The following is a 57,671-nucleotide window of genomic DNA, read 5'->3' on the forward strand; positions in this document are numbered from 1 at the left end:
CAGTTACGTAAACTGGTCGGCCATCTTCCCACAAGGGCAACAAGCACGTACATCCCTCGGCATCTATCGGCCGGATTGGGCTTACCGCAGTGCCACTTCTATGAGCCAGTTTTACACGAAATCTAGCCAGTTCTGGGTTGGGGCAAATGGAAACCCAAGTCAAACGAATGCTTCGGGCTGGCCAGGCATGGCCCATTACTTTGCTGATAAATCCTCTATAAGCACGTTACCGTTTACAACCAACTTTAACACAGGTCATGGCAAAATGTTTGCGATTAATGGCAACGTCATGCGGACGAAGGAATGGAACAATCGCAGCTTGCAAGATATACTGCCAACATGGCGCTGGATTACGCAGAGCGAAGGTGCAGCGTTAACGCCTAGCTTGGATTGGGAGCAAGCTTACTACGGCGGTAGTTCCCTCAAAGTAAGCGGTAATTTGACCGCACAAAACGCCACTCATGTACGATTGTATCGGACAGCGCTGCCAGTTGACGCCAATACGGTATTATCTGTAACCTATAAGACGCCAATCGCTGGAGCACAGATCAAGGCGGCACTTGTATTTGCAGATCAACCGTCTCAAACAGAATACGTGTCCTTACAAAGCACAAATGCGTCAAACTGGACAACCTCATCTTTGCCGCTATCTGCATACGCAGGTCGTACGATTACAGAAATCGGTCTGAAATTCGAAAGCAGCATAGCAATTCCTAACTTTACTGCATACATTGGGGAGTTGTCTGTACGTAACGGCAGTCCGCAGCCTCCATTGCCGGCGGTATCTAATCTGACGGTTACAGAGCTTGGTTTGAGCGGCGCGTCAACCGATGTTCGTTTGAAGTGGGACTCCCTTTCAGGGGGCGTTCAGGTGTATGAAATTTACCGTATAAAGCCTGACGGCTCAAAGGAGTTCGTAAATGCGACACCTAACCGTGTTTTCTACATTCCACCTATGTTCCGCATCGGCAATGAACAACAGACTACACTCGAAGTCATTGCGCTCGGCAAAGATGGGCAGCGCGGAGCGGCAGCGCAAGTTAGCTTCATATGGTCAAATGTGCAGCCAGGTATAACAAATGTGGCCTTAAATCGTACCGCAACCGCGGATACGTTTGTAAGCGGAGAAACTCCTGCCAAAGCAGTTGATGGCACGGTGGCAAACAATAGTAAATGGTGCGCCACTGGCAGCGGCAACCATTGGTTAAGTGTTGACTTGGGTTCTTCTTATGCCATCACGAAGTTTGTCGTTAAACATGCTGCGGCTGGCTTGGAGTCTGCAAGTTTTAATACTCGTGACTTTAAGCTTCAGTTAAGTGCAGACGGCGTTAATTGGACAGAAGTGGTGAGCGTAACGGGCAATACGCAAGGAGAAACAAGCCACACGATTAGTGCAACCAATGCCCGCTATGCGAAGTTGGTGGTCACTAAGGCAACACAGACGAGTGATACAGCTGCACGTATTTATGAGTTGGAAGTATACGGGCAATAATGCAGCGTAAATAACAGAAGATTAAAACGGTATCTTTATAGAGCAAGGGGCTGCTGCTTGAGTAGTCGTGTTGAAGTTTTCCTACTTGAGCGGCAGCTCCATTTGAGTACATAAGGGGTTAGGCGCGTAGCAATATTAGGGACAAGGTACCAGTTGGCAGGGCAAGACATACAGTAGTATGAAAAGTATCCCTATTATCATTACATTTACAAGGAGTCAACAACTTTTTTTTGCCGAAAAAGTTGCACTGGGTAAACATTATTGTGTATATTAAACAAAAGAAGTACCGGTAAAAAGTATTGCTCTTATATAAAATATATAACTGCATACAATTTATAAAAGGGAGAGTGTAATGAAAGTGAAAGCAAAGTCAACAAGATGGAATTCAGCGCTTAAGCGTTTGGTTATGACTGTACTGTTTTTAAGTTTGGCAATGGGCATTGCGGCTTGCAGCAGTGGAAATTCACAACAAACTTCAAGCGGCACGACTGCCAATGAAGGCAGCGGCAAGCTGACAATCACAACTACGATAGGTATGATCGCGGATGTTGTCGAGCAAATAGGCGGCGATCACGTCGCCGTCACCGGTTTGATGGGCTCTGGAGTTGATCCGCATTTGTATAAAGCATCGCAAGGGGATATTAAGAAGCTGGATGAAGCGGATATCGTGTTCTATAACGGATTGCATCTTGAAGGCAAGATGGTAGATATTTTAGAAAAGATGAGCAAAAACAAAAAAACAGTTGCAGTCTCACAAAAGCTGGACGAAGCGAAGCTGTTGGCTGATCCGGCCGCTCCGGAGGCACATGATCCGCATATCTGGTTTGATGTGAGCAACTGGATTAGTGCGGCGGAAGTTATCCGTGACACCTTAGTGGAAATGGATGCTGCAAACGCAGACGAGTACCGTCAAAATGCAAATACGTATCTCGCTAAATTAAGAGAAACGGACGCATATGTTAGGGAACAGATCAAGACGATACCAGAGGGCAGCCGCGTATTAGTTACAGCGCATGATGCATTCCATTATTTTGGCAAAGCGTATGGGATGAAGGTGATGGGGCTTCAAGGCATAAGCACAGCATCTGAATATGGCAGCAGGGATGTAAGTGAGCTGCGTGATTATTTGGTTGATCACCAGATCAAGGCTGTATTTGTAGAGTCAAGCGTGCCAAAGAAAGCTATTGAAGCTGTTATCGAAGGGGCAAAGAAGAAAGGTCATCACGTTGCCATAGGCGGCGAATTGTTTTCGGATGCAATGGGGACACCAGGCACGCCGGAAGGTACTTATATCGGAATGGTCAAACATAACGTTGATGTAATTGTTAACGCTTTACAATAATGATTGTCTGTCATGCTGCGGAAAAGAATAATCCCGTTTGACTGACCGATTTATAAATAGAAGCAAGCAGTAGAGAGGAGGAGCAACAATGAAACAAACTAGACATGCATCACCTTTGACCGTTACAGGATTAACTGTCGCTTATCAAAAAAAGCCAGTGCTTCGTAACTTAACTTTTGATGTGCCAGAAGGTAAACTGATCGGAATTATTGGACCGAACGGTGCAGGGAAGTCTACCATGATCAAAGCGATTTTAGGATTGCTCCCTAAGGTTAGCGGAGAGGTTCAAATTTATGGCAAGCCATATGCTGAAATGAGAAAGCTTATCGGTTATGTGCCGCAGCGTGAATCGGTCGACTGGGATTTTCCTACGAATGCGTTGGACGTAGTCATGATGGGGCGTTACGGGCATCTGGGTTGGTTTAAACGCCCAGGCGCTAACGAGCGGGAAATAGCGCTGGACTGCCTGAATAAAGTAGGTATGGCAGATTATGCGCATCGCCAAATTTCACAATTGTCAGGCGGTCAGCAGCAGCGGGTGTTTCTGGCCAGAGCGCTTGCACAAAATGCGGATTTATATTTTATGGATGAGCCATTTGTTGGTGTTGATGCGATGACGGAGAAAGCGATTATTAGCTTGTTAAATGAGCTAAAGGCGCAAGGCAAAACGGTTCTTGTCGTCCATCATGATTTAGCAACTGTGAAAGAGTACTTTGACTGGGTGATGCTGCTGAATGTGGAGCTGATAGCTAATGGGCCTACAGAGCTTGTATTTACGAAATCGCTGCTCCACGAGACGTACGGTGGCAAATTAGCCGTATTTGACCAAGAAGACGGGGCTACCCTCGTCGGAGCGAGGTGACGACGATGTTATTATGGTCTTGGTCTGTATTGGCAGACCCTAATACACAATGGATCTTAATCGGCTGTATGCTGCTTGGCTTAATGAGCGGCATCATCGGCAGCTTTGCTTATTTGCGCAAGCAAAGCTTGGTGGGGGACACGCTCGCCCATGCAGCGCTGCCAGGCATTTGTATCGCTTTTATGCTTACTGGTGTGAAATCGCTACCGTTATTTTTTTTAGGCGCCTTAGTCGCGGGACTCCTTGCAACGTTTTCAATATCTGTCATTACGCGGTATTCGCGCATTAAGGCTGATGCGGCGATGGGTATCGTGTTGTCCGTTTTTTTTGGAATTGGGATTGTATTATTAACACAAATTCAGCATTCGTCATATGGCAATCAGAGTGGGCTTGATAAATTTTTGTTTGGGCAAGCTGCTTCTATGATTCAGAGTGACGTATACACGATGATCGGGGTATCAGCTGTTATTATTTTGGCTTGCAGCTTCTTGTTTAAGGAGTTTAAGCTGTTAAGCTTTGACCCGGGCTTTGCCCGTGGGTTGGGCTTTCCGATCGGTTTGCTGGAACAAATGCTAATGTTCTTTACCGTTATCGCTGTAGTTGTCGGCATTCAAGCGGTTGGTGTCGTGTTAGTTGCAGCATTGCTGATTACACCAGCAGTGTCGGCGAGATACTGGACGGATCGACTTGGACTGATGGTGAGCTTAAGTGGTATATTTGGCGCCATCAGCGGGGTTATTGGGACATTGATCAGCACGACTACTAGCAACCTGCCTACAGGCCCATTAAGTGTGTTGGCCGCAACGACCGTGTTTGTGTTCTCGGTGCTGTTTGCGCCACGCCGAGGTGTGTGTGCTAAAGTGATTCGGCGAATACGTACTAACCGTACGATTCGAGAGGAAGAACGTTCTCGAATGAGCGAGCGTGGCACTCGTTTGCGGAAGGAGGCCTCGTTGTGACGGATTTTTGGATTATTGCGACAGGGGCGTTGGTCGCCATCTCATGCGGCATACTTGGCTGCTTCCTTGTACTTCGAAAAATGTCACTAATTGGTGACGCAATCAGCCACTCCGTTTTGCCTGGAATTGTGATCGCTTTTATGATCAGCGGTTCACGTGATTCGCTTGCGATGCTATTAGGTGCTTCGGTTGTGGGACTTATTACCGTTTTTCTCATACAAATATTTCAACAGAGCGGCGTTCAGGCTGATGCTTCAATAGGGGTTGTATTTACAGCGCTATTTGCAGTTGGTGTTGTGCTTGTCAGCTTAAATGCACGTCAAGTCGATCTTGACTTAGATTGCGTATTATTTGGTGAAATTGCTTATGTACATTGGAATACGATTGACGTCTTAGGCATTGACTACATACCGAAGGCCGTCTGGATACTTGGATTTACGGTAGCTGTTATTTTCGTAGTAATTGGACTCTTTTACAAACAATTTAAAATTTGCGCGTTTGATCCCGCTATGGCACTTGCATGCGGTATTCCAGTGGCGTTGTTCCACTATCTCTTGATGGGTCTTGTCTCGATGACAACAGTGGCGAGCTTTGAAAGTGTTGGCGCTATTTTAGTTGTAGGTATGCTGATCGTACCTGCTGCTACGGCTTACTTGCTGACAGAGCGGTTGTCAGTGATGATCGTATACAGTGTGCTGATTGGTATTACTTGCGCAGTGCTGGGTTATTATTCGGCTGCATGGCTTGATGCTTCTATTGCTGGAATGATGGTCACTGTAGCAGGTGCGTTGTTTGTATTGGCTTTTATTTTTTCTCCGAGCCACGGTATGTTGGCACGGTTAATTAAACAGCGTAAGCTCGCTGTTCTTCACAGCCAAGTAAGCTGACGTGTAGTGTGCAGGAGGTACGCAACAGAAGCTTAACAAGTATGGAAAATAGGAAGTAAAAGGCATGCAGCAAGTGCTTAACTAGCATATGACGTGCACGTAAGAAACGAATAGACCATAGACAAGCTGGATTCGGGCATCTTATGATGCATCGGATTCAGCTTTCTTACATATAGGCCTACATACTCAAGTTATTTACAGGAAGAGGTAGATATTTTTGTTGTGCCTGTGCCGTTTATGATACAATGTCGTTATGTAAAATGGCGTATGGTAGCCGTCTTGCGCGCATGGCCACGAATTATGCCGAATGTGCGGATGAGCAAGCCATAAACGCCGGACGGGAGTGTAGGCAACAATGAGTAAATATACACTGTTAGCTCTCGACATGGACGGGACGCTGTTAGACGAGGACCAGCGAGTGAGTGAGGATACCGCCCAAGCGATAGCGGAAGCGCAAGCTGCGGGTGTAACGGTCATATTATCGACGGGCAGAGCCATTCAAAACGCGGTGCCTTATGCGGATCAGCTTGGTTTAACAGGACCGATGGTAACGGTAAATGGTGGTGAGGTATGGAAAAACCCTCAAGAGCTGTACATTCGTCATCTGTTGCAGCGCAGTTCTGTCTCGAAGATGTTGGAGCTGTCTGAGAAGTATGACACTTGGTTCTGGGCTTATTCGACTGAACGATTGTATAACAGGGAGAACTGGAACGGAAATGTGGAGCAGGAGGATTGGCTGAAGTTCGGATATTTTAATGAAGATGATACCATCCGTGGTCAATTGCTTGACGAATTACGCACTTTAGGTGGGTTGGAGTTAACCAACTCTTCACCACACAATATTGAGATTAATCCACTCGGCATTAACAAAGCATCAGGCGTGCAGACTGTGTGTGATCTGCTCGGTCTGGACATTTCGCAGACGATAGCCGTCGGAGATAGCTTAAATGACATTGCCGTCATTCGCCATGCAGGACTTGGTGTGGCGATGGGGAATGCGCAAGAGGAAGTGAAGCAGGCGGCAGATGCCATCGTAGCTTCCAATATTGAAAGCGGCGTAGCGGAAGTAATCCGCCGATTTATATTAACTTAATTATACGCATGACGACATTAATTGGATAGCGGCAGCAGCTAAGGAGGAATTCATGATGGCCTTTTTGGGATGGATACTTGTTATTGCTTTGTTTGCGGTCGGGATGGCGGGTGCCATCTTCCCTATACTTCCAGGGGCACTCGCGATATATGCGGCGTTCTTTGTGTATGGCCTATTTTTTACATTTGAACCGTTCGGGTTCTGGTTTTGGTCCATCCAGACGTTGATTGTTGTCGTTATGTTTGTGGCGGATTACGCAGTCAGCGCCTGGGGGGTCAAACGGTACGGAGGCTCAAGGGCATCCGTTATCGGCAGTACTATTGGTGTTATAATTGGCCCGTTTGTGATTCCGGCATTTGGACTTCTATTAGGTCCGTTTCTTGGCGCTTTGATTGGGGAGCTGATTACTGGTGCTGATGTCGGACGTTCAACAAAGGCTGCGGTTGGAGCAATCGTAGGTTTATTTACGAGCATGGTGACAAAGTTCATTCTGCAAGTCGTTATGATTGTGTTATTTATAATTTGGATTATTTAATTTGTGGTTTGTGGTAGAAGAGGAAAGAAGGGAAGCTTTTGGCAAAGGAGTCTTTTATTAAAGGGACGCTTATCATTGCAGCTGCTACTTTAGTAGCGCGCGTGCTGGGCGTATTCCAGCGGGTACCGCTTGAGCATATGCTCGGTTCGGTAGGTAACGCGGCGTTTGCCACATCTCAGAACGTCTACTTGATGATCTTGGCAATTGCGACTGCGGGTATTCCGAGTACGCTCAGCAAAATGGTATCTGAACGTTACGCCCTTAATCAGGTGCGTGAGGCCGAGCGTGTTTACGCTGCGGCGTTGCTGTTTGGTCTTATATCCGGCGTCGTTGTGACGCTGCTGCTGTTCTTTCTGGCGCCTGTTTATGCGACAGCAATCAAGCAGCCGGAAGCGGCGCTTGCTATTCGTGCGTTAGCACCCGCGTTGTTGCTGTTCCCGATGCTGGCGATGATGCGTGGATACACGCAAGGGCGCAATATGATGCAAGCGAGCGGTGTTTCCCAAATTGTGGAACAAATTTTACGTGTTGCAACAGCAATTGCGCTTGCTTTAATTTTAGTGAACAACGGCGCATCTCAAGCTTGGGCAGCTGCTGGTGCTTCCTTCGGTGGTGTGCTTGGTAGCATCGGTGCTTTTGCCGTAATGATTTACTATTTACGTAAGCTGCGCCGTTTGGATCGTGAAGCAGGCGTGCGAGCTCGTAGATCTAATACGCCACCTGTCTCGTTGAAAGCGATCTTTGCATCGATCTTTGCGTTATCGATTCCTATTGTACTGGCTTCACTTGCGGTGCCATTGGTCAACTTTATTGATTCGTCCATTACAGTGCCGCTCTTGTCTTCGGACGTAGGCGAAGCTACCGCGACGCATATCTATGGCATATTAGGCCAGCGTGCCCAATCGATTGCAGGCATTCCGCCAATTTTGGCGATCGCGCTCAGCACATCGATAATTCCGGTCATTTCCGCTGCTTATGCGAAGCGGGACATGCTCCACTTGCAACGCCAGATTTCACTTGCGATGCGGATTTCCGTCTTAAGCGGCATGCCGATCGTATTGGCGCTTGGCGTTGGTGCCTTTTCCATCAATGGTCTGTTGTTTAGTTCACTAGATGGTGCTGGTATTATTGCCATGCTGACGCTGGGCACGATATTACAGATCACGATGATGACATCAAGCTCAATTCTAATCGGACTGGGCAAGCCTTATATTGCGATGATTAGTGTGACGTTGGGCATTATCCTTAAGCTTATTTTTAGCTTTGTACTCGCACAATTTATCGGTGTATACGGTATTATTATGGCTACGATGATTACGTTCTTAATTATTACGTACCTCAACTTGCGTGTGATGAAGAAAGTCGTCAAATTTGACGTTATGGGCAAGCGTTGGCCTGGCTTTATATTGGCTACTTTGCTTGCAGGCGGCCTCGGTTATTTGACGGAGCGTCTTGGCGAGCAGCTTGTAGGTATTACAGCCCAATCTGTTAAATATGGAGAACCGCTAGCGGTTGTACCTCATGCGGGCCACAAGATAGGTTTTATGTTTACAGCAGGATTTGTAGGTCTAGTCGTGTTGGTTGTATTTATTGTAGGTCTAGTTGTGTTTCGTGTCGTCCGCAAGGACGAGCTTGGCAGCTATCCTCGGATTGTGCAAAAAGTGCTGCGGCCCATTATGCGCATCCAGAACACGGGTGCTAGAGGCTAGAATGGAATAATAACAAATGAAACAGACAGGCATTCTCTCTACAACTGAGAGAATGCCTGTTTTTTTATGTTATTGACGACTCGATTTAAAGGCGTTATCATATTAATGAAATTACTTAAACGTTTAAGTTAACTTGATTGTAGTTAAAATCAGACTGGAGGGATAAGTGATGTCAAAGCGTTTTATGATGGCCATGTGGATGGTGTTAGCTAGTTGTATGTTGCTTACAGCATGTGGAGCACAGCAATCGGGTCCACCTGCTGCGCAAAATGAAGTGCAAACGGAACAGCCGCCAGAGTTGCAAGCCAAGTTACAGCCAGAAGCGGGAGCGGAACTGCTTGTATGGGAATCTAAAGGACCTGAGTTGGATTTTATGAAAGCGGTCGCAGCAGACTTTGAACAAAAATATGGCGTAAAGGTGAAGGTGGAAGCCGTACCCGCAATTGATGCCGTAACAAAGCTGACAACGGATGGGCCTGCTGGGATCGGCGCAGATGTTTTTGCAGCGCCGCATGATCATTTAGGCAATGCAGTTATGGCAGGGCTAGTCCTGCAAAATGATGTGTTAGACGATCAGGCAAAGCAGCAATTTATGACTTCGGCGCTGGAAGGGGTTAGTTATGAAGGGGTGCTGTACGGTTATCCGACTGCAATTGACACCTATGCGTTGTACTACAATAAAAAGCTGCTGCCGAAAGCCCCTGCGACTTATGAGGAACTGATCCAATTTGCCAAAACGTATAATGATCCTCCGAAGAAAAAGTACGCCTTCATGTGGAATGTAGGGCAGTTGTATCAATCCTATTCTTTCCTGGCGGGTTATGGCGGTTATGTGTTCGGCGATGGCGGAACGAATGCAGCGGACATGGGGCTGAATAGTGCTGAATCGATTGCAGGAGCAAAATATTTACAATCATTAAAGCCCATTTTGCCTATTAACGTTAACGATATCAACGACAATATTATTACCGGATTTTTCGTAGAAGGCAGTACGGCAGCCATCATTAACGGCCCTTGGCTAATGAATGAGTTGACGAGTGCAGGTGTCGATTATGCCGTGGCACCATTGCCGCTCTTGCCAAATGGCGAGCACCCGAAAAGTATGTCAGGTATTCGGGCTTTATATGTCAACTCGTATACCGAATATCCGGCAGCAGCCAAGCTGTTTGCGCGTTATGTCACTTCACAGGACAAGGGCAAGCAGCGATTTGAAATGACAAGACAGCTGCCGGCTAGAAAAGATTTAATGGCCGAGCCTACAATTGCGCAGGACGCTAATATTATGGCATTTTTGGAGCAAGCAAAGCACTCTACGCCAATGCCTTCCATTCCTGAAATGGGAACCGTATGGGTTCCGGCAGGCGCTGCACTGGCTGCAATCTGGAACGACAATCAGGAGCCAAGTGTAGTGCTGGATAAGGCAGCAGCTCAAATCAAGACAGCGATGCATTCGAAGAAATAATCGGTTACATGAACGGGGAATTTCAAAAATCGACGAAGGCGGTCTTCCGTATGATGGCAACAACAGATGCTCGTCGGCATCGGACCACAGCTGCTATTTTCTCGACGGTATTTATAGGTTTGGGTCAGTTATACAATAAGCAATATAGTAAGGGCTTGCTATTTATGATAGCAACCCAGTTGTTCTTTTGGAACTATTATCCGATCGTTTATAAAGGGATACAAGGGCTCATTACATTAGGCGATGTGCCAACAAAGATTGTTGCTGGAAATGTCATTAAAGGGGACCATTCCATCTTCATGCTCATCCAAGGCATCATAATGATCGTCTTGGTGCTGTTATTTGCAGGTTTCTATGCGCTGAATATATACGATGCCAAGAAGAATGGCGAGCTAAGAGACAAAGGTAAGCCAGTCCCTGGATTTCTAATATCGCTAAGGCAGGCTAAGTTCAGACACTTCCCGTATTTGCTGCTGCTGCCCGCTCTATTTTTTGTTCTGTTTGTGACGGTGTTGCCGCTAGTGTTTAATGTATTAATTGCTTTTACAAACTACTCGGCACCGCATCACATTCCAGATCGCAACCTGGTGGACTGGACGGGGCTGAGAACCTTTTACGATTTGTTTGCGCAGGAGTCGTGGCGGACGACCTTTTTTGGAATATCCGTCTGGAATATCATCTGGGCGGTAGCGTCCACGTTGACCGTTTTTTTTAGCGGTCTTGTGTTGGCATTAATGGTGAATCACCCTAAAGTGAAGTTCAAAAAGTTTTGGCGAACAATGTTTATTTTGCCGTGGGCCGTTCCGCAATTTATATCGATACTCGTATTTCGTGTGCTGTTGAACGGTTCTTTTGGTCCCGTGAATGACATGCTGGTTAAGCTGGGGATGTCGCCTGTGCCGTGGCTTTCGGACCCGACAATGGCCAAAGTTACGATACTAATCGTTAACTTGTGGTTCTCGACGCCGTTTTTGATGGCGTTAATGTCCGGCGTGTTAACGACACTGCCGCGTGACTTGTATGAGGCAGCCGCCGTGGATGGTGCCACCGGAACACAGCGGTTTAGGAAACTTACGCTGCCGCTTGTGCTGGCAGCCACCGCACCCATTTTAATTATGCAGTTTGCATTTAACTTTAACAATTTTAACTTGATTTATATGCTGACGGATGGCAGCCCGAATCATCCTGATTACTATTACGCAGGCAGTACCGATATTTTGATCTCGTGGATTTTTAAAATGACGCTAAATCAAAGCCAATTTAACATGGCTTCTGCTGTATCGATTATCATGTTTGTCTTTATTGCCGTCTTTTCTCTATGGAACTACAGAAGGATGAAGACTACACGAGAAGAGGATAGAATCTAAATGTCAAAATTGCTGAACAATTTGGTCGTCATTGGCATATATGCTGTGTTTGCTGTGCTGCTGTTAACGACAATGTATCCGCTAATTTGGGTGATCGGTACCTCTCTTCATCCAGGAAATACGTTAATGGTAAGCAGTATGTTTCCGAAGCAGCCGACGCTAGAGCATTATGTGGAGCTTATTCGAAATACTGATTTTGTATTGTGGTTCCGAAATACAGTCACAATTGCACTTGCAAATGCGGTTATATCTACAGGACTAGTGGCAGCTACAGCTTATGCTTTCTCCCGTTTTCGCTTTAAAGGTAGACAGCAAGGTTTAATGGCGCTGCTTATTTTGCAAATGTTTCCTGGCTTTTTATCGATTATGGCTATCTTTGTCCTGCTGCTGCAAACGAAGCTGCTAGACACGCATTTGGGTCTCATTCTCATCTACGCTGGCGGTTCAATCTCGATGGGCACATGGGTGATGAAAGGTCATTTCGATACGATTCCGAAAAGTTTGGAAGAGGCGGCGTACATTGACGGCGCGAGTCATATGGTCACGCTGTTTAAAATTATTTTGCCCTTGTCGCTGCCGGCGATTACTTTTGTAGCTTTAAACAGCTTTATAACGCCGTTTATGGACTTTATCCTACCTCAAATTGTGCTGAGATCGTCCGATAAAATGACGTTGGCACAAGGGTTGTACAATATGGTCGCAACAGAAACCAATTCCAGCTTTACAACGTTTGCCGCTGGTGCGGTGCTTGTGGCACTGCCGATCACCATTTTGTATATGTATTTTCAAAAATATTTGATCCACGGCATGACGGCGGGTGCGGATAAAGGCTAAGTCATTTCGAGGCGAAGCTTACCGAACTATTTACTTAGGTATAACACGAATTAGACTTGTGTAGTCATCTCCATTCAGGAAGGGAGCAGGTTAGATCATGTTACTCGAAGCGATTTATCATCGACCGGGACAGTCCTATTGTTACTCTTATGACGAACATACGATTCATATCCGACTGCGGGCCAAGAAGAACGACTTGCATACGGTTAGCGTGCTTTATGGTGATAAGTACGACTGGGACCATACGGCATCCGTAACCGAACTTTATAAGCTGGCAAGTGACGAGTGGTTTGATTATTGGCAAGCAGAAGTTGCGCCATTACATTTGCGGCTGCGGTATGCATTCCAGCTAACAGATAATGAGCAATCGATCTGGTATACAGAAAAAGGCTTTGTGAAGGACAAGCCGCACAATCCGCTAACTTTTTTTGATTTCCCGTTTCTTTGGGCAAATGAGGTGCTTCAGCCACCTGCTTGGGTAAAGGATGCGGTGTTTTATCAAATTTTCCCGGATCGATTTGCGAATGGTGACCCGTCAAATGATCCTGAGTCGGTTCGACCTTGGGAAGCATCTTCACCCGGTCCACATGATTTTTATGGCGGCGATTTGCAAGGGGTGCTGGAGCGACTCGACTACATGAGTGAGTTGGGTATCAATGCGATTTATTTTACGCCTTTGTTTGCAGCGAAGACAAACCATAAATATGATACGACTGATTATATGAAGGTAGATCCGCAGTTTGGCAATACCGAATTGTTAAAAAGTGTAGTAAAGGCATGCCATGATCGTGGCATTCGAGTCATGTTGGATGCCGTATTTAATCATTGCGGCTATTGGTTCGCCCCTTTTCAGGATGTGCTTGTGCATGGAGAGAGATCACGCTATCGGGATTGGTTTCATATCCAATCGTTTCCGCTGACATGTGCACCACGGCCTTCCTATCATTGCTTTGCCTTTGAATCACATATGCCGAAGCTAAATACAGTTCATACAGAAGTGAGGCAATATTTGCTGGATGTTGCTCAATATTGGATTCGTGAATGTGATATTGACGGCTGGCGATTGGATGTTGCCAATGAGGTGGATCATGAATTTTGGCGGGAATTTCGTAAAGCATGCAAGTCCCTAAAGCCGGACTTTTATATTCTTGGGGAAATTTGGCACGATGCGATGCCTTGGTTGCAAGGTGACCAATTTGATGCGGTGATGAACTATCCAGTGACGGAAGCGATTCTTGACTTTTATGCAAAGAACTTGATCAATGCGGAGCAGTTTGCTTCTCAAGTAAATAAGCTATTGGCTGACTATCCTCAGCAAGTAAACGAGGCAACATTTACGATATTAGGCAGTCACGACACGCCGCGCCTGCTGACGGTGACGCAGGATGAGAGGAAGATGAAGCTTGCTGTGTTGTTCCAATTCAGCTTCCTGGGGGCGCCATGCATTTATTATGGTGATGAGATTGGGATGACGGGAGGGGAAGACCCGGATTGCCGCAAGCCGATGATATGGGATGTTTCGCAGCAGAATCGCAGCTTATATTCATTTTATCAACAGCTTATTACTATGCGAACTTCGAAGCGAGCATTACAAGCAGGTGCTTACCGAATCATATATGCGAAAAAGCAGCAGTTGGTTGTAGAAAGAAAACACGACCATGAGCAGGTGTTCATTTGTTTTAACAATAGCGAGGAAGCAATCACCTTTACGGTTGCGGGGCTGAAAATAGCATCTGAGTTATGTATGCTGCTGGGGAATGGAGCATTCAAACAAGAAAACGATCAGCTTATCATTAGCTTACCTGCTTACGGCTGGAGTCTGCTTCATAACTAATGTCCGTCCAATAGCAAAATTGACACACAATAGGTGGTATGCTTTAATTGGCTTAAACGTTTAAGTTTAAGTGAGGTCGAAACAGAATGAAGAAAACAACGATTAAAGATATCGCTCAAGCTGCTGGAGTGTCCATTGCAACCGTGTCTTACATTTTGAACGATGTAAAGACGCAGTCCATCTCGGACGAAACACGCGTGAAAGTATTAAAAATTGCACAGCAGCTCAAGTATGTGACGAATCGTACGGCACAATCGTTAAAGATCAAAAAAACGGGACTTATCGGAATTTTATGGTTTAAAGATAGTGAGCCAAGTCCGTGGTCTGAGCTTAAATATGCCAAAACGATTAGCAAAATTGAACAGCAGTGCAGTTCGCTTGGTTACCATGTAATTTTGATGCAGATAGACCGCTCGGAGCCGTCTTACAAAGTGATTATGGAACGGAATTTGGACGGCGTATTTCTTATTAATGTGGATCAAGAAAGGTTTGCCACCATTACCCCTTACTTCGGGTTTGGCATTCCGGTTTTTGTCGTTGATAGTTATATTGAGGATTCGCTCTTCCATAAAGTAATGCCAGATGTGAAAGCAGGCTTTGAAGCTTCTACTGTTATGTTGGGTGAAGCACCACAATTTCTAATAACGGATGCATACAACAATCAGAAGTGGATGGACATGATCAAGCATGTGAGCGGCTTGCCAGAAGAGAGGATACATGTTTATAAGAACGCAGATGCACTGCAAGCTTTCTTGGCAAAGCATGAACATCATGTGGGGATCGTGCTAAATGAATTTGTAGCTAATGAGGCGGCGCTGTCACATACGCGTTTTGTCGCCTGGTGCACGTGTCTTTGTCCAGAAGTGCTGCGTGACGATATCGTGCGGATATCGTTCTGTATGGACGAGTATACGACTATTGTGAATGTAATGAACCGTTATATTGATGATCCGGAATATAAAAACGAGGAGAAGTTTATTAGATTGCCCGTCTCCTCGTAAATATACGGTATGAGGAGAATGCCCAGTGGGTTCAGCACGTTTAATTGAGATCAAACCGTTTTATTCGACTATTTTAAACAATACAAGAGATATGTTTGTATATTTACCAGCGAGCTATGACCAAAAAGCGATGCAGCGCTATCCTGTCCTCTATATGCATGATGGTCAACATGTGTTTTTTGCAGATCACAAGGGAGAGTCCTGGGATGTGCATAAGACGGTTGATCGTTTAGTTGCCGAAGGGAAAATGCAGGAGATTATTATAGTTGCCATTGCTCATGTGGCGGATGCACGAATTGCGGAATATATGCATGCCAATCCGGATGGACACAATGTGTTCCATACGGCTAATCAGGGAGAACTGTACGAGCAATTTCTCGTGCAGGAAGTGAAGCCATACATTGATCGAGAGTACCGGACACTGCCAGGCAAGGAGCATACCGCCTTAATGGGCTCATCTGCTGGGGGGTTAGTTTCCTATAATATTGGTTTCCGTCAATCGGAAACGTTTGGCATGATCGGCGCGTTATGTCCTTTTTTTGTTAGTGTGGAGCCCAACACGATGGAAGCCAGATGGCAAAGCTATATTTACACAACGAAAAAGGATCTTAAAATATGGATCGACGTTGGAGATGCGGAAGGCTTTACCGTCATGGAACAGCATGTGCGCCATGTGGTGGATGTTCTCGTTCAAATTGGCTATGAGCCAGGAAAAGATCTTATGTATTACTATGCAGTAGGTTCTGGCCATTCGCAAAAAGATTGGGCGGCAAGGGTTCATGCGCCACTGCTTTATTTTTTTGGAAATATCGGCAAACCAGTGAGCGTTGAACTGCACGGACCTGAGGTGATAGGCATTCAAGGGCCGAAGCAGGCCTTGAATCCAATTGTTCGCTTTGACAGCGGCTTTATGATGACGGATATTAACGCTGCCTATGAGGTAGCTGATGCCGAGTTGTTGACAGTAGCCACGAATGGGATGTTAGCTCCGCGTCAGTCTGGACACACAAGTGTTACGTATGTTAACCAGCAGCTGCGGGCGAGCAAAGATATAGCGGTGGTGCCGTATGTGTCAAACACGGCGTCGATTGACATCTATGTAAAAGTACCCGCATACACGCCGCGTACGGATAGTCTGTATGCGGGCATTGAATTGCCGATGATAGAGGAAGGGCTTTATGGCGGCAGGTTTGAGGTGCCAAGAGAGATGTCGTTTGAATTTAGAATTTCGCGTGGCTTAGGCAAGCATGAAACAGACCGCGACGGTCACGAGGTTCCTTACCGCCGATTTACCGTGACGGATGGGCTGGAATTACGTTACGAAGTGGAGCATTGGGTCGATCTAATCGCGAATAAGGGTGATGACAATGAAGCATAGCTCAACCATTTTACGAAATGAAGGATTCTACTCGGCGTTGTTGGATAATAGGCGTGATCTGGTGGTGTATTTGCCTCCTTCCTATCAGGAAGATTCGAGCAGACGGTATCCGGTGTTATATGTACATGATGGACAAAATATTTTTCACCCTGCGTTTAACGGGTATTCATGGAACATTCATACAACTGTTGACAGGCTAATTAAAGATCGGATTATAGAGGACATAATCGTGGTCGGCATTCCTAATATGGGGATGGAACGAGCTGATGAATTTACACATGAACTGGAAGGTATTTGCTATCAAGACGATAAGGTGCCGATTCAACCACGGGGCGAGCTATATGAGCAGTTTATTATTGAAGAAGTAATGCCGTTTATGGATGCCGTATTCCGTACCAAAACAGGGCCGGAACATACGGCCTTGATGGGCTCTTCAAGAGGTGGACAAGTGACGTATCATATCGGCATGCGGCGTCCTGACGTATTTGGGATGTTGGGAATCGTTTCTCCTTATTTCTATTGTGTAGATCCACAGACGCAGCGTGAAGTGCCTATGTATCATACATTTCATGAGAAGCAGCCCGTGTCTAAAATATGGATCGATCTCGGAAGCTGTGAAGGACTGCTAATAAGAGAGCAGCATGTACGTGAGGTGACTGAGAAGCTGCTTGGATTAGGGTACAGCCCAGACGATGAGCTCGTTTATTTATATGAACCGGATGCGGCTCATGTGGAGCGAGATTGGGCAGCCAGAGTAGCTTCGCCCCTCATTCACTTCTTTGGCGACAAGGGAAAGCTACGTACCTTAAAGCTGAATACGGGTGAGGAAATGGAAGAGGTGGGGGTAATCGGCCCAACCTGTCGATTGAACCCTATCGTGGAGTATGATACGGGCTTTAAGATGACTGTATTAAGAGCGCACTATCGTATCGAGGATGAACGTATTGTACAGATTCGAGAGGATGGGACCGTCATTCCTTTGCAGTTAGGAGAGACAAAGGTGACCGTTCGTTATGGGGATTTGGAAGCTGTCGTTACGCTGTGTGTTGTAGCGGAAATACGAACCAATGTCCAGTTGGAGCTTGTCGTTCACGCGCCTCAGAATACTCCGGATGGCGTTAAGCTCTATGCTTGGTTTCCGCTAGTACACCATCCGCATACCGATACGTATACGAATCAGGTGCAAATACCGATGTATGCGGAGTGGGTGTTTCAAGTAAGCCGTGAGGATGGAAAGGTAGAAACAGATGCAGCGGGGAATAAAGTGGAGCGCCGCTATAAAGCGCTGGCAGATGCGAAGCTCGATATTTATGTGGAGCAATGGTCTTCGTAATGTAAGAGCGATAATCGGGATAAAGAGATAGAGCGAAACAGGATAGGGATTAGCTGAAAGGAGAGAACAATATGAATAAATGGTTCGTTGGCATTTTATGCAGCACGATGCTCTTTACAGGTATTGCGTTGGCTACCTCACACAACACGTCTGATGCAGAGCGAGAAACATTTAACGGGCGGGATGTCGTTCGAGTTATGCATAACAAGCCGATCGCCATTGAGGGCAGCATAGATATCCCGCAAGGGAAACGGAATCATCCAGATCAGAAGCCTAATACATCAAATACGAACAACAAAGATGGGCAGCAGGCTACTTTTCAAACATTGCCGCTCACTCAAACTATTAACGGGATTGAAGTGACGGTGCATGCTGTTCGATTAACGAAGGACCAAACCGATTTTGAAATTACAGTAAACAACAAGACGGATAAAGAACAAGTTAAGCTTTATTTGGCGGATATGAAGGTTGGAGCCAACCGTGGGATTAAAGGCAAAACCTATGAGACGGTCGTAGCTGCGTCCCACAATCCTGATTTTAAAAACGCTGTAATTAATCCTGGTAAAGAGCGGCACGGCTGGGTATACAACAAAGCGCTTGCAGATAAAGACGTGCAAAATTTAACATTGAGGTTATCTGTCCTTGGACAAGAGGGAAAGAGAGAGTTAGTGTTCAAAATGGACTGTAAGGAGTTGCAGTTTCGTACGCTTTGATGAGAAACGGTTGTACGTAAACTATAACTGAATTAGGGGGATGTGACCCATCATATTTGTGCATTTGGTGGAATAGGATAGATCATACGCCTTTACGTGCTACCCGAGAAGGGGCATAAGCAGAAAGCTTACACTTTTTGCTTATGCCTTTTTGTTTTGGCTTGGCATCGCACAGGCTGTATGAACATCGATGTGCCGCGCCGTCAGAGGTGAGAAACAAGTGGGGGAGCTATGGGTGAGCCAATCCATTTTGCATGTGGTGGTTAGAGGCAGCTGCTTCTAGGAGAGAACCTACAGCCGAGTGGCGGTTCACACGTCAAGAGGTCGGGGGAATTCGGACACGTACTGAGGCGATAACTGTAATCGTGCGAGCTTTACAAGTCAGCTCTGGAACTCCTAGCAAAATCTCCGTTTCAAATTCATTTATAGTATAATGATGACAACTAAAGGGATGGAAAACAGGGAAGCGAGGGAGCAGATGCCTACTATACTAGTTGCTGACGACGATGCGAACATTCGCGAACTGGTCTGCTTATTTTTGCGCAACGACGGATTCGCAACAGTTGAAGCCGCGGACGGGAAGGAAGCACTAGCCGTCTACGCCGCGACGCAAGTCGATCTTGTCGTACTTGATATTATGATGCCTATTATGGATGGTTGGACGTTATGTAAGGAACTCCGTAAAGCTAATCCTGATCTTCCGTTACTGATGCTGACGGCGAGAGGTGAAACATGGGAGAAAGTGAAGGGCTTTGAACTTGGAACCGACGATTATTTGACGAAACCATTTGATCCCTTGGAACTGACGGTTCGTGTTCGAGCGTTACTGAAACGATACCGGATTGGCTCCACGCAGACGATCCAATTCGGCAACGTTACGCTTGATCGACAGACCTACAAGGTGCTGAGAGGAACGGAATCGTTTACGCTGCCGCTCAAGGAGTTCGAATTGCTGTATAAGCTTGCTGGCACGCCTGGACAAGTCTATACACGTGAGCAGTTGATCGACCAAATTTGGGGGATTGATTACGCCGGAGATGATCGAACGGTAGATGTACATATTAAACGGCTGCGGGAACGGTTCGCAACCACATCCGAATTTCGTATCGAGACGGTACGCGGACTTGGGTACCGGCTTGAGGTTTACGAATGATCAGATCCTTATATATACGTGTTGTCCTGACATTTTTAGTGTCCGTTATCGCGGGCACGATCATTTCCTTTTTTGTTTCAACTTTGTTATTTGAAGAAAAACTAAACGAAAACGCACAAATCAACATTCGTAACTTTGGCCAAGACATTGTCCGGATTTACAAGACTCTTCCGTTAAGTGAAGCGGAATCGTTCGTAAGTGAAATGAAGATGCTTAATTCCTATCATATTCGGATTTACGAAGCAACGGGGCAATTTCAATCCTACGGTAAACTTAACGGACACAACCCTACCCCGGTAACACAGGAGCAACTAAAGAAAGTATTAGGTGGAGGCGTTGTTCAAGACAATCCGAACGGAATTGCTAAGATTTTGTTGGGGCTGCCGTTGAAGACGGAAAAGGGAACAAAAGCGATGTTCCTGGAGATGCTCGCCCCTCCTTCCTCCTCCTTTGTTACGATGTGGGCATCGATCTTTGCAACTTGTTCATTGATTGCAGGAAGCTTAATTATTCTGGTGGCCTCCATCTTTTTGGTAAGACCGATCAAAAAGCTGACAAAGGCGACCAAACGGATAGCGGCTGGGGATTTCAACGTTAAGCTGAATATTAAGCAAACGGGTGAGCTGGGTACTTTGGCGCGCAGCTTCGAAGAGATGATGCACGATTTGCAGCAACTGGAGCAGATGCGCAGGGAATTCGTAACGAATGTGTCGCACGAGGTGCAGTCTCCGCTTACCTCGATATCGGGCTATGCGCAAGCACTTAAGCAAGTAAACCTAGCAGACCCTGAACGAAGCCGCTATCTTGATATTATCATCGCTGAAGCGAAGCGGATGTCCAAGATGAGTGACAGCCTGCTTAAGCTGAGTTTGCTTGAAGCGCAGTCACAGCAGCTTCGCTTGGCCACACTTAGCCTTGATGAACAGATCAGACGGGTAATCGTCGCGCTCCAGCCGCAATGGTCTGCCCGCAGCATCCGTTTTGAGCTCCAATTGAAGGCCGTCCGCATAACGGCTGATCATGATCTTTTAAATCAGGTATGGACGAACATCATTGGCAACAGCATCAAATTTTCCATGGATGGCGGCATCATTGACATCAGCATCAAGCAAGAGGCCAAAAATGTGACCGTCCAAATATCCGATAGGGGCATCGGTATTTCTTTGGAGGACCAAAAGCGTATATTCGAACGGTTTTTTAAGGCAGATCGCTCACACAGCCGGAAGTATGGCGGCAGCGGTATGGGACTTGCTATCGTTAAACAAATTGTATCGCTTCATCAAGGTGAAATTCGAGTGGAAAGTGAACCGGACCAAGGAACGACATTTTTTGTAACCTTGCCAATCATGACACCAACAGATAGTTAGATTCATAGGGTATCAATCGAATTGACTAGACCGCGTTCTCCATGCTGCGGCTCACGTGCAAGCTTCCTTGTATGTGAGCCGCAGCATTTTTTTTGCTTGTTCATGTTCAGTTCATATTGTCGTCACGGGGAGTACATCTCTACTGTATATGCTTGCTTAATGGTCCGTTTAATGCAGGCCAATATAGACATAACGACAGGAGAAGATGCAAGTGAAACTACGCGAGGTAAAGAAAGAGGACTTGGACACACCAACAGACAAAAAAACAACTAGTAAGAAGAAAAAATGGCTTGGCATTTTACTAAAAGTGTTAGCAGGATTGGTTATAGCAATCGTACTTTTTTTAGCCATTGTGTTTATAGTTAATGTGATCAGCAACAAATCAGAGGAAGGAAAAATAAAACCCTATGGACAGTTTGTAACCGTTGATGGAAAAAATATGAATGTTTTAATTCAAGGACAAGGCCAAGAAACAGTCGTGCTGCTGCCAGGCTTGGGAACAGGAACACCAGCACTTGATTTTAAGCCGCTAGTAGAAGAGTTATCACCCTTTTACAAAGTTGCAGTGATTGAGCCTTTTGGTTATGGATTAAGTGATGGAACGGATAAGGAACGAAGTACAGAAAATATTGTAAGTGAAATTCATGAAGCTTTACAGCGTCTTAACATTGATCGATATATTTTAATGGCTCACTCCATTTCAGGCATTTACGGACTAGATTATGTGAACAAATATGAACACGAAGTGAGTGCATTTGTCGGGATCGATAGCAGTGCTCCCAAGCAATACGGTGATAAGGTTGTTGAATCTCCAATATCAAATACAACAATTACGCTGCTCAAAAAATCAGGTTTAGCCAGATTAATAATGAAACTAAGTGCTGACCCCTATGCTAAAATACCCGTTGATGATGAAACAAAAGAACAAATGAGAATTCTTTCTTTCAAAAACTTCAGAAATCCCACTATTGTGAATGAAATAGAAAGTAGGTCTTCTAATTTTAAGGCAACTGAAAATTTAACATTCCCAAAAAACCTGCCTGTTATATTCTTTTTACAACCGGATAGTACAGGCATTGAAGGATGGTCAAAACTACATGAAGAGCAAGTAAAAGATTCTGTACTTGGAAAAGTGATGACATTGGAAGGAACCCATTATTTACACCATACCCAATCAAAAGCAATCGCTGAACATTTTAGAACATTTATGGACGAAGTAAAGAAGGACAAGTAGATGATTTTTATTATGACGGATAGATTGTAACTATTGCTTTATCTAAACATGTCCCTCGTATTATCCATGCTGCGGCATCATGTGCAAGCTTCCTTGCATGTCATGTCGCAGCATTTTTTCGCTTGTTCATATTCAGTTCATATTGTCGTCATGGGGAGTACATCTTTGTTAGTTACACTTTCATTAGTCGCACCGATAAGGTAACGGAACAAACAGATCAGGACAGGAGTAGATGAGCGTGACACAAGCAGAGGCAAAGAAAACGGGGAATGGAGCAAAATTGAAGAAAGTACGCAGTATTTTACTTAAAGTTATAGCAGCAATCGTTATCGTTATTGTTCTGTTTCTAGGGATTGTTTATATTATGAATGTGATAAGTACGAACTCGGAGAAAAAACAAATAGAGCCCTATGGTCAGCATGTATCTGTAGACGGGAAAAATATGAACGTGCTCATTCAAGGAACAGGCGAAGAAACGATTGTGCTGCTGCCGGGCTTTGGAACAGCTACGCCAGCACTTGATTTTAAGCTGCTAATCGATCAATTATCTCCCTATTACAAAGTGGTCGCAGTTGAGCCTTTTGGCTATGGATTAAGTGATGAAACGGAAAAAGAGCGAACGACAGAAAATATTGTGGATGAAGTTCATGAAGCGTTACAGCAGCTTAATATGAACCGCTACATCCTTATGGGTCACTCGATTGCAGGTATTTACGGCATTGATTATGTGAACAAATATCGAGAAGAGGTGACAGCATTTGTCGGAATCGACAGCAGTGTGCCGACTCAACCAGGGATGGATGTCAAATTCCCATTAAAAAAATTAGAATTCCTTAAAAAATCAGGTCTTTTACGATTTGCTCTTAAATTTAGTGCTGACCCTTATGAGGGCTTGGCATTCGATGAAAAAACCGTAGAGCAAATGAATTTGATCACGAAACAAGTTAGTAACAATGACACAATGTTGAATGAAATGGATCATATTGGATCTAATTTTAAAGGTGCTCAAGGCTTAACATTCCCACAAGACCTTCCTCTTCTTCTTTTTGTACAGTCGAACAATAAGGATAGAAAAGAATGGGTACCTTTGCATGAAGAGCAGGGTAAAGAATCGGTGCATGGGAAAGTCATTCTCATGGAAGGGTCCCACTATTTGCACCATACCAAGTTCAAAGAAATCGCGGAAAACGTTAGAGCGTATATGAAAGAAGTAAAGTAAATATACGGAGGAGGGCGCAGCACAGCAGCTAAGACCAGATTGAGCAAATATCCATAAGCAGTAGAAAAACCGCCTTTTGGGCGGTTTTTTATTGTGCAGTTGACATATGAAATGTGATCATATGGTAGGAATGGTTTGGCTAAGCCCTTATATGTTCGTTGGTGACCGCAGGCGTGTGGTAAGCTTTATTTCAGAAGTTGACGCAGCATTTATTTTCTTGTTCATGCTCAGTTCATATTGACGTCATGGGGAGTACATTTTCGTGGATTAAAATTTCCTGTGTGAGCCTATTTAAGGATAGCTCAATAACAAGGGCAGGGGACGGTCAAATGACACAAGCAGAGAAATGGAACACGAGGAATCAAACGAGAAGCAATAAAGTACGAAGTATATTCATAAAAGTAATCGGAGCCATCATTATAGCCATCGCACTTTTTTTACTTATTGTTTATACCGTTAATCTTATTTGTAATCAATCGGAGTTAAGGAGATTAGAGCCCTACGGCCAGCACGTAGCTGTAGACGGGAAAAATATGAATGTTATGATTCAAGGAGCAGGTGAAGAAACGGTGGTACTCCTACCTGGTCTTGGAACAGCGGCACCCGCACTGGACTTTAAACCGCTAATCGAAGAGCTATCTCCCTTCTACAAAGTTGTTGTTGTTGAGCCTTTTGGTTATGGATTAAGTGATCTAACCGAAAAGGAACGAACCACAGACAATATTGTCAGTGAAATTCACGAAGCTTTACAGGGTCTTAACGTTACACGTTATATTCTCATGGGCCACTCCATTTCAGGCGTTTACGGACTCGAATATGTGAATAAATATGAAAACGAGGTCATTGCATTTGTCGGGCTTGATAGCAGTGTCCCAACGCTAACGGAAAAAGTTGATTCTTCACAATTAGAAATGGTTAAACTGTTCAAAAAATCAGGTCTCTCCAGATTGTCTATAAAATTGGGGAAAGACCCATTGGCTGCACTGCCCTATGATGATCAAACGAAAGAACAAATGAGAATACTTATGCACAAAAACATATTTAATTCTAACGTATTAAATGAAATTGTACATATGGAATCAAATTTTAAAGCAGCTGAAAGGGTATCATTCCCGAAAAATTTTCCTATTATTTTCTTTATCCAAGCCAATCATCCTGTTACGGATCGATGGGTACCCGAGCATGAAGCGCAATTAAAAAATTCTGTACATGGAAAAATGATGCTGTTTGAAGCCGATCATTATATCCACCGGACAAGAGCTAAGGAAATTACAGAGAACTTGAGAGAATTTATGGGGGAAATAAACTAAATATATGTATTTGCGAGAATTTTTGACTATAGAGCTCATTTTCCCTTCATAGGTTACCGTATAAGTTTGAAACCTTAAAGTGGCAGGTAATATTTATTGTAATGTGACAGCTCCGGAAGACTCATTCTGGCGAGATTGATAGAAATTTGAAATATCCATTTTATAATATTTCGGATACAAATGGTCTTGCGAGGTGCCCTACGAATCTGAATTTAATTTTGAATTGAAAGTGGTATAAGAATGAACACAAAAATTAGCATCGTAGGTAAAATTATATCTGGTGTATTGATTTCAATTGTTCTTTCAATATTTCTGACATTTACAGGTTATGACACCTTTGAACTTTCTAATTTAATCCCCATTTTTACGGTCACTTTTTGTCTTACTGTATTAATAGGAATACCCTGTTCGATTATTACTGATGTAATCTGCTGCAAAATTCAGGGGATAATTTTGCATACAATAGCAGGGCTCGGCTTACACCTTTTATTTGCAGGGGTGACGGCATATTTATTTATTATGAATGATAATACTCTTAATTATGATATTTTTATATTTTCGATAATTTCATCAGCGGTAGGGCTATGGCTAATTGATACGATCTTAAGGAACTGGAAAAATATTTTTAATATCTCCAAGAGTTAAAGTCGATACTTCATTATTAGTTGCAATAGGACAAGATGTCAGGACAAAAAACAGTACAGTTAAACGAACACTGTCTAAAAAATTATTTACTATTGACCTAGACAATCCGCCAAGTAATATCCTATTTTCCGTATAAGAACTATGTTGGTGCCGCAATAGTTTTATGTGCTTGTTCATACTCCGTTCATACTGTCGTCACGGGGAGTACATCTTCGTTGGATAAGCTATGTATGGCTAGATTAAAGGAGCCAAATATACTAACGAGGACAGGAGAAGATGCTCGTGAAACGAAGTGAGGAAATGAAAAAGAGAATGGGCGCGAGTGCAGCGAACAAACGAACTTTCATAGCTGCTTTTACATTGGTGCTAACCATGTTGGCTCCATTGTCTGCAATGGCCGCGCCTGCTACGAACAATAGCAGTCAGCTTACTTTTGATAGCACTAAGAAAATAGCAATCGAGAAGGCGAAGATACTAACAGAAACTTACGGTACTACGAGTGTACAGTATGCTCTTATTGATGATGGAGAGATTGTGATTTCTGGGCAGGCCGGAAAAAACGACCTCAAGGGTCAAGTGCCGCTTACGTCAAATACGATCTACGGTATAGGCTCAACTAGTAAAATGATGCTCACAACGGCTGTTATGAAGCTCGTGGATGATGGAAAGATAGATTTAGACGTTCCCGTTGTGAAATATATTTCTGAGTTTAAAATGAAAGACGATCGTTACCAACAAATTACACCACGCATGCTGCTCAATCATTCCTCAGGTCTATTGGGCTCATCAAGCCATAATGCGGCCTTGTATGGAGATCATGACACATTCGCACATGATACTTTTTTAGCGCAACTTGCGACTCAAAACTTGAAGGCAGATCCAGGCGCATACTCCGTCTACTGTAATGACGGTTTTACGTTAGCTGAGATTCTGGTCGAGCGAGTTAGCGGTATGAGCTTTACTGCCTTTATTCACAAATTTATTACGGTGCCTCTTGGTATGAACCATACGAAAACACCGCAGGATTTGTTGGATCCAACGAAGATGGCAGCGGTTTATTCCCCTGCTTATGAGGGACAGCTTCCAAAAGAAAACTACAATATCATTGCGACAGGAGGCATTTACTCTACAGCTGAAGATCTCGCCAAATTTTCGCAAATTTTTACAGGACAAGTTAAAGGTATTTTATCAAGTAAGTCGTTAGAAGATATGGCGCAAGAAGAATACAAAAGAGGTATGTGGCCAGAGGATAGTGATACGTCTATCTCTTACGGATTAGGGTGGGATAGTGTGAACTTGTTCCCATTTAACGAATACGGCATCAAGGCGGTTACAAAGGGCGGAGATACCTCATCTTATCATTCATCATTAGTGGTGCTGCCGGAATACAACATGGCTGCTGCGGTTACCTCTTCAGGCGGCTCAAGCGCAACAGATCAGCTTATTGCGAATGAACTTTTGTTAAGCGCACTTCAGGAGAAAGATATGATTAAAGAACGGAAGCCTGTGAAGTCATTTGGACTACCTGTAAAAGCAAATAGGCCACAGGAATTATCCCAGCATGCTGGTATTTATAGTGGTGTATCAGGTCAACTCATGAAGGTAGAACTGAATGCTGGTGAACCATTGTCAGTAGTCATGCTTACAACTCCAAACAAGCCTACTCAAACGTATACGTATACGACGGATGGTTCTTTTGTAAACGATAAAGGGACAGAGAAATTGAAATTCATTGTAGAGAAAAATGGGCGTACTTATTTGTGGTCCCGTTTGTATTTAACGATACCAGGCCTTGGGCAGTTAGCTTTTTCAGAATATAAAGCAGAAAAGCTTGAATTGGGTGAATTATCAAACGATATTCGCGACGCATGGGAAAAGCGGGAAGGTCAAAAATATTATTCGTTAAATGAGAAATATACATCAATTTTGTACCTTAATGGGAATACCATTATACCTCTTGATTTCCTTAAAGAGGTTCCCGGATATGTCTCGAATCATAAAATTGTTGGAGCAAACAAAGCCGTAAATCAACAGCAAATCCCTGGTATGGCGGGGCGTGACTTGAGGGAAATTGAGTTCTTTAAGCACGATGGCTTGGAGTATGTTACAACTGGAGGTAACATATTTGCTACTGAGGAAGTAGTGAAGCCGCTCCATACGGGTACGCATTCTTTAACAACGATTCAAGCGGACGGTTATGCCAAATGGTACTCAGTGCCTGCGGCAGCCAAAGGAAAGGTAATGACAGTTAAGCTGCCTTCACATGGCGCTTTTGTTGTATATAATGAAGCTGGTAGATGTATAAATCATACTGTAGTCAGCGGTAATAATCAGGTCGTATTACCGGAGAACGGCAGGATCGTATTTGCTGGCGAGGTTGGTGCCAAATTTGAGATTTCATTGAACTAATAATTACGTGCGCACTGTTTTCTAAAATGTAAACGCCAATTGGATGAGAGAATCCAATTGGCGTTTTGTATTCCATGTTTATTTACAACAAATAAAGTGTGACGATTTACTCTTACTCTTGCTAGTTGTTAGTAAGCGATTGTTGATACTGTGACCAAAGCGTATTCACATTAATACCAGTAATCGCTTGAATTTGATTCTCTTTCCATACTAGGATGTCATTTGGTTGCAATCCATATGGGATCATACTAGTTGCATTTAAAGCCCTAATGAAACCACGGTGCTTCGTATCCTCAATCCAGCGGATGAAGTTGGCGGTTCCATTGCTGTGCCAAGTTCCGCCAACTCCGATACCATAGCGGTTATGGTAACCAGTTGCGAAACGTAAACTATCTGCAATCGCTTCCACATCAAAGTTGCTGTATTGATAAGCATGGCCTAGTTCATGGTAGAGCATGCCTATAATTTCGTCGCGTAATGAATGGTTGGGATTAGATGCAACGTTTGCAAGATGCTGTGAGCTGATACCTAACGTCTTCAACTCACTATCACCCGATATCCAAGCTGCTCCAGGTACGTTTTCAATTTTCACCAATATTTTTTTTACACTAAGCGGCATATGTAACGGGTTTTTGTAGAAAATTTCGTTTACTTTACGAAGAATAGCCGAAATATCTTGCTCAGCGTTAGGCATAGCTTGTTCAAACAAAGTGCTTCCCGACAGGTTTTGAATTTCGATGATCGGGTTTTCGGTATGCCACATGTCATTGAGGCGGGAAAATTCGACTTCACTCAATTGCACCGTATAGCCGCTATGATTTTGAATATTGTTAAGTTTATAATACCGGTAGGATGTCGTGTTGTTATTTAAGAGGTAATGTTTGCGTTGATGTCTCAAATTGAAGTTTTCGTTACTTTTAGTGTCTAGGGCTGTCCAGTTAACCGTATCATTTGATCCCTGTAACACCCAACTTTTCGGATCACCATCGGTACTATTGTTGTTTGATTTGGCAGATGTAAGCGCGTAACCATCAATCGTGACTTGCTCACCGAAGTCGAACTGCAACCATGCCGTATTGTTATAAGTTAACCACTTGGTCGTGCTTGTCCCATCCACGAGATTAGCTTTCGTATCAGAGGGAGCATTTTCTCCGCTGGCGGTAACCGTAGGTATAATCGTCTTTACCGTATGCAGTTCCTCTCCGAACAGTTTAATTTCAGATAACTGCAACAGTTGACCGTTTTCATATTGATTTACAAAGGAGTCGAATTTTACAAATTTGTATGCAGTTGTGTTGGCAAATGAGTAGGTTTTTGTTTGATGTCGAGCAGTAAAGGATTGATTCTGCTGGGTATCCAAATTGGTCCAGGTTGTTCCATCGTTAGATCCTTTTAAGGTCCAACTTTTTGGATCTCTTCCCGGCTCATCTTCAGCAGATGTAATGGTGTAGGAGTTAACGACCTTTGGAGTGGGAAATTCATATTGCAGCCATGCCGGGGAATTAAAGGTTAACCATTTTGAAAATATATATTGGTCGAATGCTTTATTTTTCCCTTGATCTGATCCATTCTCACCACTCGCGGATACCGTGCCGCCTACAGCCAAATTAATCGGAATGGTAGTAGTCGTAGAATCGGCCGCCACAGCTGTAGGAACATATACATTGCTGTTGACACCTAATCCTATTGCGACAGCTAAGAGTGCAGCGCCTATTTTGTTCATGTTGTCCCCTCTTCTTTCCATAATAAATGTAGTATTATTGCCGATCATTGAGAATGAGCGGTAGACTCCTTTCTTCAAATTAATGTGATAATTATGTAAAACTATATCACAAATAATCGAGTTGTCGCCGTTATTTAATTGTAGTTATTTTGTAAACGAAAAGGACACAATTAGACCCATACAGCTACCACTTTATAGTGGGGATAGAAAAAAGACTCGCGAGCCTACACTCCGAGTCTTTTCTTTTTACGGTTAAAATGTGGATGCTTGGTAGACTTGAACAACTACTTAATTGTTATTTTAAGGTAAGTTTTATTTGGACGCCGGCGTCACCTGCAAATACAATCATCCCTTTTTTAGGTAGTTCGATGTCTGCTGTTTTGCCTTGTCCCAGAGCATACTTGACAGATGTTCCTTTCTCATCAATTAAAGAAAAGGAGCTGTTGGCAGGCATCGTAACGGTTAGCTTCTTGTTTGTTGCAGCATCGGGAATGGAAAACCATCTAGCGTAGCCGTTAGGCTGGATTGTAACGGTAGACTGCGCGCCTGCGTATAGAGGTTTAATCGCATCTTCCGATACGCCCAATACACCTGCGGATACCAAGTACTCAATACCATCCTTGGAAATGAAATTGTATTCCATCGTATCACGGCCATTCATTCCAGGAATGTTTAATTGACTAGCGGCTGAGGTGGCGCTTGTAATCAGCTTATCATCCACATATCCCGGAAGTCCGTCAACTTTATTTATGCCAATACCCCCCATGAGCAAATATAAAATCGAAGTGTATTTCTCGGTTACAGGGTAATATTTCTTCCCTTCGCGTGCTTTCCAAGCCGTATCTGCTTGGGCTGGAAGGTCATTAGCAGCTAGCTTTTCCGCCATCAGATGTGATAAGGCGATTTGCCCGAGATTAGGAATCTCCTGATACATTTGCGACCAAATATAAGTCCGTCCGTTTTCTTTCGTCACAAAGCTCATTTTAGTTAAGCCATCTTCTGTAACAAAAGTGCCATCAGCAGTATACACATACTTCTGACTAGGTGCTTCTGGTATATTAACTGGGGATATGGTCATCTCCCCGCTTTCTATCATTGTCACTTTCATGATTTGACCGGTTGCCCCGTAATATCCTGCATGTTTAGTTATGTTGGCTGGTATCGAAGCCTTGACAGGTTTCCCAAAAGATTTGGCAGGTTGGAACTCTTTAATTGTGCCTTTTGTCTTTAACGTTTGGAGTAGAATTTCGTTCGCTAATAATGCATTTAGGGTGCTGGAACCACCTGAAGATAGTACAGCAGCAGCCATATTGTGCTCTGGAAGAACAACAAGGGAGGCATGGTACAAAATGGTGTCCCCACCTTTGTTAACGGCTTTAATGCCGTAGTTGTTGAATGGATAGAGCTTTACACTGTCCCAGCCTAATCCGTAGTTAACGATGCTGTCCTTGTCGTCGGGCCAAAGTCCTTTTTTGTACTCTTCTTGCTGCATTGCTTTAGCTGATTGATTCGATAGAACCCCTTTTCCTTGACCAGTGAATAATTGGGAAAAGCGTGCAATATCCTCCGCAGTTGAATAAATTCCACCAGTGCCGAGTACGTTAACGGACTCCACAGGTAATTGGCCTTTATGAGCGGGATGGTACACGGCTGCAAATTTGGCAGCATCCACGTTATCGATCGGTGTATTCGTATGTTTCATGCCAAGAGGTGAGGTTATATGTTTATGCAAATAAGTTGTAAAATCCAAACCGCTAACTTTCTCAACGAGAATTTCAGCTAACGTAAATCCATCATTACAATATACAGAGTATGCGCCTGGATCGGCTTTTAACGATTGCTCTTGCAAGTTGTGTAAAAGAGTATCATGCGCATGCGTGTCATTGTCTCCTAACAAGAAGGCACTAGGAAATGTAGAACCACGCAGACCAGACGAATGATTTAACAGCATCCGAGGTGTTATTTTTTTGTAACGCTCATCCTTCATCTTGAATTCCGGTATATATTGAACCAGCGGCTTATCCAGATCTACTTTGCCATCTTCCACCAACTTCATGACGGCAACCGTGGTGAACATTTTGCTCGTTGAGCCGATACCGTACATCGTCTCGTTATTCAGTGGTATTTTGTTGCCTTCATCATTAACTCCTGTTTGTCCAGATACTACAATGTCGCCGTTATCAATGAGTGCGTATTGTACGCTTACTGTGCCAAGCGTTTTCACAAGCAGGTCAGCCTTTTCAGCAGCCAGCTTTTGAATGCCTTCATAGGATGATGCTTTAACAGAAGATTGTGCCATGACTCCCGCGGGTAGCAGCATCGTGAACGTGAGTATGACAGCCAATATCCATGATAATTTTCTTTTCATTTATTTTCCTCCTTTTGATAGGTTCACAGGTTAATACGAGTGGGATTTATAATTAGTTCATACATATTCCAAATTCGACCATTACAATATTGTAAGATTCATAATTGCAAGATTCGACAGTAATTGCATCTAAAACATGCTGTCACTTACTATAGAAAAAGATATTTCCTATTGGATAGGATAACGGAGAATGGAATTTTAAAAATAATACTAAAGTCTCAAAACTATTTGCGTCTTCCATGCATCATACGAATGACTAAAGGGGGAGACACAGATGGAACAGAAGACGCTGATCACCCGTGCCATGAAGGGAGACCACGACTGCTTTGCGATTGCAGTTGAGCAGATTCAGGACCGCTCCTATCGTATTGCATACAGTTACTTGCATGACGAGGCAGCAAGTATGGATGCAGTGTGTGATGCGGTAGAAAAGGCGTTTATCCATATTGGCAAGCTGCGTGAGCCTGAGAAATTTGCGACATGGTTCACACAGATCGTCATTAACCAGTGTAGAATGCAACTGCGTAAAAGGCAGCCCATTATATATACCGATGACGACGATAGTCTTGGATTCGCAGAAACTCCACCGAGTGATGAGCTTATGGATTTACAGGCCTTGATGGATCAACTGCCGCCAATGACACGTACGATGATCCAATTAAAGTACATACAAGGATATACGTTGGATGAGATTGCAGATATGACTGAGCTGCCGCCTGGGACAGTAAGAACTAAAATTTACAAAGCTGTCAAGCAAATCAAGCTTGCGATGTGCTCGGAGGAAAAGGAGGCGTGCTTACGATGAGAGATGAAGAATTTGAACTGGAACTGGAACAAATGTTCAAAAGTCTCCCGGAGATTCCTGTGCCTGAACTTCTGGCGGATCGAGTCAAGCAGCGAGTGGATTCCGTCGTTCGCAAGCGGCGGCGTATAACGTGGACCAAACGTTCGCTTGGAACAGCAGCGGCAGGCGTACTGCTATTTTCTGGTTCAGTAATGCTGGTGCCGTCCTTCGCCGTATACGCCAAGCAAATACCAGGGATAGAAGCTGCCGTGAGGTGGCTGCAAAGTGCGGGCGAGTATATGGGGGTTAATCACGCCAAGCAACACGGATATTATCCGGTAGCACCGTATGTGACCTCGTGGGGGGAACGCGAGGTAAGTATAGATCATTTATATCTTGAAGATGACTACATTCATTTGACCGTGACGATGAAGGGGAAGGACATTGAGGAGGCATTACGCAACAATCGACTTGTAAATGCTGAAGTGGAGTTTACCGCTACGACACCAGAATTGTCCGAACATAGTGTTGCCAGCAACACAGATTCCAGCATTGGATATTCTGTGGACAGCCCTGAGGAGAGTCGGAAGCGGTATGAAGGGCGAATGAACGATATCTATGTCACTAAGATCGCCTATAACTTGGACCCTGCTTATGTGGAAGAGCTACGCGCTAGTAAGCAGCCCCGCTTTATAACGATAAAGTTAGAGAAAATAAAAAGGAATAAGGAATTTAAAATTACGCACAAGGAAAGCAAGGAAATTCAAGTTCCTTTGGGAGCAGAAAATTTTAAACCTGCACGAATCGTCAAGCTGGATCAAGATTGGAATATGGCGGATCAAGCATTTCAACAAGTGTATTTGGACAATATTCGAATTTACCCGACACGGATGCTGCTAGACGTAGGCACCCGCATAGATGGCGGCGGCAGATTTGAATTAAACCCACCGAACAAATGGGATGACATTCAAGACAATGTGAAGCTTACAGATGAGACAGGGAAAGTGTATCCTATTTTATCCGCAGGAATTGACAGGAGCATGTTAAATGGTGTGACTCGCAGTATGTGGGAGTTCATTCCATCCATCTATTTTGACGACAAGCCAAAGAAGATGAAGCTGCACTTGAATAAAGTATGGATGACGCAGTATAAGATCGCTGACCAATTTACGATCCGTATGGATGATCAATACCCCAAAAAAATTCATTATCGGGGGAAAGAAGTTGTCATTGCAGGCGTATCTTACTCGAATGGCTATATTCGTTTGCGTGTGGAAGCAGACGGAATTGGCAACAATCCATTAGAGAGCGCATTTCTGACGTATGAGCCCTATTACTTGAAGCTGCAAGAGCTAGACGGGGAGGAAAAATGGAAACAGAGAGGATTAGAGATTTACACACCTGAGACAAAAGCGATCCCGATGACGGGGAAACAGCTAGAAGAGAAGTATACTTCGCTTAGCGGAGCAGGCAGCGTAAGCTGGAGTCCTGAGTTTGGCTATTTTTCGAAAAATTTTGATGTTTGGGCAATGTCAGACCAGAAGATGCCTGTCTATGACATGATGATTATGGCCCCCGAGCAGCAGGAATATAAGATAACCGCTCGTCGTTATCATGAGCCAATCGTCGTTAATCAGCAGCTTGAGTTTACCGTTCCAGGAGTTGGCTCAGCCAATGACCGTGTCGGGACGGTGCTACAGCCCGCTTATATGAAGACGGTTGCCGATTTGGACGATGATGTTGCCGAGAAGGCGTCACAAATCATGCGTCAAGTTGCAGGACGGAAAGTAGAACTATATGGTGTCGAGGAGTATAAAGGCTCAACCTATCACGATATTACGGTATACAGCAAGGACAATAAAAGCTATGTGAAGCTGGACGAGAAACACGGAACGGCTGACGTTTATGTGGAAACAAGCTATAAAAATTTGGACCCGGCAAGCAAGCGGATTATTGAAGCGGAAACGGGTCTTAGTGAGCAACAACTGGCACTGCAAGTGCAAAAGGTAACAAGGAAAAAGGCGAAGGGCTCGCGGGACGTGGTGACATTACTAGAGAGCAAAGGAATGCGTGTTGTTGAAATGAAAGGTGAGCGTGTAACGAGTCTCTTTTATGAAGTGCCAGAGGATCTCATGAATCAGGAAGCAGTAAGAGTGGCTGAGCAAGCGGTTCATCATATGCTAGGCAAATATGTGAAGCTTGAGGGTTTCCGTCGTTCAATGGATATTGATAATAACAGAACAGTTGATGTCTACAGGCTTCAGAACAAGACAGGAAATGTTGATGTCAGTGTTGGCTACCGTACAGGGCAGATCGTAGACATTTCATGGAGTGATGTTTATGAGACACAGACGGACGACACAGAGAAAATGTTCCGGCAGTTTACGGATGAGCAGGTTATAGCGGCCGCATCTTCAGATGTGCTGAACATATTTGGCATTCGTCTGTCTGGGTATCAAGTAAGCCGAGATGAGGGAAGCAGTTTCTATACGTTTACGAAGCCAGGCCATCCTACGATAGAAGGGTACATGAACAGACATCAGAGGTTCAGTGACTATTTCCTGAAGCCACTTAACGGTAATCGGAATTAACTTAAACAGACAACGCACAGCTAATCTAATCTGTAATGGGTGTGACAATAAACCAACTGGGCAGTTCAAGTCTAGTTGGTTTATTGCTGCTTGTAGGTGTACGATGCAGACCAGAAGCCTATCGGTGGATAGAAATTTGGCTGGGTACGACTAGGGAACGACAATATCTACTTGTGATGTCAAATAAAGAACCAAGCTGATACTTTTTCATGCAAGTTTCTGCTTGGTTCTGCGTTTGAGGCTTATGAGGTGCCTTGATAGTCTGGACGAAGCTTCCAGCCAATCATCCCGTGCTCATGCTCGCACTGGACAAATCCTAGCTTCTCCAGCACGCGAATGGAAGCATTATTTGTATCGAAGCAATCCGCTTCTATAACGGCAACTTTGCGGCTATCCCAGGCAAAGCTCACCAGTTCACGTACAGCTTCGGTAGCGTAGCCTAGGCCTTGATAATTCGGCAGAAGCCCATAACCGATCTCTACTGCCCGCTTTTCATTCGGAACTCCTTTGAAGCCAATATCACCTACGACGGTTAACTTATCCTTGGCAATGACAAACCAAATCCCCCAACCTAACAAGTCTGGATCAGCATCAAGCGCTGCCATATAATGAGCGAAGTGTGAGCCAAACGGATATTTGAGCAGAGATACGGTGGCATTCCAAGGTGCAGGAAGATCAATCTCGCCATCCTGAACTTGCGATCTCACGCATGGAATCAGAATTAACCGTGTAGTGTGCAAATGCAGTTGTGTGGCAGGCATTCAGGTAACCCTCCTTCGGCAAATTCCGTTGTCGGTTTCCTAATTATACCTTGATCGTGCCACAGCTTGAGGCACGGTTCAACCTTTATTTTCAGTTTTTCTTATTACAAGTTTGAATACGGGATTAGGATTGGATCGTTTGTTTGCCTAGTGTGTTAAGGGGACGGCCCTGTAACGACGGCAAGTGTTTCTAATTCCAACCACATCTGTTCATGAGCAGATGTCATATCTGCTTTTAGTGGCGCCGCAGCCATATATAACTCATGCAGCACACCATCATTATGGAGCCAGTCTCCTGGTTCAATAGGGGCATACCGGCCATCCTGCCACACAGCTTCCAGTTTCGGGCTGTAAGCAGGAACTGAGCATATGTCAGACTGTGAGTGTTTTTGGGATGACTTGAGACTTGTAAAGCGGTGCGGCCAGTAATCTGCTCGTGATCCTGTGTGGGGAACAGCCCGCATGAAGCGGGTGGCCCCTGTGTATACCTCCGGCATATCAAACAATAAGCTGTACAACTTTTTACCAAAAGCGATACGCTCAGCCAAACTATCAAAACGTTCCAATGTCAAACCAACTACGGACAAGGGCGCCTCTAGGCTCGGTACACCGATAGGAAAAATGACTTGATTCATCTGCAACCACCCGTGTGCACGGAATTCGATGCGCTGGATGGCGTATTTCTGATAATCGGGATGCTGAACGACACGTCCTTCTATAACGTGCTGCTCATTAATAATTAATGCAATGGTTAGAAGAGGGCTATTCGGCTGTATCCAGAATGATTCCCAGAACGGCGTCATAAAGGAAGAAACACCAAACTCCGGCAGCAAGTGAAACAAGCTTTTTCCTTGTCGTCGACTTAGTGTATACAGCATCAACTGCGGATACGCATCTCTAAATATGAGCGCATTGCAGCGTTCAAGCACCCGATAGGTCCAATGTCGATATTCCCCGTCCATAATGGAAGGCAGCCATTCTCCTTGTAAGTCGGTCATATTCCAGCCACCATTACGTGATACCATATGCGCTAACAGTGCCCAATGCAATTCTGGATAAGATTGATAGATGCGACCGTAGGCGGTTGTACGTGTAATGTTGTTCCGATTAGCGTTTTGTACACTTCTGTTAATATGGTGGATGATATCTCGTTCTTCACGACTGAACGCGGTAGACTTTATGGTGCGAACCTTTTGTTCTCCTGCGCGTTGCTTATCAAGCTCGGCTACGATCCAGCGAACTCGTTCTTCCACACGCTGCGCCTGTGCCCGATTCCATTCCAGTATATGAGGGGGTGAATGAACCCATTTGGCACTTAATTCAGCGACTCGACGTTTTAAGGCATCATAAGCTGTATCTGTCAGCTGCCGAAGGAATCTAATGAGCGCCTTCCATTGCATTTGTTTTGAGGTGCTCATGGAACAGCTCCTTTCTCATCCGCATGCTTTAAAATATTAAATTTTTATTAGTATGCCCAATAAATGGGGATAACTTCCATAGATGGTTTGACAACAAATTAGCAGATGATTTATGTTAGATTGAACATAGTGAGGAGGTGAATATTTATGGAAAAGTTACAATCAGTTGAGCGCTTTACAGCCCTAATTGCAGAGCCCCATCCGACAATTGCCATATTTAAGACGAGTTGGTGTTCAGATTGCCACTTTATTGATCCATTTATGCCAGAAGTGGAACAAAAGTTTAACGAAGTTACGTTTATCGAGGTAGATGCAGAAGCATTTGAAGAGATTGCCCAGAAGTACCACATCATGGGGATTCCGAGCTTTGTAGCTTTTAAAGGTGGCAAAGAAACGATCCGTTTTGTGAATAAGCTTCGCAAGACACAACCGGAGATTGAACAATTCGTTGAACGTGCTGTAGCTGTATCTGGAGCTATATAATGCACAATCGGAATTGAAGGCAAACTCTTAATGCTGTATCACGGCGTTAAGAGTTTGTTTTTTGTCCAGCAACAATTGTGAAAATGATGGTGTTATATTTGTCACAATTTTCCCCTACACGATTGTCTATTTTTCGGTATAATGATAGCAATTGGAACAGATTTCTATTTGGGATAGTTCCAAACTGAATAACGGGTCAGGTGAAACGAGTGAAGGCTAACCAGTTCATCCCTCTCAAGAGACTCGCCTACATGACATGTATTGGCATGTTTATCGTCGTACTGAACGGGGCTTTAGTGACGAAGACGGGCTCAGGACTGGGCTGCGGGACCGATTGGCCGTTGTGCAACGGTAAATTTGTGCCCGCTTACACGATAGAATCGATGATTGAATATTCACACCGTTTTATTACAGGAATTGTAGGTCTGCTAGTGTTGTCTACGTTTATCCTTGCACTGAAACAAGTGAAGGACAGGCGTGATGCCGTGATGTATTCTTCGTCAACGCTGCTTTTCACCATCGTACAAGCCATTATGGGGGCGCTAGCAGTTGTGTTCACACAAAATCCTCCAGTAATGGCTCTGCACTTCGGCTTCTCATTGCTGGCATTTGCCTCTTCATTTCTAATGTGTATGGCGATGAGGAAGTATGCCAAGGGGCAGGTGACATCCAGTAATCGTACTGCTCGTCCGGTCCAAGAGGTATTCCGGTACGGGGTATGGTTCACACTGCTATATACCTATATTGTTATTTACGTAGGTGCTTTTGTGCGTCATACGGATTCCTCAGGCGGCTGCATGGGATGGCCGTTATGCAACGGCGAGCTTATACCTGATTTGACTGGCGGCACACTTATTGCGTTTATGCATCGAGTTGCAGCTGCCCTGCTGTTTGTTGTAGTTGCGATCATGGCACATTTTGCGTATCATCATCACAAGGATAATCGGGAAATACAGCGACTGGGTATTTGGTCGATGGTGTTATGTGCGGGACAGATCGTCAGTGGAGCGCTGGTTGTATTTACAATTACAGATATGAATGCGCTGTTATTTACGAGCCTGCTTCACACCGTTCTTATTTGTGGGTTGTTCAGCGTTCTTTGTTATATGAGTATACGTGTATGGCAGCTAAGAGAGCTTCCAGAAGTGGAGTCATCTGTGGATCGTATATCAACACAAGGATAACCCGTGTACAGCAGGATCAGAGTGAAGTTGGCGGCATACCTGAAAGCAGATGGGGACTTACATACATACACATACACAAAAGCAGACCATAGCGCGTACCACGATTTGTGTACGTTACTTGGTCTGCTTTTGTCTAATTATGAGCATTAGACTGCAAGGGGGGACAACTTTAAACATGGTTTGTACTCCTTATGCGCCTTTTGGTGTGAAATGGACTTCGTCATCTGCGTGAGCACCCAAAAAGACGACTGCGGCGGCAGCTTTAGCTGCTGCTAACCAGCGTACATTCCATTGGGAGTGCTGCTGTTGTTGGTTGGAAGCGTCTGGTGTTCGTTTGTTCGTGCTGTGTGTTGTGTTCATCATTGTAAGTTCCTCCTCGGTTATGTTTGTCGGTAGGCTGCTGCTTGATGTCTTTATTGTACCGAACGATAACATGACGAGCCATGCATGGGACTTACGCCTGTCTTACAATGTCGTCATGTGACGGAAGAGAAAATACGGGGATCGGTTCCCAATTCTAAACTTGGGATTAGATCAAAAAAAGATTATACTTATGATTATGTGGAATCCAAGCACCAACTGAACTTATTTCAAAAAAAATGTTTGGTAACGAATATAGAGGACCGAATGTATAGGCCATGCGATACAGCATAATATCGCGGTCCAAGGAGGGCTAACATGTCATTTGCTAACATACGACAATTTGTGGACAAGTTAAAGCAGGAACAGGACTTGGCAGTAATTGAGGCGGAGGTAGATCCCTATTTGGAAATTGCGGAAATTCATCGCCGTGTCATTGAAGAAGGGGGCCCAGCGCTGCTCTTTACTAATGTAAAGGGAAGTCCGTTTCCAGTTGTCACCAATTTATTTGGCACGATGCGTCGTACAGATATGGCTTTCGGACCACGCCCTGAACAATTTGCGAAGCAGGGCATCGAAGCGATACATAAATTAATGCCTCCCACACCTAAGAAATTGTGGGATCAGAAATCTTTATTTTGGGATGCACTGAAGGTTGGCTTCAAAAATGTGCCGGCTAGCCAAGCCCCAATTACACAAGTGCGCAAGACAGAGAAGCCGCTGCAAGGCCTGCCTGCGTTGACCAGTTGGCAACTGGACGGCGGCCCTTTTATTACGTTGCCCCTTGTATATACGGAGCATCCTGACTTTGGCGCGAGCGATCATAATTTGGGGATGTATCGCATTCAGATCTATGACGATCAGACGACTGGCGTCCATTGGCAAATTCAGAAAGGCGGCGGCTTCCATTATGGTGAAGCGGAGAAGCGGAATCAGGATTTTCCGGTATCTGTTATCGTAGGTGGTCCGCCTGCCCTTATTGCCTCGGCGATCGCACCGCTGCCAGAGAAGCTGCCTGAACTGTTGATGGCTTCGTTTGTGCTTGGCGAACGTTTGCCGGTAGTAGACAGCGGCTTTGCGGGTCATCGTATCCCGGCAGAGGCGGACTTCGTTATTCAAGGCTTTGTACCGCCCCATATCCGCCGTCCGGAAGGACCTTTTGGTGATCATTATGGCTATTATTCCTGGGTACATGATTTCCCTGTGCTGAACGTCAAGCAGATGTATCACCGCAAAGATGCTATTTATCCGGCGACCATTGTTGGGAAGCCGCGCCAAGAAGATTATTTCTTGGGCGAATATTTAGTTCGCTTATTGTCACCTGCATTCCCAATGGTCATGCCAAGTGTACGCAAAGTGCATCCATATGCAGAAACAGGCGTCCATTCGATGGCGGCGGCTGTTGTACGTGAAAGTTATTCCCGTGAAGCACTTATGTCTGGTTTCCGCATACTTGGTGAAGGACAGCTCAGCTTAACGAAGTTTCTGTTCCTGACCGATCAGATGGTTGATCTTGAAAATTTCCCGTTGTTGCTTGAATCTGTGTTGGAACGCTTTAAGCCGGAAACGGATCTGTACATTATCAACAATACGGCACATGATACGTTAGATTACACAGGACATAAGTTAAATCATGGCAGTAAAGGCGTTATGCTTGGCGTAGGCGATCCTGTACGCAAGCTGCCGCGTGAATATACGGAAGGTGAAGTGGCAGAGATTCGCGACATCGCGGTTTACTGCGGTGGTTGCTTGACGATGACAGGTGCAACTTACGAAGAAGAACCACAGCTTGCGGAACGGCTTATGCATCGTCTGGCAGAGAAGGGCACGGAATGGCCGCTTATTTTCTTGGTGGATGACGCCCATCAAATCGCGAGCAGTCAATTGTCGTTCCTCTGGGCAGTATTTACACGTTTTAATCCGGCCTCAGACATTTATGCGGCAGCGGAAGTACGTCAGCACCATTTAAGCTATAAGCTGCCTATTGTAATTGATGCACGTATGAAGCCTGGATATCCGGACGAATTGATCCCGCGCGAAGACATAGTCAAGCTGGTTGATGATCGCTGGAAACAGTATTTCCCGAACGGTGTCACAGGCAAATAGGAGCCAGTTGGCTCATGAAGGACAGGCATCTTAACCTTTTCTGGTTAAGATGCCACTTTTCGAGTTACCTTAACAACACATGGGAGATGGTTAAAGTCATTTCATTGGTGGATGGAGGGCGTGTTATGCTCCGAATGCTGTTCGGCGAAGCACCGCGTGTGGATACAGGCGAATTATTAGAAGCAATGACGGCAATGGATCATTATCTGGCAAAGGTGCGCGCAGTAATGGAACGGGAAGGGGACCCTCACCATGATTGGCGCAAGATCGAAGTGTGGACTGTAGGCTTGAAAACGTCGCTTGATGAGCTAGAGCAGAGCATGTATGCATCTGCGCGATTTGCCAGCCTCGTTACAAAGCAATATCAAGAGGAAATGAACGAAGAAGAACTGGATAATTATTATCGTCATGTCTATTTTTATAAAAATGGGTTTATTCGGTTGTTTTCGGTGCTTGATAAAGTGGGCACCTTGCTAAATGAAGCTTTGCAGTTGGAAACAGGGAAGGTGAAGAACCGGTTTTCGTTTTTTACTGTGTTGAGGCAAATGAATTATTTAAATTCAACACCTGCCTTGACGAGGCAACTGATGCAAGTAAAGGACGCCCATAAAGACTCTTTGCAGCGCTTGCGCAAACGTCGCAATACGGAGATTCATCATATGAACGCTGAAATGCAGGATGATTTGTGGCAGCGTCATCGCAGCCTTAATGATAAAGTAAGGCTTGAGAACATTCAGGCAAATGTTAATGACCTAAAAGATGGATATGAAGCGGTTTGTCAGGTCTTAATTACTATTTTTACACATTTACTGCGTATGAAAAATGGTAACGAAAGCAAATAACTGGGTGTTGACAAGGTTAATCCCCTGCTATATACTCTGAATTAACTTCATAACCATTTTCTTATCAAGAGAGGCGGAGGGACAGGCCCGATGAAGCCCGGCAACCGATTATGCAAGCCCGGTAGTGCTTATGTTCGCGAATGAATATCGCGACAAGCATGCTTGCATAATGATCAAGGTGCTAATTCCTTCAAAGCGTAATTGCTTTGGCAGATGAGGAAAGGGAGACTTCGACTCATCCGCGCCATTCGGCGATATGATTTTCGAGAGCCCCCTTTTGGCATCTGCCAAGAGGGGGCTCTTGTTATGTATAACAAGATTGGCTTTAAAGTGAAAAGTTGTAAGTTGTAAATATGTTGAATATGAGTTGTGAGTTGTATATCAAGATAAGATTTATGGCGTGATGTAATCTTCCCGATTTAACCCGAGGTTAAAATGTGAAAGAAGTGCATCCTAAAGTAAGTCGGAAGGATGGTGTCACAAGTTTTGATTGAGATTAAACAATTATCCAAGCGATATCCTGCACAAGGCAAATCAAGCGCAGGCATGCTCGCCTTAGAACATATTGATTTGCATGTGCCAGCAGGTGAGGTGTTCGGAATCATCGGTCATTCTGGCGCAGGCAAGAGCACTTTGCTTCGCAGCATTAATTTGCTGGAACGGCCTACATCAGGTTCCGTGCTTATTGACGGCGTTGAAATGACGGAGTTGTCTAACAAAGAGCTGCAAAAGCAGCGCAGCAAGATTGGCATGATCTTTCAGCATTTTAATTTGCTGTCTTCTGCAACGGTATTTGATAATATTGCGTTTCCACTGCGCCTGCATAAGACGCCAGCCGATAAGGTAAAGGCCAAAGTCAATGAATTGATGCGGCTGGTCGGTCTGGAGGAGCATCGAGATAAATATCCGGCTCAATTGTCAGGTGGGCAAAAGCAGCGAGTTGGGATTGCAAGAGCACTCGCCAATGATCCGAAGGTGCTGTTATGTGACGAAGCAACGTCTGCGCTTGATCCACAGACAACCAATTCCATCTTGGAGCTATTGCTTCAAATTAACCGCAACCTTGGCATCACAATTGTACTGATTACCCATGAAATGCATGTGATCCAGTCGATCTGTGACCGCGTTGGCGTTATACATGGCGGCAAAATTGTTGAGCAGGGTCCTGTAGTAGATGTATTTTTGAAGCCGCAGCATCCGGTCACAAAAGAGTTTATTCTTGAAGAGAGCCATCATGAAGAGTTGCAGCCGTGGACATCGTTTAAAACGCAGGCGGGTGACAGCTCACGTGTTGTGAAGATTAATTACTTGGGCGACGTTACTTATCAGCCCGTTTTGCACCGTGTGCTATCAGAGGCGGGCATTGAATTTGCCATTTTACAAGGTACGATTTCCCGTATGAAGGATACACCTTATGGGCAATTGGTTGTACGTTTAGATGGAGAAGCCACAACTTTGCAGGCGGCACTTGAAGCTTTGGTGAAGCTGGGACTAGATGTGGAGGTGATTGCGTAATGGTATTCGGGATTGATTTTAGTGAAGTAAACTGGAGTGAGGTGTCTCAGGCATCACTGGACACGCTGAACATGCTCGGATTCTCGGTACTGTTTACGTTTATCATCGGTTTGCCATTAGGTGTGCTCCTCTTTTTGTCCGGTAAATCCAGTCATTGGGCAGTCAAAGTAATGTACAGCTTATTATCACTTATTGTAAACGTGCTGAGATCGGTTCCATTTGTCATCTTGATGATTGCGATATTGCCGTTTACGAAGGTGCTGATTGGGACAACGATCGGTGTAAAGGGAGCCATCCCTGCTTTGGTTATCGCAGCCGCGCCGTTTTTTGCGCGACTCGTCGAAACTTCACTTCGTGAAGTAGATCGTGGGGTTATTGAGGCCGCACAAGCAATGGGGGCCTCAACTTGGCAAATCGTCCGCAAGGTGTTACTGCCAGAAGCAATGCCTGGCTTGATTGCGGGCACGACCATAACGGCGGTTACCCTCATTTCCTACACCGCAATGTCCGGCCTTGTAGGCGGAGGCGGTCTTGGGGACTTGGCGATTCGATATGGTTACCAACGGTATGAGACCAGTGTTATGATCATTGCGATTGCGGTTATGATTGTAATGGTACAAATTTTGCAATGGATCGGCGATCGGTTCGTTCGCCGCTACACTCGTAAGTAAGGAAGCATGCTCTATCTTGGCTTCATATAGATGACAGCCTCATAGGTCAGTCACCAACAAATCACAAGGGTTTATTTTGGAAGGGAGAGAAAATAAAAATGAAAAACTTCAAAAAACTTACACTCGTATTAACACTGATTGGTGTGGTGGCTATGTTGACCGCTTGCGGCGGCAAAACCGCAGAAAATAACGCGGAGACAGCAGGCAACGGTGGGGGTTCCGCAGCCGAAACGACCAAATTGGTTGTTGGTGCTACACCGGTTCCACATGCAGAAATTTTAAAGCATATTGCTCCTAAATTAAAAGAACAAGGCATCGAGCTTGAAATTAAAGAATTTACAGACTATGTACAACCCAATGTACAATTAAACGAGAAGCAGCTTGATGCGAACTTCTTCCAACATAAACCTTATATGGATGATCAAAATCAAAAGGCTGGCTTGATGCTCGTATCGGTAGGCAACGTTCACGTTGAACCGTTTGGTGGATATTCCAAGAAGATCAAGTCTGTTGATGAATTAGCGGATGGCGCTACTGTAGCGATCCCTAACGATGCGACAAATGGCGGCCGCGCGCTCTTGCTGCTTGAGAAACAAGGCATCGTGAAGTTGAAAGAAGGCGCTGGCCTTGCAGCAACTGTGCGTGATATCGTTGAGAACCCGAAAAACTTGCAGGTGAAAGAGCTGGAAGCAGCAATGCTTCCGCGTGTTCTGGAAGAAGTGGATTTGGCGCTTATCAACACAAACTATGCGCTTGAAGCCAAATTAAACCCGACGAAGGATGCGCTTTTCCTGGAAGACAAGGATTCTCCATATGCGAACATCCTGACATCCCGTGAAGACAACAAAGACAGCGACGGTATTAAGAAACTGTTGGCTGCTTTGCAATCGGATGATGTAAAAACATTTATCGAAGAGAAGTACAATGGAGCTATCGTTCCAGCGTTCTAATCTGAATTTTCCGTAGATTTCCTCCTAATCATGCCCTGACCCTTCTTAAAGGTGTCAGGGATTTTTTTATTGGCAGATTCAACATTTCGGTCTGTTGTTCTCCTTTGGCAAATATTTTATACTTTAGAAGGATTACTGTTGCAGCGCCAAAGGAGGTACATGACGTGGAACAACAGCGGAAGGCCGCGCTTATTACAGGAAGCGCCAAAGGCCTAGGCAAGATGACGGCCCTTACATTGGCCGATACGGGTTGTGATATCATCTTAAATTACGTACATAGTGCAGAGCAGGCATTGGAGCTTAAGTGTGAAATAGAAGCAAAGGGTGTTCAGTGCATTGCGATTCAAGCTGACATTTCACGAATGGATGATGTGAAGCGGCTTGTATATACGATGGAGTCAGAGCTTCGCGCACCTGATATAGTCATTAATAATGCAGGTCCTTTTATACGTGAGCGCAAACGATTTGCTTCATACTCAGAAGAAGAAATTATGTATTTGTTAAATGGGAATTTAACCGGTGTCATTTTGTTAGATCATCTTGTATTACCTTCAATGCGTGAGAGAGGATGGGGCCGTATCATCCATTATGGCTTCGGACACGCCGCAGAAGCGCGGGCTTGGCCGCATCGTGCTGTTTATGCAGCTTCTAAAGTGGGCCTTGTTTCGTTCACAAAGACACTCGCGGTAGAGGAGGCTCCGTATGGAATTACTGTTAATATGATCTGTCCTGGAGACATCAGGGGGGAGGATAAGGAACGCACGATAGCAGAAGTAGCTGGTCGTGACGATACCGAATCACCTCGGGGAAGGCCCGGATCAGGTGAAGACATTGCCCGCGTCATCCAATTTTTGTGTGAGGATAAATCTGATTTTATTACGGGCAACATGATGGATGTATCTGGCGGGTTGGACCCGATTCGACCTATAATTGCCAAGCAATTATAACGTTAAAGCGAGCTCGTGTCACTTCTGCCAAGGGGCTATAACTAGAATGGATCATAACAGGTTAACTTGGTAACGTTCGGCAGCGATTCATGATGCAGAGGAGTGATGACAGCATGAGAGGGATAACGAGGGAGCTCGCTCAGGATATCGTTCGCCGTACGATGGGTGTTATTGGATACAACGTAAATGTCATGGACGAAGAGGGCCGAATTATTGGATCAGGGGACCATATGCGCATTGGCAAGGCACATGAAGGGGCACTACTAGCAATCAAGCGTCGTGGGCGATTTGAGATAGATGAGGCTAGTGCGGCCAAGCTGCAAGGGGTTCTGCCGGGGACCAATCTGGTAATTGAGTTTCAAGATGAGATCGTAGGTGTTATCGGCATAACAGGTGACCCAAAGGAAGTGACCAAATACGGCGAATTGGTAAAAATGACGGCCGAGATGTATTTGGAGCAAATGTATTTGATGGAGCAAGCGCAGTGGGATAAGCGAATGCGGGCAGATTTCCTACTTTCGGTTATTAGTGCTAATGAGAAGGATACGCCGAGCCTGCGTGCTCAGGCGCAGCGTATCGGTTTTAACACGGACGTGCCGCACACGGCTTGTATTATTGAGCTTGCGGAGGCGGAGCATGGGGAATCGTTGGATACGCTGAAGCGTGTGGTTGGTCTACTCGAAGGACGACCTGCTATACGCTTGATTACGATTCGAAATTCAGAACAGGTTGTGTTGTTTATTAACGAGCGTGACCTCGGCATCCTAAATCGGGATATATCCGAAGGTATAAAGCAGATTCAAGAGTGGCTGAACGCGAGACAAATCATTCCGTTGCGGCTTGCGGTCGGTGTGCCTTTTGCGGGCATAGAAGGGATGATAGCCTCATTCCAAGCGGCGCGAGACGCAATGCTTGCCGGAAGGGCTGCTCGTCCAGAGCAGACGGTATATTATGCGGTAGATATGCCGCTCGAGGTATTAACGGTAAAACTGAAGCGTAATTGGATGACAGACGCGCTGATCGAGTTATGGGGCCGCTTTATCGATGAGGATCGCAGCGGCGAGCTGCGGCAAACACTTGAAGTATATTATGCGAACAGTGGTGAAACGAACAGAATAGCGGCTAGTCTAGTCATTCATCGTAATACGCTCCGTTATCGTTTGCAGCGTATTGCGGAAATAACAGGCAAAGATCCTCGCAATTACACCGATTTGTATATGCTGATGCATGCCCGCTTGTTGTATGCAGCTAAGGGGTTAAATCGGGAATAGCCGCACAAGAGCAACCAATCTACTTGTTCACTATTGTTAGGGCAGGGCTTCCTAGTGGAAGCCCTTTTTGGTTTGTTCAGTTGCACAAAAAACGGAGCTGTAGCGAGCTAAATATTTATTTATCCGCCCAATGAAGCGCTTACAAATTAGCATTATAGTAGGGGTATGAGCTCATCCTATTTAAGAAGGAACACGTAATCATAATAAAACTACATCTGGGGAGGAACGACATATGACTGCTTCTGTAAGCGTTATTGGCGCATTGGTCGCATTAATCGTGGCGATTGCACTCATTTTACGTAAAGTTCCGCCAGCATATGGCATGATGATTGGTGCTTTTGTTGGAGGATTAGTCGGCGGAATAGGGATGATGGATACCGTCAATTTGATGATGGACGGGGCGAAGAACATTATTCCTGCTGTGTTGCGAATTCTCGCGGCAGGAGTGCTTGCAGGTGTACTGATTGAATCTGGTGGCGCAAAAACGATAGCGGAAACGCTAGTAAAAAAAGTAGGAGAAACTCGAGCGCTGCTTGCGTTGGCCTTTGCGACTATGGTGCTTACAGCAGTTGGCGTATTTATCGACGTAGCTGTTATCACGGTGGCACCTATTGCGATTGCAATCGCACAGCGGGCCCATTTGTCAAAGATGGCGATACTGCTTGCGATGATTGGTGGCGGCAAAGCAGGTAATATCATGTCGCCCAATCCAAATGCGATATCAGCAGCAGATGCATTTCATGTATCGCTGACTTCCGTTATGGCAGCAGGCATAATTCCTGCCCTTGTTGGTCTTGCAGTCACTTATTTTCTAGCCAAGAAGCTTACTCATAAAGGAAGTATGGTGGAGCCGAACACAGCCGTGCATCAGGGGGAGCAGGAGCTTCCGAGTTTTGGGGCTGCCATATTCGCTCCGCTCGTAGCGATTGTGCTGCTGTCGCTTCGTCCTTTATTTGGCATTGTAGTTGATCCGATTGTAGCGCTTCCGGTTGGAGGCATTGCAGGAGCGCTTGTGATGGGACGATTGAAGCATTTGAACAACTATGCGATCTCGGGTCTTAGTAAAATGACAGGCGTAGCGGTTATGCTGTTAGGGACAGGAACTTTAGCAGGGAATATCGCTAACTCACAACTAAAAGATGTCATCATTGATGCGTTAACTGCTTCTGGGCTGCCGGCCTATTTACTGGCACCGATTAGTGGCGCACTAATGTCACTCGCGACGGCATCCACAACGGCCGGCACAGCTGTGGCAAGCTCTGTGTTTGGCTCAACTATTATGGAGCTAGGTGTAGCTTCTCTAGGTGCGGCAGCGATGATTCATGCAGGTGCAACAGTATTTGACCACATGCCGCACGGCAGCTTCTTCCATGCAACGGGCGGCAGTGTTAACATGCAGATGAAGGAGCGTTTGCGCTTGATTCCGTATGAGACCTTAGTAGGACTAGTGCTTGCCGGTGTTTCTACTCTTGTCTTTGGTGTGTTGGGCTGGTTTTTGTAAAGATAACTGACTGAAAATCAGTCTGGGCAGAACGTATAGAATAGAATGAGCAGGGTAAAGGAGTGGGGAGAATGAAATTTGTTATTGCTCCGGATTCATTTAAGGAAAGCCTGACTGCGTTACAAGCATGCGAGGCGATTGAAAGAGGCGTGCGCAGCGTATTTCCTGATGCCGATATAATTAAAGTACCGATGGCAGATGGCGGCGAGGGGACGGTTCAATCACTCGTGGATGCGACAGGTGGACGGATCGAGAACGTGCAGGTGACAGGCCCGTTAGGGAACCCTGTAAGCGCATTTTATGGTGTGCTTGGAAACGGAACGACGGCTATCATTGAAATGGCTGCTGCTTCAGGGATTGGTCTTGTGCCAGCATCAGAGCGTAATCCGCTAAAGACAACTTCACGCGGCACGGGGGAACTTATAGTGCATGCGATGAACAAAGGCGTTCAATCCATTATGCTTGGATTGGGGGGAAGCGCAACAAATGACGGTGGCGTAGGGATGGCCGAAGCATTAGGCTTCCGATTTTTGCGACATGACGGGTCAGAAATTGATGCGGGAGGCGGTTCGCTGGGCGAGATTGCAAGCATCGACAGCAGTCAGGCAGATGAAAGACTGGCAAAGATGACGTTTGTTGCGGCTTGTGATGTCGATAATCCGCTAGTTGGGGAACGAGGTGCCTCAGCTGTGTTCGGCCCGCAAAAAGGAGCTACAGCAGAGATGATCAAGCAATTGGATGCCAACTTGACTCATCTTGCCGCCATAATCAGAAATGATATAGGCAAATCAGTAGCGGATATGGCAGGTGCAGGTGCAGCGGGAGGTCTTGGCGCAGGTGTGGTCGCCTTCCTGAATGCCGAATTAAAGCGCGGTGTAGATATCGTCATAGAGGCAACAGGCTTGGCAGAGAGTATGCGTGGCGCTGACTTCGTTATTACGGGGGAAGGGCGCATCGACAGCCAAACTGCTTTTGGCAAGACACCGATTGGTGTAGCCAAGATAGCAAGGGGGTTACATATACCAGTGATCGCGCTGGCAGGTTCCCTTGGTACAGGCAGTGAAATCGTGCACGAGCACGGCATTGATATGTTGTTTACGATTGTGCCTGGCGTATGTACACTGGACGAAGCGTTGCGAGATGCGGCTGTAAATATGGAGCGGACAGCCCGTAATGTTGCTGCGCTGCTTTCTCTGGCAAACATGTCCCGCATCTAACAAGCAAAGGTATCCTTATTCATTTGAATAGGATACCTTTGCTTGTTAGGAGGATAGATGGCCTTTGCGTGAAATAATCTCAAAGGTCATCTATCCTGAAATGAATCGATACCACTACGATACCACTACGCGCTGCTATGCTGTGTAAAAGTATTCGCGTGTCATTTAATCGCTCGGCAATTCAGCCTCTCTTCATAAGGGATTGCTCTCTTCTAATACGTAGCCGCTTCCACGTACCGTGCGGATGTTTGCTTGTTGTTTCAGCTTTTTGCGAATGCGATACACAAGCGAGTTGATTTCATCCAAGCCGACATCGTATACGCCATTGGTATGACGCTCGGGCCAGACATGACACATAATATCTTTGTTCGAAACAAACATCGTCTTATGTTGATACAGCAAGTCTAGCAGCGCCCACTCTTTTACCGACAAGCTCACTTCTTCCCCGCGTACCATGCAGAACTGTCTGTCTACATCTAGCAGAAAATGATCCACAGCGGGTGGTGCGGCGGGTGACAGTTCAGCCGTGCGTAAAGGTTCAAATTCTAACGTGAAGTCAGGTACAACGTGTGTAAATTCAAGTTCTACCATGCCTTTTGCTAAAGAAATAGAGTCGGCTTCACGGAGCAGTACAGGAACGTGGGGGCTCAACTCAATACCCTGTACTTCAGTACCATGTTTACTTCCCAGATCAGCTATATAGTATTGATGATTTCGTTTGAATATGGAAGCATGCTGGCGTGACACAAACGCGTTGTGAAAGGCTATGTCAGGCTGCCCCTGTGAACCTTGGCGACCCATAACGGTATATTCTTGTAATAAAGGAATGGCTTCATAAGATAAGAAGGGTTCGCCTTTACGAACCACTAAACATGCTTGGTGCTTCATTTTGTTCGGACACTCCTTATGTAAGCTTTTATACTGATTAGATCTCTTAAGTATAAGTGTAAATTATTAAAAAAATATATAGCTTTCAAAAAAAAGGATGGAACTATGGAAAAATTGTAAAAATAGATCTATTTGCGTGAGTGGTCATACTGTGATGGAGTTGTGAGGGAACTACTATGGAATGTAAGGCAAATTTGGGATACAACTAGGAGGTAGGCATAGAGATAAGGAGAGAGTAATCCAATGAAAAAGAAATCTGGGGATAGAAGACAACTAGCCTTAGGAGCAGCTGTGTTGGTATTAAGCCTATTGACTGCGGGGTGTTCTCAGGCAGCAGGCATGCAGCTGAAGCCAAAAGGAACAACGACGGAAATTAAGGTCGAACAGCCGGTTGTAGTTGCTGCTTCCAAAACCTTTACCAATAAAAGTAATACAGTTGAATTGAAGCAGCTCAGTGATAAACTGTGGATGCAGACGACATATAAAGACTTCGGAGATCAGCAAGTGCCTGCTAACGGACTAATTGTGTCCACAGAAGCAGGCTTAGTGCTGCTAGACACAGCGTGGGATGATACGCTTATGCAGGAAGTGATGGCGATGATCAAACAGCACATCCAACAGCAGGTCGTGCTAGCCGTGATCACTCATGCCCATCTGGATCGAATTGGTGGGATTCAGACTTTGTTAGACGAAGGTATTGAAGTGCAGAGCTCATCTTTGACGGCACGCCTAGCAATGAAACAAGGCTTTCCAGAGCCAGCGGGCGTATTGGACGACAATCCTAAATTTCAAGTGGGGGGGACAGCATTTGAAACGTATTATCCAGGAGCAGGTCATACAATAGATAACTTGGTTGTATGGCTTCCACAAACCAAGACTTTGTATGCAGGATGTGTCGTGCTCGGCTCGGATGTAACTAAGCTAAGGAAGACGGATGAGGCGTATGTCACACAATGGCCTGATGCTGTGCGTCAATTAATGACAACCTTTAATGAGGCTAAATTTGTTATTCCCGGGCATGGTACGTGGGGAGATTACTCGCTACTACAGCATACGTTAGATATTCTTTTGGCACAGCGTACATAGCGGGCAGTGTTTCATGTCGCATTGATTGTTTTGATATAAGGGCCTCGAATCACTTTGCAGTAGCGATTGAGGCCCCGTTGTGTGCGTATCCGATTGTTCTCGTATCGTGTGAACACTTGGAAATGGCTTCTGTTTATCCTGTATAAAGAAGAAAAGGAACTGCCGCAAGTCAGTACGACTTGTTAGACAGTTCCACGATCAAGCATACATAATTAGAATACTTGAACAACTTCCTTAACGCCATCTACTTCTTCCACCAAAGCGCGTTCGATACCCGCTTTCAGTGTAATTGTGGAGCTTGGGCAGCTGCCGCAAGCGCCCATCAGGCGAAGCTTAACGATGCCGTCTTCCACATCCACCAATTCAACGTCACCGCCATCACGCTGCAAGAACGGACGAAGTTTATCCAACACTTCCAGCACTTCGTCATACATGCCGTTAGCTGTAGTTTCGCTCATTTGTGCCAACTCCTTTCATCAAGACTACTTTTATTATATTATAAAGCTATTCGAATTCAAAGATACAAGCTAAAACTGGGGGAATTGTCAATGAGGCCGATTGTCGAGTTCTGCGTGAACAACATGCATCACGGCACAGACGCCATTATGCAGCGGTTGGAGCAGAATCCCGAGTATGACGTCATTGAGTACGGCTGCTTGGGCAACTGTGGTGAATGTTACCTGTTCCCATTTGCCTATGTGAATGGGGACATTGTAGCTGCTGAGACAGCGGATGCCTTATATGATAGCATTATGAAAAAGATTGAGGAAGTACAGCAATGGGATCAGTTTGATATCGATTGATATCAAACTGATCCCATTGTGCTGTTCTGTCTAACTATTATCCAAAGTGATGCTTCGATATCCAAAGCACGCCACTTTTGATGGCACGTGGCACATAACCAACCATCGGTCTTTTGCCTAACATACCAAATCCCGATTTCTTGCCCAGTGATCCGAGTACACCTTTGAGCTTAATACGTCCAAGCCTAGGGGCTTCACCTTTCCAGAGTGCTAGCACTACATCAGCAATTTGTTCACCTTGTGCTCCGGCTGCTTGGGCGCTAGGTGAGTAGGGTAAACTGGCACAGTCGCCAACTACGTAAACTTCTGGGTATTCCGGAATTTGATGATATTCGTTGATCTTCACGCGCCCTTGTGGATCTTTTTGCACATGGAGATTCTGTACTACTTGAACCGGCTGAATACCTGCGGTCCAAACGGTAACGGCTGACTCAATTTCTTCTACGTCATGCTCGCGTTGGTTGTAGATAACCCCTTGATCCAGACGTGTTACGTTAATGAAAGAACGAAGCTCCACATCATGCTCTGTGAACCAACCTGACACGAATTGCGACAGTTTCTCTGGAAAAGGGGACAGAACTCTGGAACCTCGATCCAAAATACGAATATTCAAATCTGGACGGCTTTCACGCAGCTCCGCAGCCATCTCCACTCCGCTTAAGCCACCGCCAACGATGCTAATTTGGCCATAAGGTTTAACGTCGTTTAATAGCTGATACGTCTTTCTGGTGCTTGACAGCGATTGAATACTGTTGCCATATTGTTCAGTGCCTGGTATGCCGTGATAACGGTCTGTACAACCGAGCGCTATGGCAAGCTGATCGTAAGATAGTGGTTCATCCTCATGTAAATAGACAAGCTTGGCTTCCAAGTCGATGCGTGTGATGTCGCCATATCGAATGTGAACGCGAGGGTCCTTAGGGAATGCCACTCGAATGTCGATATCGGATACAGCGCCCGCGGCTAAAGCGTAGTATTCCGTCTTTAAACCTTGGTACGGCATGCGATCAATCAACACGATTTCCACGTCTGCAGGAAGTCCTCCTCCTAACAGTCGTTCGATTAAAGCAAGACCGCCGTATCCTCCACCACATACAACAAAACGTTTCATTATCGGATTTCCTCCCATGATGCCGAAATAAAAAATTGTCCCTTCCATCCGGACTTGTAAAGAGTACGGCTCCACTCGCATTTCCGTTTGTCGCAGCTAAGGTGTATGACACACTCTGGATAGCTTGTCTTCTATTTATCTCTATCTATATTTGGTGTAACGATAAATCTTTAATCACATTCAAGCTGGAGCGGCTATTTATTCGTAAATCTTGATCGGATTATAAAACGTGTCACGTTCTATAGCTGTGCGTCCAGCGCCTTGAATCAGCCAGACTAGCTCGTCACGAGTCAGTCCTTCTGGTGTAAGCGCACCTGCCGCATGGCTAATACGTTCCTTCACTAATGTGCCATGTACATCAGAAGCACCATACGTTAAGGCAAGCTGGGTCAATTGTGTGCCGATATTAATAAAATATGCTTTAATATGCTGGATGTTATCCAGCATGAGGCGGCTGATCGCGATAGTTTTCAAGTCCTCGTACGCAGAATTACGGCGCTTGATGCTCGCCTTAGGGCTCTTAGGCTGCATGGATAACGGTATGAATACAAGGAAACCGTTAGTTTCGTCTTGCAGCTCGCGAACGCTCATCATGTGGCGTATGCGGTCCTCATGGGACTCGATGGCGCCATACAGCATCGTAGTATGCGTCTGCATGCCCATATTGTGCGCAGTTCGGTGAACTTCTAAATAACGTTCAACCCCTGCCTTTTCAACACGCATCTTTTTGCGGTATTCATCAGATAAAATTTCGGCGCCTCCGCCCGTCAGCGACTGCAGGCCAGCTGCCCGTAATTGATGCAGCACCTCTTCAATACTTAATCCGCTAATGCGGGTAAAAAAGTCGATTTCTGCTGCGGTATAAGCTTTCAGCGTAACGTTCGGATAACGCTCTTTCAGCGCACGCAGCGAGTCCACATAATATTGAAACGGCACATTAGGATTGTGCCCGCCAACGATGTGGAACTCCTGTACACCAGGGTGAATATGTTGATCGACATAAGCAATCATTTCATCACCAGTCAAGGTGTAAGCCCCGTCTTCTCCCTCATCTTTACGGAAGTTGCAGAAAGCACAACGTGCCTCACAAACGTTTGTAAAATAAAGGGACATGTTTTCGATAAAATAAACATTTTTACCGTTCTTACGCATATTGACCAAGTTAGCCAATTGACCAATTGTCAAAATGTCATCTGATTGATACAAATATACGCCATCTTCCAAAGTGAGACGTTCTCCACGTTCAACTTTGTCGGCAATATCGGCCATGCGGGCATCCGCATGACGTGTCCATGCTGTCGTCATCGACGTACCTCCTTCACGTTCAGTTCTTGCCACGAACGAATGATGTTAGCTCAAGCTGTGGTCACATTACACTTTGACATGTATTTTCATCCATACCCTGTAGGACGAAATGCCCGAAAAAAAACTCCGCGGCGGATGCTTCCGTCGGAGGTTGCAGTGAAACGAATCACATTATTTAAGATAACAGCATTAATATTATGTCAGTTCCATTATACCCTTGCCTTTAAAAGGGGGCAATATGTCTGGGGGAGACATTCGACATCATTTTCCAACCGCTATGTTCACTTGTGCGTTCAGAAGAGGATGGTTATACTTAGAAATAGAAGGAGGGATGTTATCATGATCACAATTAGCGAATTGGCGATTGAGAAGATAAAAGAAATGTTAGCACAGGAAGAGAACCCGAATATGTTTTTGCGTGTCGGCGTTCGTCCGGGCGGTTGCAGCGGTTTCTCTTACGGTATGGGCTTTGACGATGAGGAGACGGGTGATGACGTTCATTTGGAGTCTCATGGCATGAAAGTCGTTGTGGATAAAGAGAGCATTCCGCATCTGACCGGCTTGGAGATTGATTATAAGGAGTCCGGCATGTCTGGAGGATTTACCATCGAAAATCCGAATGCAGTAGCGACATGTGGCTGCGGCTCTTCGTTCCGTACAGCAGTTGCCGAAGGTAAAGCGGAGAAATGTGACGACTAAACGTGGAACTTATGCCGGTTTTGGGTATCGTGATCTCTTCGATAGCAGATCACTAACCATGCGCATGGGTGTTTGATAGTTGCGGATTGCGGGGGAATTGAGTGTATTCAATTCCTAATTATGAAAGTACTCAATCCATAATCACGTCATAATGAGTTGTGAATTACGTCTCTGGACGGTTAATTTGTTGAAATTAACCGTCCAGAGGCTTTTTATTTATGTTGTACATCTATCCAGCGTTATTCAATTATGCTGAAGACGGTATTTCCGTTGAGTTTCCCGATCTCGCAGGAGCACTGACATTCGGTGCGAACCAGGAAGAAGCGTTTAGCATGGCGAAAGAATGCCTAGCGCTGCACCTTTACGGTATGGAAGAGGATAGAGACGAGATTCCGACAGCCTCACGCACTGTTGACATCAAACTAGAGTCTAATCAATCCGTGGTACTCATCGAAGTCTGGATGCCACCGTTCCGTGATCATATGGCAGAGAAGGCAACGAAAAAAACATTAACCATTCCGAAATGGCTTAATGATGCTGCTGAGGAAGCAAACGTAAACTTTTCACGGATACTTCAAGACGGATTAAAGGAGTATTTAGGCGTGACTGATCGTAAATCACACGAGAAAGGTGATCTCCTATAAGTACCTAAAATAAAAGTTGGTCGGAAATACGTAATGTATTCCGTCCGACTTTTTTTGGCTCTGTCGTTTTTCAACAATGCAGCGAGTCATAGGCCCGCCACCTTCAATAGATTGTAGGCTAAAGGTATGACAATATTAAGTCTCATTACAAAAATATATGGTTTGCTACTCTTTTGTTGGCAAAAATATATATTATAATACACTAATATATAGGTTTAGAACGGGGGTAATAAATCAAATGGATATCGATGATCCAAAACAAGTGGTTTTACAAGTTGGTGCAATAATGAAAAAGCATCGGAAAG

50 protein-coding genes and 1 riboswitch (2 of these 51 running past the window's edge) are annotated in these 57,671 nt (G+C 45.1%); of the genes, 41 read left to right on the forward strand and 9 right to left on the reverse strand.

Translation table 11 applies throughout. From position 1 onward, the window contains the following. The 22 genes from H509_RS0121350 to H509_RS0121460 form a co-directional block, all read left to right on the forward strand. A protein-coding gene (locus tag H509_RS0121350; protein WP_028546859.1) for an endo-beta-N-acetylglucosaminidase crosses the window boundary here: on the forward strand, positions 1-1,492 show its 3' portion. The gene continues 917 nt to the left of window position 1, outside the view; the window shows 1,492 of its 2,409 coding nt (coding positions 918-2,409); its start codon lies off the left edge, out of view; its stop codon occupies positions 1,490-1,492. A gap of 352 nt (positions 1,493-1,844) precedes the next feature. Then, the gene (locus tag H509_RS0121355; RefSeq protein ID WP_028546860.1) at positions 1,845-2,834 is read left to right on the forward strand and encodes a metal ABC transporter solute-binding protein, Zn/Mn family; all 990 of its coding nucleotides are present in this window, start codon (positions 1,845-1,847) and stop codon (positions 2,832-2,834) included. 88 nt (positions 2,835-2,922) lie between these two features. Next, positions 2,923-3,696, forward strand: a complete 774-nt coding sequence (locus H509_RS0121360) for a metal ABC transporter ATP-binding protein (protein ID WP_028546861.1) — start codon at positions 2,923-2,925, stop codon at positions 3,694-3,696. A 5-nt stretch (positions 3,697-3,701) separates the two neighbouring features. Continuing rightward, a complete protein-coding gene (locus H509_RS26235; RefSeq protein WP_036698522.1) occupies positions 3,702-4,655 on the forward strand; it encodes a metal ABC transporter permease in 954 nt (317 codons plus the stop codon). Then, positions 4,652-5,542: a metal ABC transporter permease gene (locus H509_RS0121370; protein WP_028546862.1), complete on the forward strand. Its 891-nt coding sequence runs from the start codon at positions 4,652-4,654 to the stop codon at positions 5,540-5,542. Before H509_RS26235 ends, H509_RS0121370 begins: the two co-directional genes overlap by 4 nt. A gap of 355 nt (positions 5,543-5,897) precedes the next feature. After that, positions 5,898-6,635, forward strand: a complete 738-nt coding sequence (locus H509_RS0121375; RefSeq protein ID WP_028546863.1) for a Cof-type HAD-IIB family hydrolase — start codon at positions 5,898-5,900, stop codon at positions 6,633-6,635. A 55-nt stretch (positions 6,636-6,690) separates the two neighbouring features. Next, positions 6,691-7,170, forward strand: a complete 480-nt coding sequence (locus H509_RS0121380) for a DUF456 domain-containing protein (RefSeq protein ID WP_028546864.1) — start codon at positions 6,691-6,693, stop codon at positions 7,168-7,170. 38 nt (positions 7,171-7,208) lie between these two features. Next, entirely contained in the window at positions 7,209-8,879 is a 1,671-nt protein-coding gene (locus H509_RS0121385) for a putative polysaccharide biosynthesis protein (protein ID WP_028546865.1), read from the forward strand. 169 nt (positions 8,880-9,048) lie between these two features. Continuing rightward, the gene (locus H509_RS0121390) at positions 9,049-10,341 is read left to right on the forward strand and encodes a sugar ABC transporter substrate-binding protein (protein ID WP_028546866.1); all 1,293 of its coding nucleotides are present in this window, start codon (positions 9,049-9,051) and stop codon (positions 10,339-10,341) included. 50 nt (positions 10,342-10,391) lie between these two features. After that, a complete protein-coding gene (locus H509_RS0121395) occupies positions 10,392-11,708 on the forward strand; it encodes a sugar ABC transporter permease (protein WP_028546867.1) in 1,317 nt (438 codons plus the stop codon). Further along, positions 11,709-12,542, forward strand: coding sequence for a sugar ABC transporter permease (locus H509_RS0121400; protein WP_028546868.1), 834 nt, complete (start codon positions 11,709-11,711; stop codon positions 12,540-12,542). A gap of 97 nt (positions 12,543-12,639) precedes the next feature. Then, positions 12,640-14,376 carry an alpha-glycosidase gene (locus H509_RS0121405; RefSeq protein WP_028546869.1) on the forward strand — a complete coding sequence of 579 codons (1,737 nt, stop codon included), beginning with the start codon at positions 12,640-12,642 and terminating at the stop codon, positions 14,374-14,376. Between the two features lie 86 nt (positions 14,377-14,462). Then, positions 14,463-15,377, forward strand: a complete 915-nt coding sequence (locus tag H509_RS0121410) for a LacI family DNA-binding transcriptional regulator (protein ID WP_028546870.1) — start codon at positions 14,463-14,465, stop codon at positions 15,375-15,377. 25 nt (positions 15,378-15,402) lie between these two features. Next, on the forward strand, positions 15,403-16,755 hold the full coding sequence (locus tag H509_RS0121415) for an alpha/beta hydrolase (protein WP_028546871.1): 1,353 nt from the start codon (positions 15,403-15,405) through the stop codon (positions 16,753-16,755). After that, on the forward strand, positions 16,745-18,088 hold the full coding sequence (locus tag H509_RS0121420; RefSeq protein ID WP_028546872.1) for an alpha/beta hydrolase: 1,344 nt from the start codon (positions 16,745-16,747) through the stop codon (positions 18,086-18,088). Before H509_RS0121415 ends, H509_RS0121420 begins: the two co-directional genes overlap by 11 nt. 71 nt (positions 18,089-18,159) lie before the next feature. After that, a complete protein-coding gene (locus H509_RS0121425; protein ID WP_028546873.1) occupies positions 18,160-18,801 on the forward strand; it encodes a DUF4352 domain-containing protein in 642 nt (213 codons plus the stop codon). A 478-nt stretch (positions 18,802-19,279) separates the two neighbouring features. Beyond that, positions 19,280-19,954, forward strand: coding sequence for a response regulator transcription factor (locus H509_RS0121430; RefSeq protein ID WP_028546874.1), 675 nt, complete (start codon positions 19,280-19,282; stop codon positions 19,952-19,954). Then, on the forward strand, positions 19,951-21,321 hold the full coding sequence (locus tag H509_RS0121435; protein WP_028546875.1) for a sensor histidine kinase: 1,371 nt from the start codon (positions 19,951-19,953) through the stop codon (positions 21,319-21,321). Before H509_RS0121430 ends, H509_RS0121435 begins: the two co-directional genes overlap by 4 nt. A 205-nt stretch (positions 21,322-21,526) precedes the next feature. After that, positions 21,527-22,555: an alpha/beta fold hydrolase gene (locus H509_RS0121440; RefSeq protein WP_051287506.1), complete on the forward strand. Its 1,029-nt coding sequence runs from the start codon at positions 21,527-21,529 to the stop codon at positions 22,553-22,555. A 238-nt stretch (positions 22,556-22,793) separates the two neighbouring features. Continuing rightward, a complete protein-coding gene (locus tag H509_RS0121445; protein WP_028546877.1) occupies positions 22,794-23,774 on the forward strand; it encodes an alpha/beta hydrolase in 981 nt (326 codons plus the stop codon). Positions 23,775-24,103: 329 nt separating this feature from the next. Next, positions 24,104-25,084 carry an alpha/beta fold hydrolase gene (locus tag H509_RS0121450; RefSeq protein WP_028546878.1) on the forward strand — a complete coding sequence of 327 codons (981 nt, stop codon included), beginning with the start codon at positions 24,104-24,106 and terminating at the stop codon, positions 25,082-25,084. Positions 25,085-26,029: 945 nt separating this feature from the next. Beyond that, entirely contained in the window at positions 26,030-28,138 is a 2,109-nt protein-coding gene (locus tag H509_RS0121460) for a serine hydrolase domain-containing protein (RefSeq protein WP_028546880.1), read from the forward strand. A gap of 121 nt (positions 28,139-28,259) precedes the next feature. On the opposite strand, the gene H509_RS0121465 is transcribed toward H509_RS0121460, so the two are convergent. Both H509_RS0121465 and H509_RS0121470 read right to left on the reverse strand, forming a co-directional pair. Beyond that, entirely contained in the window at positions 28,260-29,861 is a 1,602-nt protein-coding gene (locus H509_RS0121465; RefSeq protein WP_028546881.1) for a discoidin domain-containing protein, read from the reverse strand. A 295-nt stretch (positions 29,862-30,156) separates the two neighbouring features. Further along, on the reverse strand, positions 30,157-32,229 hold the full coding sequence (locus H509_RS0121470; RefSeq protein WP_028546882.1) for a serine hydrolase domain-containing protein: 2,073 nt from the start codon (positions 32,227-32,229) through the stop codon (positions 30,157-30,159). 274 nt (positions 32,230-32,503) lie between these two features. Between H509_RS0121470 and H509_RS0121475 the strand changes: the two genes are divergently transcribed. From H509_RS0121475 to H509_RS27840, 3 genes are read left to right on the forward strand one after another with little or no spacing between them, the layout of a single operon-like run. Then, complete coding sequence (locus H509_RS0121475; RefSeq protein WP_028546883.1) at positions 32,504-33,034, forward strand: RNA polymerase sigma factor; 531 nt, start codon at positions 32,504-32,506, stop codon at positions 33,032-33,034. Beyond that, positions 33,031-35,604, forward strand: coding sequence for a DUF4179 domain-containing protein (locus H509_RS26240; protein ID WP_036698529.1), 2,574 nt, complete (start codon positions 33,031-33,033; stop codon positions 35,602-35,604). Before H509_RS0121475 ends, H509_RS26240 begins: the two co-directional genes overlap by 4 nt. Before the next feature lie 35 nt (positions 35,605-35,639). Further along, positions 35,640-35,804: a hypothetical protein gene (locus H509_RS27840; RefSeq protein ID WP_157277877.1), complete on the forward strand. Its 165-nt coding sequence runs from the start codon at positions 35,640-35,642 to the stop codon at positions 35,802-35,804. A gap of 42 nt (positions 35,805-35,846) precedes the next feature. Here the strand turns inward: H509_RS27840 and H509_RS0121485 are convergent, their stop codons facing one another. Both H509_RS0121485 and H509_RS26245 read right to left on the reverse strand, forming a co-directional pair. After that, positions 35,847-36,365 carry a GNAT family N-acetyltransferase gene (locus H509_RS0121485; RefSeq protein WP_084159333.1) on the reverse strand — a complete coding sequence of 173 codons (519 nt, stop codon included), beginning with the start codon at positions 36,363-36,365 and terminating at the stop codon, positions 35,847-35,849. Positions 36,366-36,520: 155 nt separating this feature from the next. Next, a complete protein-coding gene (locus H509_RS26245; RefSeq protein ID WP_036698531.1) occupies positions 36,521-37,783 on the reverse strand; it encodes a DUF2515 family protein in 1,263 nt (420 codons plus the stop codon). 147 nt (positions 37,784-37,930) lie between these two features. On the opposite strand from H509_RS26245, the gene H509_RS0121495 reads away from it, so the two are divergent. Beyond that, a complete protein-coding gene (locus H509_RS0121495; protein WP_028546885.1) occupies positions 37,931-38,266 on the forward strand; it encodes a thioredoxin family protein in 336 nt (111 codons plus the stop codon). A gap of 251 nt (positions 38,267-38,517) precedes the next feature. Further along, a complete protein-coding gene (locus tag H509_RS0121500) occupies positions 38,518-39,450 on the forward strand; it encodes a COX15/CtaA family protein (RefSeq protein ID WP_036698534.1) in 933 nt (310 codons plus the stop codon). A 189-nt stretch (positions 39,451-39,639) separates the two neighbouring features. Here the strand turns inward: H509_RS0121500 and H509_RS27845 are convergent, their stop codons facing one another. Next, positions 39,640-39,813: a hypothetical protein gene (locus H509_RS27845; protein ID WP_157277879.1), complete on the reverse strand. Its 174-nt coding sequence runs from the start codon at positions 39,811-39,813 to the stop codon at positions 39,640-39,642. A gap of 315 nt (positions 39,814-40,128) precedes the next feature. Between H509_RS27845 and H509_RS0121510 the strand changes: the two genes are divergently transcribed. From H509_RS0121510 to H509_RS0121550, 9 genes are all read left to right on the forward strand, one after another. Continuing rightward, the gene (locus tag H509_RS0121510) at positions 40,129-41,916 is read left to right on the forward strand and encodes a UbiD family decarboxylase (protein ID WP_028546887.1); all 1,788 of its coding nucleotides are present in this window, start codon (positions 40,129-40,131) and stop codon (positions 41,914-41,916) included. 125 nt (positions 41,917-42,041) lie between these two features. Beyond that, the gene (locus H509_RS0121515) at positions 42,042-42,758 is read left to right on the forward strand and encodes a Cthe_2314 family HEPN domain-containing protein (RefSeq protein WP_028546888.1); all 717 of its coding nucleotides are present in this window, start codon (positions 42,042-42,044) and stop codon (positions 42,756-42,758) included. Positions 42,759-42,816: 58 nt separating this feature from the next. Next, positions 42,817-42,978, forward strand: a riboswitch (SAM riboswitch). 266 nt (positions 42,979-43,244) lie between these two features. Continuing rightward, entirely contained in the window at positions 43,245-44,273 is a 1,029-nt protein-coding gene (locus H509_RS0121520) for a methionine ABC transporter ATP-binding protein (RefSeq protein WP_028546889.1), read from the forward strand. After that, the gene (locus tag H509_RS0121525; RefSeq protein ID WP_036698536.1) at positions 44,273-44,944 is read left to right on the forward strand and encodes a methionine ABC transporter permease; all 672 of its coding nucleotides are present in this window, start codon (positions 44,273-44,275) and stop codon (positions 44,942-44,944) included. Before H509_RS0121520 ends, H509_RS0121525 begins: the two co-directional genes overlap by 1 nt. Positions 44,945-45,042: 98 nt before the next feature. After that, positions 45,043-45,894 (forward strand): MetQ/NlpA family ABC transporter substrate-binding protein, encoded by an 852-nt coding sequence (locus H509_RS0121530; RefSeq protein WP_028546891.1) that lies wholly within the window; start codon positions 45,043-45,045, stop codon positions 45,892-45,894. Positions 45,895-46,058: 164 nt separating this feature from the next. Beyond that, on the forward strand, positions 46,059-46,841 hold the full coding sequence (locus H509_RS0121535) for an SDR family oxidoreductase (RefSeq protein ID WP_028546892.1): 783 nt from the start codon (positions 46,059-46,061) through the stop codon (positions 46,839-46,841). A 113-nt stretch (positions 46,842-46,954) separates the two neighbouring features. Continuing rightward, positions 46,955-48,112, forward strand: coding sequence for a sugar diacid recognition domain-containing protein (locus tag H509_RS0121540; RefSeq protein ID WP_028546893.1), 1,158 nt, complete (start codon positions 46,955-46,957; stop codon positions 48,110-48,112). Between the two features lie 232 nt (positions 48,113-48,344). After that, the gene (locus H509_RS0121545) at positions 48,345-49,613 is read left to right on the forward strand and encodes a GntP family permease (protein ID WP_028546894.1); all 1,269 of its coding nucleotides are present in this window, start codon (positions 48,345-48,347) and stop codon (positions 49,611-49,613) included. Positions 49,614-49,684: 71 nt separating this feature from the next. Further along, the gene (locus H509_RS0121550; RefSeq protein ID WP_028546895.1) at positions 49,685-50,830 is read left to right on the forward strand and encodes a glycerate kinase; all 1,146 of its coding nucleotides are present in this window, start codon (positions 49,685-49,687) and stop codon (positions 50,828-50,830) included. Positions 50,831-51,022: 192 nt separating this feature from the next. On the opposite strand, the gene H509_RS0121555 is transcribed toward H509_RS0121550, so the two are convergent. Further along, positions 51,023-51,718, reverse strand: coding sequence for an FHA domain-containing protein (locus H509_RS0121555; RefSeq protein WP_028546896.1), 696 nt, complete (start codon positions 51,716-51,718; stop codon positions 51,023-51,025). Positions 51,719-51,961: 243 nt separating this feature from the next. Between H509_RS0121555 and bla the strand changes: the two genes are divergently transcribed. Continuing rightward, positions 51,962-52,804 (forward strand): subclass B1 metallo-beta-lactamase, encoded by an 843-nt coding sequence (gene bla, locus H509_RS26250; RefSeq protein ID WP_051287507.1) that lies wholly within the window; start codon positions 51,962-51,964, stop codon positions 52,802-52,804. Positions 52,805-53,016: 212 nt separating this feature from the next. On the opposite strand, the gene H509_RS0121565 is transcribed toward bla, so the two are convergent. Continuing rightward, positions 53,017-53,262, reverse strand: a complete 246-nt coding sequence (locus tag H509_RS0121565) for a NifU family protein (RefSeq protein WP_028546897.1) — start codon at positions 53,260-53,262, stop codon at positions 53,017-53,019. Between the two features lie 90 nt (positions 53,263-53,352). Here H509_RS0121565 and H509_RS0121570 point away from each other — a divergent pair, with 90 nt between their 5' ends. After that, the gene (locus H509_RS0121570) at positions 53,353-53,607 is read left to right on the forward strand and encodes a YuzB family protein (RefSeq protein ID WP_028546898.1); all 255 of its coding nucleotides are present in this window, start codon (positions 53,353-53,355) and stop codon (positions 53,605-53,607) included. 37 nt (positions 53,608-53,644) lie between these two features. Here the strand turns inward: H509_RS0121570 and H509_RS0121575 are convergent, their stop codons facing one another. Beyond that, positions 53,645-54,718, reverse strand: a complete 1,074-nt coding sequence (locus H509_RS0121575) for an NAD(P)/FAD-dependent oxidoreductase (protein WP_028546899.1) — start codon at positions 54,716-54,718, stop codon at positions 53,645-53,647. 198 nt (positions 54,719-54,916) lie between these two features. Then, entirely contained in the window at positions 54,917-56,023 is a 1,107-nt protein-coding gene (gene mqnE / locus H509_RS0121580) for an aminofutalosine synthase MqnE (RefSeq protein ID WP_028546900.1), read from the reverse strand. 339 nt (positions 56,024-56,362) lie between these two features. On the opposite strand from mqnE, the gene H509_RS0121585 reads away from it, so the two are divergent. The 3 genes from H509_RS0121585 to H509_RS0121595 form a co-directional block, all read left to right on the forward strand. Next, a complete protein-coding gene (locus H509_RS0121585; protein ID WP_028546901.1) occupies positions 56,363-56,722 on the forward strand; it encodes a HesB/IscA family protein in 360 nt (119 codons plus the stop codon). 218 nt (positions 56,723-56,940) lie between these two features. Beyond that, complete coding sequence (locus H509_RS0121590; RefSeq protein ID WP_028546902.1) at positions 56,941-57,366, forward strand: type II toxin-antitoxin system HicB family antitoxin; 426 nt, start codon at positions 56,941-56,943, stop codon at positions 57,364-57,366. A 238-nt stretch (positions 57,367-57,604) separates the two neighbouring features. Then, positions 57,605-57,671 carry the start of a helix-turn-helix domain-containing protein gene (locus H509_RS0121595; protein ID WP_028546903.1) on the forward strand. 497 nt of this gene lie beyond the right edge of the window, so the window shows 67 of its 564 coding nt (coding positions 1-67); its start codon is at positions 57,605-57,607; its stop codon lies beyond the right edge, outside the window.

This window comes from Paenibacillus taiwanensis DSM 18679, from assembly GCF_000425125.1.
In the GTDB taxonomy this organism is placed as follows: domain Bacteria; phylum Bacillota; class Bacilli; order Paenibacillales; family Paenibacillaceae; genus Paenibacillus_B; species Paenibacillus_B taiwanensis.

Coding starts and splice junctions, on each gene's coding strand:
- H509_RS0121355 (WP_028546860.1), top strand. CDS start 1,845: ATGAAAGTGAAAGCAAAGTCAACAAGATGGAATTCAGCGCTTAAGCGT.
- H509_RS0121360 (WP_028546861.1), top strand. CDS start 2,923: ATGAAACAAACTAGACATGCATCACCTTTGACCGTTACAGGATTAACT.
- H509_RS26235 (WP_036698522.1), top strand. CDS start 3,702: ATGTTATTATGGTCTTGGTCTGTATTGGCAGACCCTAATACACAATGG.
- H509_RS0121375 (WP_028546863.1), top strand. CDS start 5,898: ATGAGTAAATATACACTGTTAGCTCTCGACATGGACGGGACGCTGTTA.
- H509_RS0121380 (WP_028546864.1), top strand. CDS start 6,691: ATGGCCTTTTTGGGATGGATACTTGTTATTGCTTTGTTTGCGGTCGGG.
- H509_RS0121390 (WP_028546866.1), top strand. CDS start 9,049: ATGTCAAAGCGTTTTATGATGGCCATGTGGATGGTGTTAGCTAGTTGT.
- H509_RS0121395 (WP_028546867.1), top strand. CDS start 10,392: ATGATGGCAACAACAGATGCTCGTCGGCATCGGACCACAGCTGCTATT.
- H509_RS0121400 (WP_028546868.1), top strand. CDS start 11,709: ATGTCAAAATTGCTGAACAATTTGGTCGTCATTGGCATATATGCTGTG.
- H509_RS0121405 (WP_028546869.1), top strand. CDS start 12,640: ATGTTACTCGAAGCGATTTATCATCGACCGGGACAGTCCTATTGTTAC.
- H509_RS0121410 (WP_028546870.1), top strand. CDS start 14,463: ATGAAGAAAACAACGATTAAAGATATCGCTCAAGCTGCTGGAGTGTCC.
- H509_RS0121420 (WP_028546872.1), top strand. CDS start 16,745: ATGAAGCATAGCTCAACCATTTTACGAAATGAAGGATTCTACTCGGCG.
- H509_RS0121425 (WP_028546873.1), top strand. CDS start 18,160: ATGAATAAATGGTTCGTTGGCATTTTATGCAGCACGATGCTCTTTACA.
- H509_RS0121430 (WP_028546874.1), top strand. CDS start 19,280: ATGCCTACTATACTAGTTGCTGACGACGATGCGAACATTCGCGAACTG.
- H509_RS0121435 (WP_028546875.1), top strand. CDS start 19,951: ATGATCAGATCCTTATATATACGTGTTGTCCTGACATTTTTAGTGTCC.
- H509_RS0121440 (WP_051287506.1), top strand. CDS start 21,527: ATGCAAGTGAAACTACGCGAGGTAAAGAAAGAGGACTTGGACACACCA.
- H509_RS0121450 (WP_028546878.1), top strand. CDS start 24,104: ATGACACAAGCAGAGAAATGGAACACGAGGAATCAAACGAGAAGCAAT.
- H509_RS0121460 (WP_028546880.1), top strand. CDS start 26,030: ATGAAAAAGAGAATGGGCGCGAGTGCAGCGAACAAACGAACTTTCATA.
- H509_RS0121465 (WP_028546881.1), bottom strand. CDS start 29,861: ATGAACAAAATAGGCGCTGCACTCTTAGCTGTCGCAATAGGATTAGGT.
- H509_RS0121470 (WP_028546882.1), bottom strand. CDS start 32,229: ATGAAAAGAAAATTATCATGGATATTGGCTGTCATACTCACGTTCACG.
- H509_RS0121475 (WP_028546883.1), top strand. CDS start 32,504: ATGGAACAGAAGACGCTGATCACCCGTGCCATGAAGGGAGACCACGAC.
- H509_RS26240 (WP_036698529.1), top strand. CDS start 33,031: ATGAGAGATGAAGAATTTGAACTGGAACTGGAACAAATGTTCAAAAGT.
- H509_RS27840 (WP_157277877.1), top strand. CDS start 35,640: ATGGGTGTGACAATAAACCAACTGGGCAGTTCAAGTCTAGTTGGTTTA.
- H509_RS0121485 (WP_084159333.1), bottom strand. CDS start 36,365: ATGCCTGCCACACAACTGCATTTGCACACTACACGGTTAATTCTGATT.
- H509_RS26245 (WP_036698531.1), bottom strand. CDS start 37,783: ATGAGCACCTCAAAACAAATGCAATGGAAGGCGCTCATTAGATTCCTT.
- H509_RS0121495 (WP_028546885.1), top strand. CDS start 37,931: ATGGAAAAGTTACAATCAGTTGAGCGCTTTACAGCCCTAATTGCAGAG.
- H509_RS0121500 (WP_036698534.1), top strand. CDS start 38,518: ATGACATGTATTGGCATGTTTATCGTCGTACTGAACGGGGCTTTAGTG.
- H509_RS27845 (WP_157277879.1), bottom strand. CDS start 39,813: ATGATGAACACAACACACAGCACGAACAAACGAACACCAGACGCTTCC.
- H509_RS0121510 (WP_028546887.1), top strand. CDS start 40,129: ATGTCATTTGCTAACATACGACAATTTGTGGACAAGTTAAAGCAGGAA.
- H509_RS0121515 (WP_028546888.1), top strand. CDS start 42,042: ATGCTCCGAATGCTGTTCGGCGAAGCACCGCGTGTGGATACAGGCGAA.
- H509_RS0121525 (WP_036698536.1), top strand. CDS start 44,273: ATGGTATTCGGGATTGATTTTAGTGAAGTAAACTGGAGTGAGGTGTCT.
- H509_RS0121530 (WP_028546891.1), top strand. CDS start 45,043: ATGAAAAACTTCAAAAAACTTACACTCGTATTAACACTGATTGGTGTG.
- H509_RS0121540 (WP_028546893.1), top strand. CDS start 46,955: ATGAGAGGGATAACGAGGGAGCTCGCTCAGGATATCGTTCGCCGTACG.
- H509_RS0121545 (WP_028546894.1), top strand. CDS start 48,345: ATGACTGCTTCTGTAAGCGTTATTGGCGCATTGGTCGCATTAATCGTG.
- H509_RS0121550 (WP_028546895.1), top strand. CDS start 49,685: ATGAAATTTGTTATTGCTCCGGATTCATTTAAGGAAAGCCTGACTGCG.
- H509_RS0121555 (WP_028546896.1), bottom strand. CDS start 51,718: ATGAAGCACCAAGCATGTTTAGTGGTTCGTAAAGGCGAACCCTTCTTA.
- bla (WP_051287507.1), top strand. CDS start 51,962: ATGAAAAAGAAATCTGGGGATAGAAGACAACTAGCCTTAGGAGCAGCT.
- H509_RS0121565 (WP_028546897.1), bottom strand. CDS start 53,262: ATGAGCGAAACTACAGCTAACGGCATGTATGACGAAGTGCTGGAAGTG.
- H509_RS0121570 (WP_028546898.1), top strand. CDS start 53,353: ATGAGGCCGATTGTCGAGTTCTGCGTGAACAACATGCATCACGGCACA.
- H509_RS0121575 (WP_028546899.1), bottom strand. CDS start 54,718: ATGAAACGTTTTGTTGTATGTGGTGGAGGATACGGCGGTCTTGCTTTA.
- mqnE (WP_028546900.1), bottom strand. CDS start 56,023: ATGACGACAGCATGGACACGTCATGCGGATGCCCGCATGGCCGATATT.
- H509_RS0121585 (WP_028546901.1), top strand. CDS start 56,363: ATGATCACAATTAGCGAATTGGCGATTGAGAAGATAAAAGAAATGTTA.
- H509_RS0121590 (WP_028546902.1), top strand. CDS start 56,941: ATGTTGTACATCTATCCAGCGTTATTCAATTATGCTGAAGACGGTATT.